Genomic DNA, 57,671 nt, shown 5'->3' with positions numbered 1-57,671 from the left:
GAAGTGCGTCAGGCGCTGGGCGATAGCTCCGATCTCGTTATTCGGCAATTGAAGGCCGGTCAGGACGGGAAGACGGACGTTGCCTTTATTTATTTGGACGGAATGGTCAACCCGACAATTGTATATTATTTGATCCAGTCCTTTCTGGTGCGATCTGACCGTGTGGACCTGAACATGACAACGAACCAGACGTCTGATGCGGGAGCTTGGATACAGCAGCTGGGAATTGCGGCAGGGGATGTGCAGCCGCTTAAGCGGCGGGATGATCTGCTGCATGCGGTACTGTGCGGCAAGACGGTGCTGGTCATCGACGGGCATGATGAAGCTCATGCAGTATGCACGAACGGATGGGAGCATCGCACTGTCAGCGAACCAACCTCCCAGACGGTCATCAAAGGGCCGCAGGAAGCATTTACAGAGACAATTCGCGTCAATACGGCGCTGGTCCGCAAGCGCATTAAACATCCGGATTTACGTATCGAATCGAAGGAGCTCGGATTGCTGACGAAGACGTCCGTGTCCGTCATATATATTCAAGGGATCGTTGACGAGGGCGTGCTTGCCGAGCTTCATTCGCGCTTGGAGTCTATAAAGATTGACGGTGTGCTGGAAAGCAATTACGTGGAAGAGTTCATTCAGGACAGCACCTTCGGCTTTTTTCCTACAGTGAACAATACAGAACGGCCCGATGTAGTGGCGGCCGCATTATTGGAAGGAAGAGTCGCCATTATTATTGACGGCTCGCCGCATGTCTTGATTGTGCCGTCCTTGTTTACCGAATTTATGCAGTCGGCGGAAGATTATTACCAGCGCTATGATTTCGGTTTTTCGCGCATGCTCCGCTTTGTTTCTTTTGTCATTACCTTATTGACTCCATCTATATACATCGCCTTGACCACCTTCCATCAGGAAATGATTCCGACCCAGATGTTGATCAGCCTTGCCGCGCAGCGGGAAGGGGTTCCTTTTCCCGCATTTGTGGAAGCCGTCATGATGGAGATTACGTTCCGGCTGCTGTATGAAGCCGGGATACGGATGCCGCGCGCTGTCGGCACGGCGATTTCGATTGTAGGCGCCTTAGTATTGGGAGAAGCCGCGGTCGAAGCGGACTTGGTATCTCCGGTCATGGTCATCATCGTCTCGATTACCGCCATTACAAGCATGATCTTTCCGAATCCGGAAGTCGGCATATCCATTAGGCTGCTTCGGTTCGTCTTTATGGGGTTGGCGGCCTCATTTGGCTTCTACGGAATATTTATCGGAACGGTTATTTTGGTCATGCACATGTGCCATCTGGAATCGTTCGGCAAGCCGTATATGTCGCCGCTCGCGCCGTTCCGCTTGCCTGATCAAAAGGATACATTGGTGCGCGCACCGTGGTGGATGATGTACACGCGGCCGAGCCTGCTGCACACCAATGTGTACAGAGAGCCGCCTGACGAATCAACAGAGAAGAGAGGCGGTTCGGATTCGTCATCATCGTAATTATGAAGCATGGGAGGATGTCCAATGAAACGAATGGCGGGAGCCTTTCTGGCTCTGATGATGATTGCCCTGCTGCTGACATCGTGCTGGAACCGGAGGGAGTTGGATACGCTGGGCATTGCCCTGGGTATCGGAATCGACAAGCAGGACGGCGAGTATATCGTGTCCGCGCAACTTGCCAACGTCAGCGCGGTTGCCGCCAAAAAGGGGGGCTCTGCGGCTGCACCTGTATTAGTCGTCCAAGAGAAGGGACGCATACTTTTGGAAGCCTTCCGCCATATGACTGTGCAAATTCCGCGCAAAGTGTATTTATCCCATATGCGTATCCTGGTAATTAGCGAGGAGGTAGCCAGAGAAGGGATGAAGTATTTGCTCGATCTGTCGCGCGATCATGAAATTCGGGGTGATTTTTACGTTGTCATAGCCCGCAACACGTCGGCGCAACATGTGCTCGAGGTAATAACGCCGTTTGAACGCATGTCGGCAAATAAGCTGTACATGGCGTTGGAGCAGTCGGAGAAGAACTGGGCCCCGACGAGAGGCGTGCTGTTGAATGATTTCTTGCAGCAGTCGTTCCTCGTCGGCAAGGAACCGGTACTTCCTGGCGTCACTATCGAAAATCCCGGCCAATCCGCAAACAAGGTGGAAAATACGCAAAGAACGTCAGATCTGACCATAACGAAATTTAGTACACTCGGCGTATTCAGACAAGATAAGCTGATCGGATGGCTCAATGAAGAGGAGAGTAAAGGATATAACTATATTACGGGAAATGTCAGCAGCACAATCGGGATTACGCCTTGTCCGGGCGGGGGCATTATCGGACTGGAGGTAAAGCGCGCCGACAGTTCGGTGACTGGCCAATTCCGCAACGGCAAGCCCGAAATACGGATTAACATAACGGTAGATGTGAATGTGGCAGAAGCCGCTTGCAATATTGATCTGGTTAAGCCGGAAGTCATCGCTCGCGTGGAACGGGATACGGAGAAGAATTTTTCCGATCTGCTTCGCGCATCCGTCTATAAGGCGCAGCGTGTATTCCGTTCCGATATTTTTGGATTCGGGAAGGCGCTGCATAAGGCGGATTTTACGGAATGGAAGAAGATCAAAAGCAAATGGAATGCTATTTACCCCGATGTCCCAGTTCATATTACAACGCATGTCAACTTGAACGAAACAGGGACACAGCTCAATTCCTATCTTAAATTTTACGAGAAGGCGGATTAGCTTATGGCTATCTTGATTCTGGCCGTTATCGGCGTTCTGATCCTGTGGATTGAAGTTCCGCAATTGCGGCGTCAGAATCGCTCGAAGGGGCTCCCGTGCTTTAACATCATGTTTGCAGGCGCCATGGTACTGGCTCTGGTCTATTTGTTGGATGTGCCGCTGCCAAATCCGAATCAGTGGTTTGCCTGGGTGATGGAGCCGCTTAGCCGTCTTATTATCGATAGCTTGGACAGGATGGTGCAGCAATGAGAAGGGAACAGATTGATGTTCGCCAGCTATTATGTTTGGTTGTATTGCATACGGTGGGCTCATCCGTCCTGTATGTGCCGTCTGCCGCGGCGTATTACAGCAACCAGGATGGATGGCTTGCGGTGATGGTTGCCATATTAGTGAGTACAGGTGTGGCTATCCTCTATGCAAAATGGCTGGGGATGGTCCCCGAAAAAACGATTTTTGATTACATAGATAACACCCTTGGAAAATGGCTGGGGAGCGTGCTCATTCTATTGTACGCTTTCGTGTCGTTTCTGGACGGAGTAGCTTCCTTGTTAAGCTATTTGGGTTCGTTCCTGACGACTCAAATCATTCCGGAGACACCGCGTATGGCGGTGCAGGCGATGTTTATAGTGGCGGTCGTCATCGGATTGCGTTTAGGAATGAGAACGGTAGCGAGGGCTGGTGAACTATTTGCCATTGTAATGACGATCACGTTTGTTGCCTTGACGGTATTCGTGTTTCCCCAAGCCGAGCTCGATAATATTCTCCCGATGTTTGAAGCGAACGGAGCCGCTTATTCACGGACAGTCATTCACTATTTAAGCTTTACGACATTGACGCTGTTTTCCTTTTGGGCGTTGTATCCCCAAGTGAATGGCAACCGCGGATCCAAAATTCGGGCATTTGTAATCGGACATGCAATCGGAGGGTTCTTTTTATTTCTGATGACGTTCATGTGTATTTTAGTATTGGGCAGCGAGAGTACGGCAAGAGCCTCATTTCCGAGTTATATGCTTGCGCAGAAAATCAATATTGCGGATTTCATAACCCGAATTGAAGTATTGATGGCGACGCTTTGGCTCACTACCTTATATTTTAAAATGAGCATGTACTTTTATTTCGGAATTAAAGCGCTCGAGCATGTGCTTCAATTAAAAGACGGCCGCTCGCTGATTTTCCCTTGGGCGATTATTTGCACGGTGCTTTCGTTAATCCTATATCCGAATACATCCTATCAGATTTGGTGGGATACCCGCATTTGGCCGGTGTTGGCCATTGTGTTATATGTGTGCTTTCCGGTTGGACTGTGGCTGATATCCTTCTTGAGAAATCAGGTGCGGGAGCTGAGTAAGTAAAAAGGAGAGGGTGCCTCTGCGCCACTTCAACGACATTGACGATGGAGACACCCTGATTGGATGCACAAACTCTATATTAAAAAGATTGATGTGTAACGAATTCACGGACCGGTTTGCGGTAACCGCGCGGACGCTGGCTGGAGGTGTCTTCTTTGCCGATCGCAATCAACATGGCCGGTATGTATTTGTCAGGGATATTAAGGATGGACTGCACTTGATCGGGATCAAATCCGATCATTGGGCAAGTATCCCAGCCCTTCGCTTTGGCAACGAGCATGAATTGCATTGCGGACAAGCTAGCGTTGCGAATGGCGTCCTCTCTCTTAAATGTGTCTCCCCGTTCTTCATAAAATTGTATCGTGCCCTCCACTGTCATATCGTACTCTTGTTTGCTCATGACGCCGAGATGAAGCAGTCCTTCGTTCAATTCTCCCGCGTTCAGATGGGCTTCCGTATCACCCAACACGATAATGACAGCTGAGGCGGTTTTGACCTTATACTGTTTATTGGCAGCTTCATAGATCTGATCCATTAGCGCTTTGTCCGTGACAGTTATATAGTGCGCATGCTGAAGGTTGAACGCGGATGGCGCGAATTTGACGAGCGAGAAAATATCATCAAGCTCCTCAGCGGATATTTCGATATTTGGCAAAAATTTGTTGGCGGAACGTCTTTCCTTGATGACGGTCAAGAAATCATTCATCATTTCGTTTTCCTCCTCGAATGCATCGGGATATTTGGTAACACTAGTATAGCATTATCACTTTAAAAAAGTAAGTAAATAATATAAACATATGAACAATATTTAAGTTACTATAAGTGGCGGGATTATTCTGTGAATTAAATTACATACTGCTATTTATTCAAAAAAAAGACACACCTCGTGCTTCACAGGCGTGTCCTGAACTCTTCGGTATCAATTTTGCCAAATCTGCGGATGGTCAGTTGGAGCATGAAGGGCAGCGCGAGCATTGCTTTCGACCTGAGCTTCATTTTTGCAGCCGGGAATGACGCAAGTGACCGCTTCGTGTCGCAGACACCAAGCAAGCGCCCATTCAGCCATGTTGACATCCTTTGGGACTTCCGTACGTTGAATTTCTTCGACCTGCTTCAGCTTCTCATCGACTGCGGCGCGATCGTGGTTATGGCGCATATCGTTCGCCGCGAATTCCGCTCCAGGTCTGTATTTGCCGCTCAAATAGCCGCTCGCGAGCGGAACGCGCGCCAGTACGCCTAAGTTCTGCTCGATGCAGGAAGGGAAGACGTCTGCTTCCGGTTCACGATCGAGGCGGTTGTAGACGACTTGAATCGCGCTGGCGCCGACCTTGCTGGCAGTGGAAGTCTGATGCATGCTGTTGCTCTTGTTCAATGACAAGCCGATATGGCGGATCTTGCCGGCCTGTATCTGCTTATCCAACATCGTCCACAAGCTGTCATTGTCGAATGCTTGATCGTCTCCGGAGTGGAATTGATATAGGTCAATATAGTCTGTCCGCAATGCGCGCAAGGAATCCTCCAACTGTTGCAGCACCTCTGCTGCACCGTACTGGGTCGTCCGCTTGAGATGGGAGTGGAACTTGTGCCCGAACTTTGTGGCGACGACCCAATCTTCCCGCTGGTTCCGCTGCAGAAAATTGCCGATAAACGATTCGGACAGATGATCCCCGTAGCATTCCGCCGTATCGATCAGGTTGATGCCTGTTTCTTTTGCTTTATGTAAAATTCGGTCTACTTCCTGCTGCGTGTAATCATGACCCCATTCACCGCCGAACTGCCACGTTCCGACGCCGATGACGGATACTTTCAATCCGGTTTTGCCGAGTTTGCGATATTGCATTCAACGATTCACACCTTTCTTCTCAACATCGAATTTCTACTCTGATGATAGCATATGGTACATCTATAATCTATTTTTGCAGGCTGCTGCGAATCCTGTATTTTGGACTGAAGAAAGGTTGACTTTAATAATGATAGCTAATATGATTTTTATACCTGGTAGGGTATATGATTACAGAGGATTCATGGAGGAGGAAATGACGTGAATTGGTGGATAGAGCTGGCGGTGCTCATTATTCTGTTTCTGTGTTATCAAATTTGGCAAATGTGGCCGGTCGCCGGTCTAACCTATGTAACACCGGCTGCCTTGTGCCAATTCATACAGATGGATCCAACTATCAAGCTCATCGACATTCGGGATCCTGTAGACTATATAGAATGCCATATAGAGGGCTCGACATCGATTTATGTGGGCAGGTTGCCTTTTGTATGGAGGAAGGAACTGTCGACGCTTGATTCCGTCGTCATTCTTGGGTCCCGTTCTAAAGAAGTAAGGAAGGCGGCCCGTATCCTGAAGCGAAGAGGGTTCGTTAAGCTGTACGCTGTGCACGCTTATCGATGCAAGCCGTGTGCTGCCGAAGCATCATGGTGAGACGATTGCGAATTATGGTAGAATGGAAAAAATACGAAAACCGGTTGCTCATCTTCGAAAGGCTTCGAGAGAGATTTACTTAAGCATACGAGGAGGATTTTGAATGTCGGAACGCCGATTTGACCCGAGCCTGATGGGGAGGCTGGATTCTCCAGAACGAAGAAAGATGCTTCCCGCTGAATAAATTATAACGATGCTGCCGATTCAAGCGCACGATACGGTACTCGATATCGGTGCAGGAACCGGGTGCTAGTTGCCGTAGACGGGAAAATCCTTATAATGAATCGTATGGTTGTTTTATTCGAAGAAAGCATAATATAGGAGGAATATATGCTCTACCTATCGGCTTTTTTGATTTCATCCCTAATCGTAATGTTCCTTATCCCGCCGCTGCGGAAGATGGCATTCCACATTGACTTTGTAGACAAGCCGCGGAAAGATAGTGAACGGAAGATACATCGGGAACCGATCCCGTTAACGGCGAGCCTTGCCATTTTTATCGGTTTTTTCATCGCTTACGTGTTGCTTGTGCGCAATGTCATGGTGGAGTCGATCGCCATTTTTGGCGGAGGTCTGCTCATCCTGATAATCGGTACAGTGGATGATTGGTATAAGACGCACGGCAAAGAATTCCCCGCGCTGCCCAAGCTGTTGGTGCAGGTGTGTGCTGCAATTATAGTCTTTAGCGCCGGTATTAAGTTTGAAGGATTTACCAATCCGTTCACGCACGAATTCGTCAGTTTGCCTGGATGGATGCAGTTCATCTTGACGGTCATGTGGATATTCGGCGTTACGACGGTTATTAATTTTTCTGATGGAATGGACGGTCTGGCAGGCGGCCTGACGGCGATTTCCGGAGGAACGCTCTTTGCGGTCGCCTTGGCGCAAGGACAGAGCGTATCCGCCATGATGGCTATTATTCTGGTGGGGGTTTCCGTTGGCTACTTGCGTTATAACAAACCTCCGGCAAAGGTATTTATGGGAGATGCAGGCGCGACGTTCCTGGGGTTCATTCTTGGGGTCATCGCACTGGACGGCGCCTTCAAGCAGGCGACGGTATTATCCTTGTTCATCCCGATTCTGGCTTTGGGCGTACCGATCTTCGACAACGTCTTCGTTGTCATCCGCCGCTTCCTGCAAGGGAAACCGGTGTACAAGGCGGATGCTTCCCAAGCGCATTACCGTTTGCTCGCGATTGGCTTGAATCAGAAGCAGGCTGTGGCATTTCTGCTGCTGATTAACCTGTGCTTCGGTCTGACCTCGATTATTCTAACGTTGCTGCAAGTGTAGAACATGTACAGGATGTGTACATAGATAAAGGGGCTGTCCCACCAGTGGATTGTGCTGGCGGGATAGCCCCTTTCATCATGCCTGCTGCGCATGTCTATACTTCAATCGTCTTGATGATGCGCGCCGGGTTCCCCCCGACCACGACATTGTCCGGCACATCCTTCGTGACGACAGCTCCGGAAGCGACGACGACGTTATTGCCGATCGTCACGCCCGGGTTAATGACGGAACGTCCGCCGATCCAGACGCGGTCGCCGATCGTTACCGGTTTGCCGTATTCATAGCCGGAGATTCGTTCCAGCGGATGAAGCGGGTGGGTTGCCGTATAAATGTGGACCCCCGGCGCGAGAAAGCAATTGTCTCCGATCCGGATTTCACACACATCCAGCATAACGCAGTCGAAGTTCGCATAGAACCCTTTGCCTACATAAATGTTATAGCCGTAATCGCAACGGAAGGTTGGTTCAATATACACCCCTTCGCCGACCGTCCCGAATAACGTTTGCAGCAGCCGAGTGCGTTCTTCAGCGTCCGTTTCCGTTGTTTGATTATATAGACGTGTCAGTCGTCTTGCCTGCTCACGCTCGCGTACAAGCTCCTCGTCTCCTGCCAAATATATTTCGCCGCAAATCATTTTTTCTTTTTCAGATCGTGTTGTCACTGTTTTGTATCTCCTTCTGAGTTGAAGTTTTATAGCGATATTCTTACCTTTCATTATCAAACGATGCGCACTGTTTTGGCAAGCGATGCGGTCACGTCCCAGATAGATCGCGATGTGCAACCGAATTCACAGGAATAGCAAAAATATGGTATGATAGGTTCATCTTTGAAGGGGATGTGAACGTTGCCGTGAGTAAGATAATTGGGTTCAGCATGCTGTGGTGGCTGTTAGGCAATCCGTTTTTGGCCGTTATCGTATTGCTTCTCCTTATCTATATTATTGACCGGCAGTTTATCGGTCTTTCACCGAGCATGATTAAGCCTTTGAAACGGATGAACCGTATTTCGAAGCTGAAGCAACAGCTGCACACGAATCCGCATGACATCTCGGCTAAGCAAGAACTGGCGCGCTTGCTCATGGAGCGGAAGAACTACCGTGAAGCCCGCCACCTGCTGGAGCCGCTGCAGGAGTCAATGGACCATTCGGCTGAATACTGGGATGACCTCGGCACCAGCTACATTCATACGGGAGACCCCGAGAGGGGAGACGCGGCGATTCGCACCGCGTTGGCAATCAATCCGCGCGTCAAATACGGTGAGCCTTACCTGCGGCTGGCCGCGATGTATTCGCAGTCAGATAAGAACAAGGCAATAGAAGTGCTGCAATCATTCCAGCATATCCAATCTTCTTCCTGCGAAGCCTATTATCGTCTAGGATTATTATACGAGCAGATCGGGAAGCAAGAGGAAGCGAAGAACGCATGGGAGGAAGCGATTCACATCTACCGAGCGCTGCCGCGCTATAAGAAGCGTCATGAGCGCAAATGGATGATGAAGTGTCGCTTCAAGAGAGGAATTGCGTAACGGCACGTGAGATGAAGGGAAATCAGGTCTTCATTTCCGAATGGGAATGCAGGACCTTTTTTGTTCGCAAGATAACTACATGAGAAGCATCATCGCCTGCATGACCATGGCGAGTTCGGAAGACAGTTCCTTGCGAAGCGGGGTCATACAAGCTGACAATGAATGAATGTATAATCAACAGTCGTTTTGCATAGGTGGGGGGACTATGCTACACTGTGATTCATATAGAGATGTGCTTGTTCAAAAGGGGACTTTTGGAACAACCTCTAGGAGGAGATTGTATGGACGAGAATAATCTAGAACATGACTGTTGTGCAGTCTCTAATGATCGCAAGAGCCACCACTCTGAGAAGACGAAGAAGAATTTAATTACCCGTCTCAACCGAATCGAGGGGCAAATACGCGGCGTCAAAGGACTGATTGAGAAGGACACGTATTGCGACGATGTGTTGAATCAGATTTCTTCGATTCAAGCGGCCTTGAACGGTGTGGGCAAGCTGCTGCTGGAGCATCATATGAAGAGCTGCGTGATCGAACGCATCCAAGAGGGCGATCACGAAGTGATTGATGAAATATTGACGACAATGAACAAATTAATGAAATGAAAGTTGCAGGGATTCGAGAGAATCCCATTTTCTATGCATGATGAAATAGGGTGGGTACCTACTGTATAAAGTTGTTGACTGATATAGGGTAGAGGGGTATACTAAAAACGAGGAGGTGAACTTCTTCCGGTCGCTAGCGGTTGCGGCAAGCCGCATGATACTCAGGGTGCGAATGCGGCACACTAGAAGAACGAACGCTGTACGTATTGATGAGGGTTAACAATTCAATGAAATGATATATAAAAGGAGATTTGAATAAGATGCAAACTGTGACGTTGAACGTAGAAGGAATGAACTGCGGACACTGCGTAAGCTCCGTTGAAAATGCGATGAAGCAATTGGGTGCGAGCGGAAAAGTGGATTTGGCGGCAGGTAAAGTAACGGTAGAGTACGATGAGAGCCAGCTGACGCTGGATGCGATTAAAGAAGCAATCGAAGATCAGGGCTACGACATCGTGTAATGACAAGCCGTCCGACGCAAGGGCGGCTTTCTTTTCAGAACGAACGCGAGGCTAAGAAGCAGGTGAGGTGTTATTTTATGGACGCAACTGGTAAGGGAACAAAGCAAACCTCTTTACAAATTTCAGGCATGACCTGTGCAGCTTGCGCAAATCGGATCGAGAAAGGGTTAAATAAAATCGAGGGCGTTGCGGAAGCGAATGTGAATTTTGCCATGGAACGGGCGACGGTCACGTATGATCCAGGCAAGACTGATGCTGGACGAATGGAAGAAGCGATTCAGAAGCTTGGTTATGATACCGTGAAGGATACGGTCGATTTGCAGCTTGGCGGCATGACGTGTGCGGCTTGCGCAACTCGAATCGAGAAGACGCTCAACAAGATCCCTGGCGTTGCTTCAGCCACAGTTAACTTTACAATGGAAACGGCTCGTGTGGAATACAATCCAGCGGACTTGTCGGTTCAAGATATGCAGCAGCGGGTAGAGAAGCTTGGCTATACGGCAGTGCCGAAGCAGGATCAGGGAGAGCCAGCGGAGCACCGCAAGCAGGAAGTGACGCGCCAGAAGCGCAAGCTGATTGCATCTGCGATTCTATCATTCCCGCTTCTATGGTCGATGGTCAGCCACTTTTCCTTCACGTCATGGATATGGCTGCCTGAATTGTTCATGAATCCGTGGTTCCAACTGGCGTTGTCCACACCGGTCCAATTCTATATCGGGAAGCAATTCTATGTCGGAGCGTACAAGGCGCTCAGCAACAAGAGCGCCAACATGGACGTGTTGGTTGCGCTGGGGACTTCGGCGGCTTACTTCTACAGCCTCTATCTGACCATTCAATGGGCTGTGCAAGGCGCTAACGGACACCATGGTCCGGAAATGTATTACGAGACTAGTGCCGTGCTCATTACTCTTGTCATCCTCGGCAAACTGTTCGAATCGCTTGCCAAAGGCCGCACCTCTGAAGCGATTAAGAAGCTGATGGGATTGCAGGCCAAGACGGCTCTGGTCGTCCGCGACGGACAGGAGCTGACCATTCCGGTGGAGGAGGTCCTTGCCGGAGATGTCGTGCTGGTGAAGCCGGGCGAAAAGATTCCAGTGGATGGAGAAGTGCTGGAAGGAACATCTTCTGTCGATGAATCGATGTTGACGGGAGAAAGTATTCCTGTCGATAAAAATGCCGGGGACCAAGTCATCGGTGCGACGATTAATAAAAACGGCAGATTGAAAATTCGCGCGACCAAGGTCGGGAGGGAAACTGCCTTGGCGCAAATCATCAAAGTCGTGGAAGAAGCGCAAGGCTCGAAAGCCCCGATTCAGCGGGTCGCCGACGTTATTTCCGGCATCTTCGTTCCGATTGTGGTCGGTATTGCGCTCATCTCTTTCTTTGTATGGTATTTCGCGGTAGCTCCCGGCAACTTCGCAGGTGCGCTTGAAATCGCGATTGCCGTACTGGTTATCGCATGTCCATGTGCTCTCGGCCTGGCTACGCCGACTTCAATTATGGCCGGTTCGGGTCGCGCTGCCGAGTGGGGCATTCTGTTCAAGGGCGGAGAGCATCTCGAATCTACGCACAAAATTGAAGCAATTATACTTGATAAGACCGGTACAATTACGAAAGGCAAGCCGGAACTGACAGATGTTGTTGCTGAGGGCATCGATGAAGCCGCGTTCCTGCGCTTGGTCGGTTCTGCCGAGAAAGATTCGGAGCATCCGCTGGCGGAGGCGATCGTGAGCGGGATAGTGAACAAAGGGATTGCATTGACGGCAACGGATGAATTTGAAGCAATGCCAGGGTACGGGATACGCGCTGTCGTGGAAGGCAAAGAAGTTCTTGCCGGTACACGCAAGCTGATGGGCAGATACGATGTACAAGCGCAGCATGCGTTCGAACGCATGTCCCGACTGGAGCAAGACGGCAAGACGGCCATGCTAATTGCGGTCGATCGACAATACGCGGGCATCGTTGCCGTCGCCGATACGATTAAGGACACTTCGAAAACAGCAGTTGCGCGTCTGAAGCAAATGGGGATCGAAGTCATCATGATTACCGGGGACAACGAACGCACAGCCCAGGCAATCGCGTCTCAGGCTGGCATCGAGCATGTGTTGGCTGAAGTGCTGCCGGAAGGCAAAGCGGCGGAAGTGAAGAAGCTGCAGGCGCAAGGCAAGAAAGTAGCGATGGTCGGCGATGGCATCAACGACGCGCCGGCGCTGGCGATGGCGGATATCGGGATGGCCATCGGCACCGGAACCGACGTCGCAATGGAAGCGGCTGATGTGACGCTGATGCGCGGCGACCTGAACAGCATCCCTGATGCGATTTACATGAGCCGCAAGACGATGAGCAACATTCGTCAGAACTTATTTTGGGCGCTTGCCTACAATTCAATCGGCATTCCGATTGCCGCGCTTGGACTGCTGGCTCCATGGATTGCGGGCACGGCCATGGCGCTCAGCTCGGTATCTGTCGTGCTGAATGCACTGCGGCTGCAGCGGGTGAAGCTGTAATACGTCGTTATCGGGGGCGAACCGAAAGGGATTAAAAGCCTCTCTCGCGCAATTGTTCATGTCGGATGTTGCGACCGGATGACGATAAATAAGCTTCAAGAGGAAGTATGGAACATACAAAGTGTCCCTATAAAGTTATGCCAAGTCTTACGAAGTCTCGTAATGTGCCGCTGCCGTTACGGGGCTTTTTCTTTTTTTCACAATTTCCAAAAATAACTATTGAAAACGTTTTATAAAGATAATAATATATTATCAAGATAATAATTTATTATAAGAAATGCATCTAGTTACCGTATCCCCTTGTAGTTCGACTTATATAGTCATTATTAAACATTATCTTTTAATTGGTTACATACAGGAAGGAGGGCTCTTATGGAACAACTTGCGGCACACCCCAATCGGGTTCTATTGCAATCTTACTTCCCTATGGCCTCATTTATCGCTTCGATTATCGGTCCGAAATGTGAAGTGGTCGTGCATGATATTAGCGACCCGGAGCATTCCATCATTTTTATAGAGAACGGCCACATCAGCGGCCGCAAAGTGGGAGACGGATCCACCGACCTTGTATTGAAGTTGTTGAAGGGCGGGGCCTATAGGGAACAGCAGTTCATCACGAACTACAAAGCGCGGGGTTCCCATGGCCAAGCGTTCCGCTCGTCTACCTATTTCATTAAAAATGATGGGGAAGAGCTCGTCGGACTGATGTGCTTGAACATCGACATCTCTCATCTGGATGTGGCGGCGGAATGGATTCAGCATGTGCTTCTTGGAGGCTCTCTCTCTGCGCCTGCGGAGCTGAATGCCCCAGAGGAAAATCCGGCGGCGGAATATTTGCAAGGCAACGTCGATGACCTGCTTCATGACATGATTACGTCGGTGTTGGGGAAAGTGAGCGTGCCGCCGGAACGTCTGTCTTCCAAGGAGAAAATGGATATCGTGAAGGAATTGAATGAGCTGGGAGTGTTCCTGATGAAGGGTGGCGTGTCCCAAGTAGCTAAGGCGCTGTCCATTTCCGAACCTACCGTCTATCGGTATTTGCAGAAGTTAAAATAAATACACCACGAGATGAAACGAAAGGAAGGTGGCGGTAATGGCTGTGAATCCAGCAATTTTTGATGAAATCGTCAGCCGCTTCGGCACGAATTGCGCCAAATGGGATGGAATGGCGGAGACGATGGGCAAGGACATGCTTGCCCTGTCGGTTGCTGATATGGACTTGCGTACACCGCAAGCGGTAATTGACAAAATGGCGGAGATGGCACAGCACGGCATTTACGGATATACCGATCCGTTCGCGCCATATTATCAGGCCGTTCAGCGATGGGTTGATAGCGCTTACGGCTGGAGCGTGCCCGAGGAGTGGATCGTCTTTTGCCCGCGCATCGTACAGGCGGTATCTCTCGTCGTGCAGCAGTTCACAGAGAAGGGCGACCGGATCTTAATCCATACGCCTGCATATCAACCGATTGCGAAAACGGTTACGTTAAATGAGCGCCTGCTGGTGGAAAGCCCGCTCCTCCGCGAGCAAGGGAAGTATGTCATCGACTTCGAGGACATGGAACAGCGGATGCGGGAAGGGGTCAAGCTTGTGCTGTTATGTTCTCCCCATAATCCAATCGGACGGGTGTGGACTCGTGAAGAGCTGGAGCGTATTGCGGAGCTGTGCTGCCGCTACGATGCGCTCATCGTGTCCGACGATATTCACGCTGACTTCATCCACGAAGGGCATGAGCATACGATTATCGCCAAGCTGTCGGAGGAGGTTGCACAGCGCTCGATCATCTGCACCTCTCCGGGGAAGACGTTCAATCTGGCCAGTCTTGAAATTGCGAACATCATCATTCCGAATGAACGATTGCGAGATCACTTCAAGATGAGCTTGCAGCAGGCGGGAATTCACAATCCAACCTTCTTTGCCATACCGGCATTGGAGGTGGCCTACACTGAATGTGACGACTGGCTCATTTCTGTAAGGGGTTACATTGACGATAATATCGCGTTTGCGAGATCGTTCTTCGCCGAGCATTTTCCAGAGCTGATCATCGACAAGCCAGAAGGAACTTATCTTCTGTGGGTGGATTGTACAGCGCTAAGCGCTAAGGAAGAGGAAATGAAGCGCTGGCTCGAGCAAGAGGCCCGAGTCAACGTAAGCTGGGGTACTTCCTTCGGTCCGGGCGGGGAAGGATTTATCCGCTTGAATGTCGCCACCCCGCGCGCCTTGCTTGCCGAAGCACTGAACCGTATGAAACGAACGTATCCGCTTCGCAAAGTGTAAGCAAGACAGATTCTAACATCTATTACATCCCAGGGGGAGTACTCACATGGCTAAACAACAGACGGGAAGTTTGAAACGGCAGCCGACGTTATTTTTAGCTTTACTTCCAGTGATCACGATGGTTATTCTGCTTAGCTTAGGGTATGTGTTGTTCGAGCTTCCGCCGGAGCCGCTCATTATTATTTCAGCGGTGGTTGCAGGCATCATCGCAATCAAGCTTGGATACAGCTACAATGATGTGTTGGATTCGATCTCGCACAAAATTGCCAAGACGATGCCGGCCATGCTTATTTTGATTACGGTCGGACTTATGATCGGCGCATGGATGATTGGCGGTACGATCCCGATGATGATTTATTACGGTTTGAAAATCATCGATCCCCAGTTCCTGCTCGTGACAGCCTTCCTGGTCACTTCGGTCGTGTCCGTATGTACAGGCACCTCATGGGGCTCGGCGGGAACGATTGGCGTGGCGTTCATGGGAGTAGGAGCTGGAATGGACGCCAATCTGGCCGCAGTCGCCGGTGCGGTCGTCGCCGGTGCTTACTTCGGGGACAAGCTGTCTCCGCTATCCGATACGACGAACATTGCTGCGCTGTCCACTGGCGTGAATCTGTATGAGCATATCGGTCATTTGCTCTATACGACGCTTCCTTCCTTCGTCGTTGCAGGAATTGTGTATGTCATTACCGGTCTGAACACGAATGCGGAAGGTGTGGAAATTCCGGAGAAGGTCGGCACGATTATGAGCACGCTCGACACGATATACGACTGGAATTTGCTGCTCGTCGTCCCTGTGCTCATTATTTTATATGGTTCAATAGGGAAAAAGCCGACGATTCCGGTTATGCTCATCTCGTCCATGTTCGCGATGGCGAACGGAATGATATTTCAAGGATTTTCGCTGCACGATGTGGTGGCATCCGTTGTGAACGGATTTAATATCTCAATGGTTACCCTTCCTGGCTTCGATGCTTCCGCGGTTATCGCCGATATTCCGCGTTTGCTGAACCGCGGCGGCATGAATTCCATGATGGGAACGCTGCTCATCTGCTTCTGTGCGATATCGTTCGCCGGAGCGATTTCTGTAACGAAGTCACTCGAATTAATCGTCAACAAGCTGCTGAAGCTGGTTCATTCCACAGGGTCGCTGATTGTAGCGACCATCATCACCGGATTGACGATGATTGGGGTAACGAGCAACGGCCAAGTCTCTATCCTGATGCCAGGGGAAATGCTGCGCGAGGCGTATATCCGCCGCGGCTTGCATCCGAAGAACCTCGGACGTACCGTAGAGGATTCCGCTGCGATAACCGAACCGATTCTGCCGTGGACTGCGGCCGGGGCTTACATGGCTGGCACGCTAGGCGTAGCGACGCTCGACTATTTGCCATGGGCGGTCCTATGCTGGACAGGCATCATCTTCGCGACGATCTGGGGCTTCACTGGCTTCGGTATTGCCAAGCTGACGCCAGAACAGCAGGCGGAGATGTTGAAGGAGTACCAATCTGACGAAGAGCAATCTCACAATTCGTCGGTCTCTGGCGGAGCAGGCAAGACGGTATCTTTGTAACAGCCGCAACGCCACAAATTCAAGAAGGAGTTGGTTGAAATGCATGAAGCTGCAATCCCCGCGGAACATCCCGCAACACACCAGATTAACACAACGCTTGCACCGGGAGCGATCGGCCCTTACTCTCAAGCGGTCCGGTACGGACAGCTGCTGTTTACTTCCGGCCAGTTGGGCATGGATGCTTCGACAGGAGCGTTTCCACCGACCGTGGAGGAGCAGACGGCGCTTTCGCTTAACAACGTGAAGGCTATTGTGGAAGCGGCGGGTTCCGGTATGGAACATGTCATCAAGACGACGGTGTTCTTGAAGAATATGAATGATTTTCAGAAGGTGAATGGAGTATATGCCTCATACTTCACCGAGCCGTATCCAGCACGAAGCGCCGTAGAAGTAGCGCGTCTGCCGAAGGACGGGCTTGTTGAGATTGAAGTGATTGCTGTCATCCCATAACGTCAGACCTATAGAGCATCCCTCGGGCGATAATTATCGCTGCGGGGGATGTTTTTTATGTATCGAACGGAATGCGTCGAAATTTGCAACATTTGCAAGAAGGGTTCGGTCTATAGAAGAGAGAAGCATTAAAGAAGAAAAAGAAGCGCTCAAGTCAAATGTACATCCACTAAGAGAGGAGCAGAAGTGAAATGAGAAAATGGTTAGTCGCCGCACTCTGTCTGTCCTTATGGTTCGGATTCGTCGGAACAGCGGCACAATCAGCGCAAGCGGCCTCGTCGAAGAGCGACGTGAAGGTGTATTTGAACGGGTACGATATATCGGAATGGAAATGGGAAAACAACTATATTATGGTTCCTCTTTTTGCATTCGACGATTATAGCTACTTTGATAAGCAGGACAAAAAAGACAAGCAGGATATTACGTACAATTGGGATGCGAAGAACAAGACGGTCTGGGTGTATCCCGCTGACAAAACGAAGACAGTAAAGCTGGTGGCTGACGAAGCGCACGCTTCGGTGAACGGGAAACAAGTGAATCTGGACGCGCCGGTACGCATTATCGATGGGCATACGTATGTGCCGCTGCGCTTCATTAGTGAAGCATTGGGAGGCAAAGTGGTGTGGAACGAAGCGAAGAAGACAGCCGTCATCCGCACGCCCGAGCGGGTGAAGCGGGATGAGGTTATTCGAACCGGAAGCTTGGAGGATGCGCGCAAGGAAGTGCTTCGTTTACCAACCGTATATCCGAATCGGGAGCTGCTGCCGCGTGCTGAAGGATTTGCGGTAAGCATTCAGTTTCCTGAAGGGGAGGCGCTGCGCTATTATTACAGCGTCAAAGACATTATGAGCTATGTCGTTATTAATAGCGATGGCTTGGCCGAAGTGATATGGCAAGGACGTATGGGCAGCAACTCCGATAAATTTATCGAAGAGTTCGGCAAGAAGCCGGAGCAAGAAGACAGGGCGGTCTACTTCAGCCATTCGTTCCCGGTCCAGGATGCAGTAACCTACGGCAAGATCGGCGGGGATGGCAGCACTACGCAGTTGGGCAAGTTCGAAGTGACAAAATCACTGCGCTCTCACGCGGATGCGATTACAGCGATACCGGGCGAGAAACGGACGGATGGCGAACAGATAGATAACAAGGCATAAGGGAGGTCCTGTAAGTAATGAATTTACGCAATAAGCGGGCCATATGGTGGTTCGTGTTGACGCTGCTTTGGATGGCGTTTATTTTCTACAAATCGTCGGAGCCCTACACACACCAGGATCTCCGGCCTACGCTGGCGTCATGGCTGCCGATGGACTTGGTGGAGCGTTGGATTCCGCAGATGGAGTTCTATTATGACGGCGGTCTTGTCACGTGGACGAAGCCGTATGATTTTGTGGAATTTTTCATTCGCAAGACGGCACATGTCGCGGAGTACGCGCTGCTCGCTTTTTTGTCGATAAAATTAGCTCTGGCGCTGCGTCTGCAGCGAGCAGGGGGCATTGTGCTCGGGGCGCTGTTCACCTTGCTCTATGCGATGTCCGACGAATGGCATCAGAGCTTCGTCCCCGGTCGGACCGGACACGCCATCGATGTCGGCGTTGACAGCATTGGCATCCTGCTCGTCATCTTCGGCTTCGTTCTGGCAGGCGCGCTCGGCAGGCGTAAAAGGCGTTCGCGATACTGATAGACGGCAGCAGCCACTGGTGTACACGGACTGCCGTCTATAGATGCCAGCGTTCGAAAACAAGACACGAAAGAACGATATGTGAACCTGAATCTGCGCACCTATAAGGCAGAAGGGGAAGGCCGGCTCTCTCTTCTCTCATCCTAGATTGGATAACGTACAATGAAACAGCACGTAAATTTCTTAATGGCGGGTTCCATTGGAATTTATCCAATGTTTTGACATTCATTCCGCAGCAATCACTGAAAAACAGCCGAATCCACTGGACTAAATACAGTCCAAATGACGTTTAGCCGCATCCTTCCTACATTTTACTGTACATTTTCCAATAGATGCTGCGAACATCCTATCCTTGCCTTGGAAGATGACAAAATCGCTAAGGAATGGACGTACCGAACGTTATATGAAGGCCACTCAACCGGAATAAAAAGCTAAAGCGGATGTCCGCTATCCATGGCAAATGAAGACAGGATAGCGGGCATCCGCATGTTGTTATTGCATATAGCGGCTACAGCCGAATCTCTGCCATGCCGCGCATGTAAGGGCGAAGCGCCTCGGGAATGCGGATCGAGCCATCCGCCTGCTGATGGTTCTCAAGCAGCGGAATGAGGATGCGCGGCGTGGCGACCGCCGTATTGTTCAAGGTATGGCAATACTGCAGCTGGCCCTCCGCGTCGCGGTAGCGGATGTTCATGCGCCGTGCTTGGAAGTCATGCAGGTTCGACGCCGAGTGGGTCTCGCCATAAGCCTCGCGGCTAGGCATCCATGTCTCGATGTCGTACTGCTTGAACGTCTTCTGCGACATGTCGCCGGTGCAGACAGCCACGACGCGATAAGGAAGCTCCAGCGCCTGCAGGATGCTTTCGGCATGGCCGACCATCTCTTCCAGCAGGCGGTTAGACACCGCAGCATCGTTCGGGGCGAGAATGACCTGCTCCACCTTGGCGAATTGATGCACGCGGTACAAGCCGCGCACGTCCCGTCCTGCCGAACCGACCTCGCGGCGGAAGCAGGCCGACACGCCGGCGAGCCGGATCGGCTCACTCATATCGACGATCTCGTCGCCATAATAGGAGACGAGGCTCACCTCCGAGGTGCCTACAAGCCATAGCTGCTCCTCAGGAATGGCGTAGCATTGGTCCTCGCCGAGCGGGAAGAAGCCCGTGCCGATGAGGGCATCCCGGCGCGCCATCAACGGCACATCCATAATGGTGAAGCCGCGATCCATCAGCATGTCGATCGCGAATTGCTGCACGGCGCGATGCAGCAGGAGCCCAGCATTTTTCAAATAATAGCTCCGTGCGCCGCCCACCTTCACGCCACGCGGGATATCGAACAGGTCGAGCCGTTCACCTAATTCCACATGGTCGAGCAGAGGGAAGTCGAACGTGCGGGGTTCTCCGAATCGCCGTACTTCGACATTGTCCGCATCAGTAAGGCCGACGGGCGAATCATCCGAAGGAAGATTGGGCACCAGCAGCAGGAGCCGGCGGTATTGCCGTTCGGCCTCCTCCAATTCCTGCTCTGACCGGCCAAGCTCTTCGTTCAGCCGGCGGACCTGCTCCTTTAACCGCTCGGCTGGCTCCTTGTCCCCTGCGCGCATATGCACAGCGACCTGCCCCGAAGCGGTGTTGCGTTCCTGACGCATCGCTTCCGTAATTTGCAGCAAGTCTCTTCGCTTCGCATCCCATGATAGGAGCTCCTGCACATCGAAAGCCATGCCCTTTAGCTGGGCCGCCCTCTGTACCTGTTCCGCATTCATTCGTATCCATTTCATGTCCAACATCGTTCATCGTCTCCTTCACCGTTCGCATAACCGAAAATAAACAGAAAGCGCCCCTCATCCGATTGGGACGAGGAGCGCAAGCTCGCGGTGCCACCCAACTTGATCCACGGCGCATATGCGCGATGGATCCTCTTGGTTCCGCGGTAACGGGCGGTGCCGGTTAGCTTAGGAGCATCGGAATGCCGATGCCTTAACGAGAACGCCTCTGAGTTGGATGCTCATCATCGGCTTAATGACTATATCTGATTGTACATATAATGAGTGGTTGCAATTTGACCTTTAAACAACTTTAATTATATGACATCCTTCCCGGAAGTCAACGTTTTATTCATGAACTTCCGCATTCGCTTGCCGCAGCAGTGCCAGGAGAGAATGAAGGTCCTGCAGCAGTTTATCGGGAGCGTCGGTCAGCTTGCATACCTGCCCAGCCAATTGCTGAGGGATGCACTTTGCCTCGTCCTTCATGGCCCAGCCTTTATCCGTGAGCGTAATAATGACTTTGCGCTCGTCCTCTGGATCGCGCATCCGCTCTAGCAACCCTTGCTGCTCCATGCGCTTCAGCATCGGCGTTAATGTGCCGGAATCGAGATACAACCGGGCGCCCAATGACTTGACCGTCATTCCATCCCGCTCCCACAACGCCAGCAGCGTCAAATATTGCGGATACGTAATGTCCAGCCGCTCCAGCAGCGGACGGTACAGCTTCGTCATCTCCCGCGATGCGGCATAAACGGCGAAGCATAACTGATTATCCAGCTTTAGCAAGCTATCGTTATCGTTCGCTTCGTGAGCTTCAGACTGTGTTGACATCGTAAGCAACTCCTCGTTACACCTTACAGCAAGGCCGTAATTTCGTCTTCCATTTTGGCAGGATTCGTCTGCGGCGCGCAGCGTTTCACGACCTGACCGGATCGGTCCACGAGGAACTTGGTGAAGTTCCATTTGACGTCGCTGCCGAGCAGTCCTTTTTTCTCCGAAATCAAATGTGTAAAGAGCGGCTCCGCTTCCGGCCCTTTCACGTCCACCTTGGCAAACATCGGGAAGTTGACACCATAGTTCAATTGGCAAAATTCCATTGTTTCACCGATGTCGTCAAACTCCTGCTTGTTGAATTGATCGCACGGAAATCCGAGGATGACCAAGCCACGCTCTTTATACTTATCATACAATTGCTGCAGCTCTGTGAATTGGGGCGTAAAGCCGCATTTGCTTGCCGTATTGACGACCAGAATGACCTGACCTTCATAGTCTCGCAAAGATTTCATGTCACCGCTTGGCGTCTTGACTGAGAAATCATAAACCGTTGTCATCATTGTTCGCTCCTTTGCATTCACATACTCAATGATATTTGCAATCGCTTAATTCTATTATTATTTATACCATCAATTTTAATTTCAGTCAATTAAATTGTGCACAATTTAATTGACTAGTTCCCGCCTCTGACCGAGAATGAACGGTAAGTCTTTCGGATAACCTAACGCTATTCCTAGGATGATTAGAGGTGTAAAGTGATGAAGAAAGTTACAATGATGCTGCTGGCAGTCGTTCTTGTCCTTGGACTAACCGCATGCGGTTCAAAGACCAATACAGATAAAGAACAGTCCCAAAAGGAGAATCAAGGTCAAACGCAAGGGCAGACCCCGGGCCAAACTACAACTAATGTTGATGTTGAAGCTGTATATAAGCAGAACTGTCTTGCTTGTCATGCATCTGATCTCAGCGGACAGGTCGGACCGAATTTACAGAAAGTAGGGGCTAAAAGAACGCCGGAAGAAATTTCGAACATCATTCACAACGGCGGCAATGGGATGACGGCATTTAAGGGCGTGCTGAGCGAAGATGAAATCAAGGCGCTCACAGATTGGCTGGCGGCTAAGAAGTAACAAGATCGATTCATAGCAGCTATAGTGCAAGCATGAGGCGGGGCAGGAGCTCTGCCTTTTTTGTGCATAGTTTCCGATATGGCGGAAATAGTAAGTTTACCAACATGAAAGAGAAGAATTGGATGCAAGACGAGGAGGAGTACTGTGCCAGAACATAAAGAAAACCAGCCTCGAAGCGGCTCCCGGCGCAATTTCTTGAAAGTGTCAGGTGCAGCGCTTGGGGGTGTCGTCGTCGGCGGGGTCGTAGGGGCGGTTCTCAACAATTCGCTCACTAAGCCGAAGGAACAGCCACCTGCGGCAACTCCGGAGGAGCAGCCTCCAGCAGCGGATTTCAATCAGGCGCTCATGTATTTCAATCAGGAGCAGTTCCGCATTACGGAAGCGGCTGTCGAGCGGATTTTCCCTAAGGACGAGCTCGGGCCTGGAGCGATTGAACTTGGTGCTGCCTATTATATCGACCATCAGCTGGCGAACCAATGGGGCATTAATGCGCGGGATTATATGATGGGTCCGTTTTTCAAAGGGGAAATGACGCAAGGTGAGTATCCGAGCATTAAGCGGCACGAATTGTTCTCGATGGGGCTCGATGCATTGAAGGGCTTCAGTATGAAAAAATACAATAAGCCGTTCACCGAACTGGCGGACAACGAAAAGGATGAAGTGCTGAAATCGTTCGAGGCCGGTAAGGATGTGATCTTGTCGAACGGCGATACGACCGCTTCCTTCTTCAAAATGCTGCGCTCCTTGACGCTGGAAGGCGCTTATTCCGATCCATTGTATGGCGGCAACAAAAATATGTTGGGCTGGAAGATGCGGAACTACCCGGGCAATCAGATGAGCTACCTGAACATTATCGATAAGCCGGATTTCGTCAAGATCGAACCGAAAAGCTTGCACGAACATATGACTCATTAAGTAAGGGGAACGGACTGCGTATGGCTACGAAACTACCTAGAGTACCTGTCGTTATTGTCGGTATGGGTTGGGCTGGTGGCATCATCGCCGCTGAGCTTACGAAAGCAGGCATAAAAGTCGTCGGCCTCGAGCGGGGCAAGAGCAGGCAGACCTCGGACTACTATATGGTCCATGACGAGGTGCGCTATGCACAGCGTTATGACTTAATGCAGGACCTGTCCAAGGAAACCGTTACATTTCGGAATACAGAGAAGGTGCGTGCCCTCCCGATGCGCACTCACGGATCGTTCCTGCTCAGCGAAGGATTGGGCGGCGCAGGCATCCACTGGAATGGCCAATCGTTCCGCTTTCTGCCCTATGATTTTGAGATATATTCCAAGACGGTGGAACGGTACGGGAAAAATAAGATTCCGGCAGGCATGACCATTCAGGATTGGGGAATTACATACAACGAATTGGAGCCGTACTTCGACAAGTACGAAAAAATGGCGGGTATCTCTGGCGAACCGGAGCAAAATCCAATGGTAGGCAAACGGTCGAATCCGTTCCCGACACCGGCGATGAAGAAAACACCGGCCATTACACTGTTCGAGGATGCTTCCAAAAAGCTCGGGTTCCATCCCTATATGATGCCATCCGCGAACTTGTCCGCGAATTATACGAATCCGGATGGCATCGCGCGGGCGGCCTGCCAATATTGCGCGTTTTGCGAACGCTTCGGTTGCGAGTACGGCGCGAAGGCAGATCCGGTCGTTACCGTTATACCGGTGGCCGAGAAGACGGGCAACCTTGAGATCCGAACCTATGCTAACGTCACGAGATTGCTGCATAACGGCAGCAAAGCGACGGGCGTCATCTATATCAACCCGATGACACGGGAAGAATTCGAACAGCCGGCCGACGTTGTCATTTTGGCCAGCTATGTGTTCAATAACATCAGATTACTGCTTCATTCCAAGCTGGGCAAGCCATACAACCCTGCAGACGGAACGGGGATTATCGGCAAAAACTATGCCTACCAAGTGCAAGGCGGAAGCGCTGTTGGTTTCTACGACGATAAGGAGTTCAATTTATATGCGGGCGCGGGCGCGCTGGGCAGCGAAATCGACGATTTCAACGGGGACAACTTCGATCATGCCGATCTCAACTTCATTCACGGTGCCGGCATACGCTTGTCCCAAACCGGATTGCGCCCGATAGCGAACAATTCCGTACCGAAGGGTACGCCGACATGGGGCAAGGAATTTAAACAAGCGTCCATCAAGTATGCGAACCGGGTGCTGACGATAGCTCCGCAGGGCGCCAGTATGCCATGGAGACACCACTATGTGGATTTGGACCCTACCTATAAGGACGCCTACGGTATCCCCCTCGTGCGGATTACGTATGATTTCGAGGATCAGGACCGTGAGCTTGTGAAATTTATGTCGGAGAAAACAAAGCAAATTATGCAGGAAATGAAACCAACCACCATCGGATCGAGCAGCCAGCTGGCCGCCTACAATATCGTGCCGTACCAATCGACGCACAATACGGGCGGAGTCATTATGGGAGCGGACAAGGCTACATCAGCGATCAACAACTACTTGCAGATGTGGGATGCCGATAACGTGTTCGTCGTCGGGGCCTCGGCCTTTGCCCACAATAGCGGCTACAATCCGACGGGGACCGTGGGGGCGCTCGCTTACCGAGCGGCTGAAGGTGTTTTGAAGTATGTGAAAGAGGGAGGGCCTTTGGTATAGAGGTTCTTCTCCCCTGAATGCATATGACGACAGGAGAGTGACATGATGAACAGCCAGGAAGAGTTAATCGTTCATCTTACCGAGCTCCGGAAGCGATTGATTTTGTTCTTCATTTGGTTCGTGCTAGCGCTCTGCGCAGGGTTATATTTGTCTCCACACATTTTGCTGCTGTTAAAATCGCGGCCGCTTCTCGTCCGAATCGAATGGAACGTATTCTCCTTTACCGACGGGTTGTTCATTTATATGAAATGCGCGTTTTTGTTTTCAGTACTAATTTCGCTGCCAGTACTGTTTTATCAGATTTGGGCTTTTGTGCGGCCCGGTCTGACGGACGAGGAGGCGCGGGTGACCTTGGCTTATGTGCCGGCTTCGTTTCTTCTATTCTTCATCGGCATTTCATTCAGCTATTTCGTCGTATTTCCGATGATGCTTCAGTTTCTGATGAAAATGAACCAGAGCATCGGCGCGATGGAAACGTATGGGATCGACCGGTACTTTTCGTTTATGTTCAATGTCGTGTTCCCGCTTGGCGTCGCGTTCGAGATGCCGATCGTCATCCTGTTTCTGACCCGGCTCGGGCTGTTGACCCCGGAGAAGCTAAGAAGCATAAGGAAGCATGCCTATTTGGGATTGGCCATCATCGGCTCATGCATTTCCCCACCGGATTTCGTGTCGCATTTATCAGTAGTCGTGCCGTTAATCATCTTGTTTGAATGCAGCGTCGTCATTTCGAGCTTGTACTATCGCAGGCTGACGGCTTTGCCTACCAACAGTTAACGAATGGAGGAAGTTCACATGTTCAACAATATTGGCGTCTCGGGTTTGATTATTATTCTGCTCATCGCCCTGGTCATATTCGGGCCAGCGAAGCTGCCTCAACTTGGCCGCGCATTCGGGGATACGCTGCGCGAATTCCGCAACTCGACAAGAGGTATGGTGGATGACGTGAAGGATGAAGCGGACAAAGAGAACATCGAAGATCTGAAAAAGCTCATTTAACTCTGTAAATGGTATTATCCCCTTGAAGTAGACATTCAAAAATACCTTGTGCCATCATAAGGCGCAAGAAAGCTTGGAGGGGATTTTCGTATTAAGAGGTCAACCAGAGATTTCTGGCTGACCTCTTTTTAGCAATTGTCAGATATTTTGGGCATAACGCTCGTTCGGCGTTTTCGTCAGGACCACATAAAGGCTGGAGATGGTATCTGCCCCGTTGCGATAAGAGAAACTCTCATCTCCAGTGATATGCATGATATCTCCTTCGACTACTGCTGTTTCCGCCCCATTGCTGGTTACGGTCCCCTTCCCGTCAAGAACCAGAATATATACGTTGGCGCCCGGATGATTATGTGTCGGCAGCTCGGCTCCCGGACTAAAATTCAAAATGAAAATAACATTTTCCGCTTCCTTGTGAATAATGCGTTTCGTAAATTTGTTCTCCTGATATTCTTGAAACCGGGCAAGGTTACTCTTTTGCATTAGATATCACTCTCCTGTTAGGTTGTTATTTATTTTCCTGTTCGCCTGTTCTTAACTGCTGAATGATTGAATTAATTTCTATTATATTGGACTTCTGCTTACAGTTTGTGATTCCAGTCACATAAGCCGCAATTAGTCACAGCCCGGCTTAGGAACCATTTTGTTATTTTCGGAAATTTGATTTCAATCCTCTTTCTTTTCGGCAAATAGGCATAGAATCTGGGTGTCGTTACAAATGATCCGCAGGAGGTTATTCTAATGCTAACGGAATGTAAGCTGTCCAAAGATATTTACTGGGTGGGAAAGATTGATAGTCGCGAGGTTCCCTTTCATCGTCTTACGTTAACAAAAGGTACAACCTATAATTCGTATTTGCTCAAAACTGGCAAACCAACGGTGATTGATACGGTAGATATGGAGTTCGGAAGAGAGTACGCTGAAAAAATAGCCGAAATGATAGATCCGCTGGATATCCAATATATTGTCATTAACCATACCGAACCCGATCACTCAGGCGGTCTGGCGGCGCTGGCTTCCAAAGCAACCAATGCCACGATTGTCTGCACGGAAATCGCTGTACCGGAAATTCAACAAATGTACAAGCTTCAGCACCGCAATTATCTTGTGGTCAAAGATGGCGATCAGCTTGATATTGGAGGCAAGACGCTTCTCTTCAAAGAAACTCCTTATCTGCATACGGAAGAAACAATGATTACTTACTGTATAGAGGATAAAACATTGTTTCCATGCGACATTTTCAGCACCCATGTAGCCGTGGAGCATTTGTTTGCAGATGAAGCGGGATATGATATCACCGAGGATTTTACCGGATATTACCAAGCAATTATCCATCCGCACAGAAGATATGTACGGACACTGATGGAAGCCATCCGGGATTTGGAGATCGACATCATTGCCCCTTCCCATGGCTTTATACTACGGCGTGACATTGCCAAGTACATCAGCTTGTATGATGAGTTCAGCACCGAAACAAAGGACAACAAGAAAGTAACGATTGTATATGCAACGCTTAAAAATAACACCAAAAAAAAGGCCCATATCCTGAGGGATTGTTTTGTGGAAAACAATATCAGCGTGGATCTGTGGGACGTGGACAAGGCTGACGAGACTGAGATATTAAGCAGCATCGGGGCTGCGGACGCCGTCTTTATCGGCAGCTCGACTAAATATGCGGATATGACCGGTAAATTGGAGACCCTTTTGCAGAAGATGCAGAAGATGGACCTGGAAGGGAAGCTTGCAGCAGCCTTCGGCTCTTACGGTTGGAGCGGCGAAGCCATTGAAGTCGTTCAGGATTATTTGAATAAGACGAACATGACCGTGCAAAGCACCTCTAACGTAATCAAGTCAACCGGAATGACGCATGTAGAGTTCCCTGTGCGTGTGCGCTTCTCACCAAAGGAAGAAGAAAAAATCAAAAAAATCAGAAATGCTGCCGAATTCATCTCAGACCTGCTGCTTAGCGCGGTTTAACGAGATCAGGCTATAGAAAGGAAGATAAGTATGGCCGAGAACAACCATTATGTTATTGTTGGCAGCGGAGTTGCCTCCGTAAATGCAGCCAAAGCAATCAGAGATCATGATGGCGAAGCGCAAATATCCATTTTTGGGGAGGAGTCGGCCCTTCCGTACAACAGGGTAAAGCTTTCGAAAGGCTTGTTTACAGATTTACACAGTGAAAAAGTATTGATCAAGAAAGAAAAATGGTTCCGCGAAAATAGAATTACAGTACATGACAGTACCCGGATCGCTTCCATTGATACGGAAAAAAAAGCGGTTATGACCGTTGACGGCCAGACGATTGCGTATCATAAACTTCTTCTGTGTACAGGAGCCACAAATCGCAAGCTGAGTCTGCAAGGCGCTTCTCTATCAAACGTGCATAACATTCGGGACAGGCGTGATGCGGACAAGTTCAAGAACGCCTTGCGGATTGGGGATCGGATCTGTGTCATCGGGGGCGGCATTCAAGGATTGGAAACCGCCTGGTCGCTTATCCAGTCCGGATATCCCGTCACTATTATTGAGGCTGGATCGCGGCTTATGCCCCGGCAGCTGGATGCCCAATCCTCGGCGATGTTGATGAAGAAAGCTGTTGAATTCGGAGCAGAGGTGAGACTTGGACAAGGTGTAAAACGCATTATTGGCACAAGCCGCGCAGAAGGTATAGAGCTTGAAGACGGCTCGACTCTTGCCTGTGAGCATGTCGTCTATTCAATCGGAGTGATTCCGAACATTGCGCTTGCCCGCGAGGCAGATCTGGAAGTCGGGACGGGCATTATCGTAAACGATCAAATGCAAACAAACAACATTCATATTTATGCCGCGGGGGACTGCGCCGAATTCCAGGGCAAGGTGGACGGTCTGTGGGGATGTGCCATAGAGCAGGGGAAAGTGGCCGGGGCCAATATGGCCAACCACAAAGCGGTTTACCAACGGCCGGTTCCAATGACCTTGTCCAACACTTTTAACACCCCCTTATTCTCCATCGGCCTGGTGGAAGAACAGCAATGCGACAACAGCATAACTGACTCGGCTCAAGAGCGCTATAAACGGATTTTTATGAAAAACAGCTCCCTTTGCGGAGCTATTGCATTCGAAAGCGTTGCCGCTTCCTTACCGTATAAAGCCGCTATTGAACAAAGCCTTAATCTCGATGGAATAGACTTTGAAATCTGCGACGTAGAGGAAGTAATGAACGAAGTCACGAGAAGATTGCAATGACAAGGAGAGAAAACTATGAAAAAATATATATGTCAGCCTTGCGGGTATATTTACGATCCGAGCATTGGTGACCCTGATGAAGATATTTTACCCGGTACAGCTTTTGAGGATCTTCCCGAGGATTGGGTTTGTCCGGTTTGCGGCGAAGACAAGAGCCAATTTGCGCCTATTGAAGGCTAACAGCAATGAAACGTTGTGCGGTCATGCTTTCGGACTGTACATGGAGCAGATAGAGTGAATGGAGTGGATACGATGACAGAAAATTCCTGCCAATACGCCGAGGAGCCATGCACCCGCAAAGTACCCATTTTCGCCTCTCTTTCTGATGAGGATTTGGCCAAAGTCAGCGCGATGATTAGACACAGAAAGTATGAGAAAGGCGAAGCGCTGATTCTGGAGGAACAACCTTCGGACACATTGTTCATTATTAAGCAAGGCCATGTCAAACTGCTGAAAATGACGCCTCAAGGAAAAGAGCAAATCTTGCATATCCTGTCCAATGGAGATTTTTTTGGCGAGTTGAATATCTTCAACAGTGATGAATTGAGTAATTTTAGCGCATATGCGCTGAAAAAAACCGACATTTGCATGTTTACCAAAGATGATATGGAGCATCTTGTCCGAAGCAACCCGGATATTTCGTTGAAGCTGCTCAAAACGGTTACGAAAAGATTGGCGCACACGGAAAACCTGGCCCAAAGCTTGGCTACAAAGGACCCTGAAATACGTATTGCCTATATGATCTTGGAACTCGGGAATAAATATGGAAAACCGGCGCAGGGAGCGCAGGGACGGATAAAGGTTGAACTCCCTCTTTCACGCGAAGAAATGGCCAACTATGTCGGAGTCACGCGGGAAACCATCAGCCGCAAATTCAGCAAGTTTGAACGACTGGGTATTATTGAAATCAAAGGCACACGGGAAATTACGATACGAAATATGCAAAAGCTAAACGAATATATAGATTAAGCTTTTTTCATCTGTCTACTTGACAGGGGTATGACCAAAAAGCCGCGCGTCTGCGGCTTTTTTTTTGTGCGCATTATGCACATTTGTGAAATCGTAATGACTTGTCAGCATATATGGTGTGGAATTTATTTCTAATCTAGCTACATAAGACTGTATTCCAGTGCTTAGCCTCATTCTCCCCTTTGTTCAGAAAAGGAGCTGCAACTCATCAAATCAATAATACCTTTTCATAAGAAATGAACGCTGTTAATCCAAGGGGTGGCTTATGGCCAAGACCTTTTAAAAATGTTTCTGATGAGAAGGGAGAGTGGAGCTAAGCGAACAAAAGAGAGAACCTGACGAGAAGGAAGAGCGATTCAAAAGGAATACCGAGCTATCCTTTCCAACCGCCCGCTATTTAAGGATTCGCAATGAGGTAACTGAACGTGTACAACAGCCAAATGTGAACGGGATAGAATACGTAGAACATGTACTTGGACCATGGGGCGTGATAGCCGCGGCTTCCGTCGTACAGCAATATCGGGATAATCGCGAAAATCATCATCCATTGGTAGTTGATCAGGAACAAATTCTCATATGTGAACATGGGATTCGGACTGCTGAACTCCAAACCAAGCGTAATGAACAGCATGGACAGGACATAAGCAAGGGCCATGTTGCCTTTATTCCCGCGGCAGAAATAGAAGACGAATGTCATCATGACGCCGAGAATGCTAGCTTCGGTAAAGGTTCCGCCGATGATTGCCAGAACGATATATAGCGTGCCTAGCGCTATGCGGCCCGTTGCCTTCGTCCATTCAATCGCCGTCAGCAGCAGGAGCGCCAAGAGAAGCGACAGGAAGATGTTGTTCATAATCGGAGAGCCGCCAGGCAGGGCATATTGCAGCAGTGTGCTGCCTGCTTTGGTGATAACAGCCCATATCGCCAGACGCAGCATGTATTTTTTGCGGTCACGCGTGTGGAAAAAGCCTTCCACGATGAAATAAAAAAAGATAGGCGCCACAATTCTTCCCAGCCAACCGAACCAGAGCGGCATACCGGGAATGAATTGCTTCAGATGGTCGAGGAGCATAAGCGCCATCCCCAAGAGCTTCAATTGAAATCCGTTCAAACGCATCAGAGGCTCCCCCTGTCAAAATCGATGTAACCGACTACATACAATAACCAGATATGTATGGGATAAAACAAGTAAAACATATACTTCGTTCGCTTCGAACTGCTCCCCCGGGATCCGTTATAAAGCAGAATCGGAACGACTGCGGCAATCATCATCCACTGCGGGTGCAGAATAAACAGTTCGTCGTACGTCCACTTGGTGGCCGCATCCGGCATAAGCGCGTATGGCCCCAGCGTTAGCAGTAGAGAAGAGATGACATAGCCAATAACGAGAGCGGCTGTTCGCCCACGGAATACATAAAAGACAAGCGTCATCGATACCGCAAGCCAGCTGAATTCTACAAAGAACACCATCACTATGCTAAGTAAGATGCTCAGCGTGGAGCCTGTCACATACTGGCGAGATTGACGCACCCAGTCGAGTGTCGTCATGAGCATGAGCGCCGCAAACATCGACAAAAAGATGTTGTTGGGGATGCTGCCGCCAGGCAGCAAAAGGACAAGCGCATCGCTTCCTGCGGCCATGATGATTGTAAAGATGAGCATGCGGAGCATGTACTTCTCCCGGCTCCGCGTGTAAACGAAGCCTTCAACGAGGAAAAAGAAAAAGATAGGCGCAGCGATTCGCCCGAGCCAGTGAAACCAATCGGGAGAGCCCGGAATGAAGGCGTGGATATGGTCCAGCAGCATAAGCGCCATCGCGAACAACTTGAGCTGATAAGCATTGAAACGCAAGAAGGCGAACCTCCTCCCAAGGAACAACGAATGTCCCGTCATCGTGACTAATCATAGCATAGGAGGACGGGACACCGTTAGCGAGAGAAGGAAGAGGTTTTTATTATTCCGGTACACATACTGCCCATCGGTTTTTTGCGGCACACATAGACGAAAGCGGGTGGCAGGTTCCACAGTACGAATTGAATATGCTCCATGGTAAAGCGCTCTTCTAATCGTTTGCGCATATGGAGCGTGTATTGGAAGGTGACGAAGAGGCCGTTCGGCTTTAACGACTGCTCCACGGTGTCGAGTATCGATTCTCGGACAGCGAAGGGAAACATGGCGAACGGTAGCCCGCTAATCACTGCATCCAATTGGCTTAATCCCTGCTGCTGCATTGTAGTATAGAGCAGAAGCGCGTCTTCGCCGATGAAGACATCTGGATACTGATAGGACAGTTTACGCCGCATATCTGTGTCTTTTTCGAATAGCAGCATTGCGGCATGCGCTTGCTTTTTTGCACGGATATGCTTGGTCACGACGCCTGTCCCAGAACCGAGTTCGGCTACAGCTTCAGCCAGAAGCCAATCGACAGGCTTGGTCATTTGCGAGGCCAATGCTTCTGAGCTGGGGAAGATGCTCCCGATCTGTTGAGGAGATCTTATGAATTTATAAAAAAAGAGAGCCTTATCCCACCATTCAAGCATGCTGGAACGGCGGCTTGCATCGACTGATTTCAAATGGATGTCCTCCTTTAGCCCGTACCGTTTAGTGTGTCGCGATGCGGGGAAGCTATTCTCCGGCATTCCCATCAAATTGTGGTTTTATTTGGTATACTATTGGTAACTTGTCTCAATGGAATGATGAACAGAAAGGGGAGTTGAAAAATGAATTTACAATTGCAAGGTAAAACAGCTATCATACTGGCTTCTTCTAAAGGCTTGGGATTAGCAGCAGCATCCGCATTGGCAGAGGAAGGAGCTCAAATTATGCTGGTGGGCCGGCATGAGGACACTGTAGCTGAAGCAGTCCGCAGCATAGAGGAACGAACGGGGACAAAACCATTCTCTACTGTTGCTGATATTACGAAAGCGCAAGATATCGAGAAGGTCGCGGCAGCAACGATTGAGCGTTACGGAACCGTAGATATTTTGGTAAACAACTGCGGCGGTCCGGCCCCGGGTACATTTGATGACATGGATGATGCGGCCTGGCAGCATGGATTTGAATTGACGTTGCTCAGCTACGTGCGCTCGATCCGCGCTGTTCTGCCCTACATGCGGCAACAGCAGTTCGGCCGGATTGTGAATATTACGTCATCCGCTCACAAACAACCGATCGAGAATTTGGTTATATCCTCTACGCTGCGTGTCGGTGTATTAGGTTTAGCGAAGACATTGGCTCCTGAGTTGGCGAAGGATAACATATTGATCAATACAGTCGGGCCGGGTCGATTCGCTACAGACCGCGTGCTTCAATTAGATGAATTGGCGGCGCGCGCGAAGCAGGTCAGCATGGAGCAAATCGTGGAAGAGGAGCGAGTTCGGATTCCGATCGGACGATACGGGGAGCCCGAGGAAATGGGCAGGCTGATCGCCTTCCTTGCCTCGCCGGCAAATAGCTATATGACAGGACAAGCTCTATTGGCGGATGGAGGAGCGGTGCGATCGCTATAGTACCGGTTATATCAGTTCGCACAAGCTTTCTCCAAGCGCAGCGGGCCTATTTTCTGTGTAATCGCTAGAAGGTTGGAATCATCCGTTCCGTTGACCGCTCTCATTTGTTCAGCATGGTATAATAAGAAAAACCAAAGAGAATGGAAGGATTGGAGCTATGAAATCACTCGTTCTTGCGGAAAAACCGTCCGTCGCCCGTGAAATTGCTCGGGTGCTAGGATGCCGTACGAATCATAAGCAATATTTTGAAGGACCGGAATATGTGGTCACTTGGGCACTCGGCCACCTCGTCGGCTTGGCCGAACCGGAAGATTATGATAAGAAATATCAGACTTGGCGCTTAGAGGACCTGCCAATGGTACCGGAGCGCATGAAATTGACGGTGCTGCGCGAATCGGCGCATCAATTCAAGGCCGTGCAGCATCTTAGCAAGCGTCAAGACTTGAAAGAGCTCATCATTGCTACCGATGCGGCGCGGGAGGGGGAACTGCTGGCGCGCTGGATTATGCAGATGGTGAAATGGAACAAGCCGTTTCGTCGGTTGTGGATTTCGTCGCAGACGGACAAAGCGATTCGCGAGGGCTTCCGTCAATTGAAGCCGGGCAGCCAGTTCGATCGGCTGTACGAATCGGCCCGCTGCCGTGCCGAGGCGGATTGGCTTATTGGCTTGAACGTTACGCGTGCCTTAACCTGCAAGTTCGAGACACCGTTGTCCGCTGGTCGGGTGCAGACGCCGTCGTTGGCGATGATTATGGATCGGGAACAGGAGATCCGCGAGTTTCGATCACAGGATTACGATACGATTTTCGCGGACTTCGGCGGCTTTGAGGCGGCCTGGCGCGGCAAGAATGGCGATGCGCGCGTATTTGATGAGCAAGCGGCTCAAGCCACGGTTGGCCGCTTGCAGGGCAAGCAGGCGGTTGTTGCCGAATTGAAGAAGGCGGCGAAGAGTGAACCGCATCCGCTCGCATATGATTTAACCGAGCTGCAGCGTGACGCGAACCGCCGCTACGGCTTCTCGGCCAAGCAGACCTCGAACGTGCTGCAGCGTCTGTACGAGCAGTATAAGCTCGTTACGTATCCGCGCACAGATAGCCGTTATTTATCGTCTGATATGACGAGCACGCTGCCGGAGCGGTTGGATGCTATGGCGGTTGGTCCTTATGCAGCACTGGTCAGACCGCTGCTGCGCTCGAAGCTGCCAGTGACGAAGCGGATCGTCGATGACAGCAAGGTGACGGATCATCATGCTATCATTCCGACCGATGAACCGTTGCGGCTAGCGGCGCTCTCATCGGACGAGCGGAAGCTGTACGATCTGATCGCGCGCCGCTTTATTTCGCTATTCCTCCCGCCGGTACGTTATGAGCAAATGACCATTGTCGTCGAAATGGGCGGTGAACGTCTGTATGCCAAGGGCCGGACGATGCTGGATTCCGGCTGGCGCAAAGCATATGAGGACGATTGGGACGACGCGTCTTCCGAGGGGGAGGACGGCGATGCGCGGTCTTCTTGGAAGGAAGAGCAGCAGCGTTTCCCAAGCTTGTCCCAGGGGGACCGCTTGAATGTCAAGCGCGTCTTCACCCGTCGTGACCGTACGAAGCCGCCTGCCCGATATACGGAAGCAACGCTGCTCACCCAGATGGAGAAGCATGGACTCGGCACGCCGGCGACACGCGCAGATATTATCGAGAAGCTGGTCTCGTCGGATACGATTGAGCGGCAGGGCTCATCGCTTCAACCGACCGGCAAGGGGACACAGCTGATTAACCTCGTATCCGAACAGCTGCGGTCACCGGAGTTGACGGCTGAATGGGAGCGGGAACTGGAACGAATTGCGCGCGGTGAAGCGCGCACGTCCGTATTCATGACGCATATCCGGCAGATGACAGAGCAATTGGTCAGTGAAGTGAAGACGAGTGCTGCCGAATACAAGCCGCACAATTTGACCAATCGCTTCTGTCCAGAGTGCGGTTCTCGCCTCATGGAACGCAAGGGCAAGCGCGGCACACGGCTCATCTGCTCGAGCAAATCATGCGAATACAAACGCTCCGAGGAGAAGAATCTATCCAATCGCCGCTGCCCGCAGTGCCATAAGAAGATGGAATTCAAGATCGGCAAGGCGGGGAAATTCGTCCAGTGTCTGCCGTGCAACATTACGGAGAAGCTGGAGGAAGGCGGAGGCAAGGTCCGCAAGCGGGAAGAACGGCAGTTAGTCAAGCAATACGAGAAGCAAGAGCCGATAGGCAACAACTTGGGCGAGCTGCTGAAGGCGGCGCTGTCGAAGCAGGACGACTAAGACCGGCAACATCTCAGCAAGCGCGATTATGTAGAGAAGGTCCAAGGGAGATGCTTACGGATGAACATCGTCATATTGGATGGATACGCGCTTAACCCGGGCGACTTGAACTGGGAAGTGGTGCGTTCCGCTGTAGCGGAGGCGGCGAACCTGCCGCTTTCGATTGTGGAATTGAGCACATATGAACGGACAGAGCCGGAACATATCGTAAGTCGTGTAGGAGAAGCGTCTATCATACTCACCAATAAGACGCCTTTGACGGGCGAGACGTTGCGGCAGCTGCCGCAATTGCGTTACATCGGAGTGCTGGCGACAGGCTATGATGTCGTCGATGTGGAAGCAGCAATTCAACAGGGCATTACCGTTACGAACGTGCCTTCATACGGAACGGATACCGTTGCCCAATACGTATTTGCCATGCTGCTGTCATGGTGCCACCGAGTAGAAGCTCATGATCAGGCCGTAAAACGGGGTGCATGGTCCCGACAACCAGATTTCAGCTTCTGGCTGACTCCGCAGACGGAACTGGCGGGGAAGACCTTCGGCATTATCGGGTATGGCCGCATCGGACAGAAGGTAGCGCAATTGGCGCATGCGTTCGGCATGCGGGTGCTGATTACCTCCCGCAGCCAGCGAAATGCGCTGAACGTTCCGCATGTTCAAGTTGTGACGCAGGACGAACTGCTGGCACAGTCCGATGTGGTCTCTCTTCATTGTCCGTTAAATGATGAGACGAAGGGTATGGTGAACAAGACGTTCTTGAATCGGATGAAGTCGACGGCAGTTCTGATAAATACCGCGCGGGGCGCGCTCGTTAATGAAGCTGAGTTAGCCGAAGCAGTCGAGCAATATGTAATTGAGGGCGCCCTGCTCGACGTGCTGTCCGAGGAACCGCCGCAGGAGCATCACCCGCTCATTGCTAAGCAAGAGCGGATTATCATTACGCCCCATATGGCATGGGCGTCCCAAGCAGCGAGACGCCGCTTGCTGGATATTGCTTCTGGCAATATTGCGGCTTATTTGAACGGCATGCCGCAGCACGTCGTCTCTCGCCACACGGACAGCAGACAGTAAGACTATACATCCATCATGAAGTCATCCACACCCCGTGGTGCGGATGTTAGAGCCGACGCTGGTTTTTAATCAGCGTCGGTTTTTTTGCCGTTTTTGTAAGTAAAGTGTATGCATTTTTACAGCTCAACGGCCATATATCGGAAGAAGGCAGAAACAGTGCACAAATGCAGTTAGAGCGAACAAAGGTCATTTTTCTCATTTGTAAGCGCCATTACAGCCGCTCCCTAAAATGGTAACAACATTGTATCTAAATTTTTGACAAAACTTCTTATCTTGTAACGTTTCTGTAATGCCAAAATGGTAGATTTATATTATAGTAATGTCGAACGAAGTCGCTAGAAGGAAGTGGATATGTAGAATGGTGGATAGAGGAAGGGTGACGGTCGGCAAACGTCGCCGGAGAAGTCGTAAGAAATTTATAGGACGTACGATTCTGTTTTTGTTATTTGTGGCAATCGGCATAGGCATATATGCCGCAGGGAAGAGCTTGCTAGGCACGGTATCGGCCTCTGGCAGCGATCTGATCGTGACGGAAGTAGCCACGTTCGCCTCGGCGGCGAAAGAGAAAGAGATACCGAAAGAGTTTAATGGCATGACTCGCAAAGTTGCCTATTTGACGTTCGATGACGGACCGAGTAAATACTCTAACGATATGATGGACTTATTGAAGCAACACGATATTAAAGCGACTTATTTCATGTTGGGCGATAATATGAACACTTATCCGGATGCCGTCAAGCGAATGGTAGAAGAGGGCCATTATCCTGGGCTACATAGCATGACGCACGACTTCAACAAGCTCTATAAAAGCGGCGGTTCAGGGAATTTCATCAAGGAGTTCCAGGAAGCGCAGGGTATCGTGGAGAATCTGACCGGATTCAAGCCGACGCTAATTCGGGCACCATACGGCAGCGCGCCGCAAATCGGCGAGTCGTTCCGCAAGGATATTGCGGATGCGGGCTTTAAGATGTGGGATTGGACGCTCGATTCGCTTGACTGGAAGTTTATCGGACAGCCGAACCGGATTCTCGAGCAGATCAAAGGAACGTTAACGGCAGATGTGGAAGTTATTCTTCTTCACGATCGTCAGCAGACATTGGAAGCTTTGCCTTCCATTATTGAATATATTCAGAGCAAGGGCTATGAATTTGAAGTGTATGACCCGAATGCGCATTTCGTATGCAATTTCCATCACGATAAGCGATTATAGCATCCGGACTGGGAGGTTAAGAGATTGGCAAGCTGGAAGAAATTTACCGCTATCGCGGCATTGTTGTCTGTAGTAGTAGGATTGACCGGATGCGGCGCTGCGCCGACGACGAAGATATTCGAAGCGTTCGAGAAGGCTTCTTCGGCAGAAGTGAACGTTACGGCCGCCTTGGAAACGTTGAAGACGTTGGAAGATAAGGACGAGAAGCAATATATCAATATTTTAGATCAAGGGAAAACAGACAATCGCAACGTGCAAACGTTGATTGATAATACGAACAAAGCGTTGGAAGAACGCAAACAGGCGATTGAGCAAGTGAAGGTTCACCTTGATGATGCGCGCAGCCAGATGGGAGAATTGGATAAGGCCATCGCTAAGCTGAAGGATGAAGAGTTGAAGAAGCAGGCGGAACAGGCATACACCGCTTATGTGAAGCGATATGACACGTTCAAGGCATTGCATGAGAAGTATGGTCAATGGCTGGAACGCGAGCAATTCATCTATGACGAATTGAAGTCGCAAAATACGAAGCTGAAGTCGATTACGACAGGGATTTCCGAACGGAATGAAGTATACCGGCAAGTGGAGGAATTAAAGACACAGTTCAATGACTATACGACCCAATTTAACACGTTGAAGTCCGATTTTTATAAGGGAGCTGGCCTCCAGGTGACCAAGACGGAAGGCAATCAGGACGATAACGCAGAGCAGCAAGAAGGATAGTATAACAGAATCAAGATAGAGTAAAAGAGGGCCCAAGCGCCCTCTTTTTTTATTGGGAAAATGTAGGTATGCAGTCCAACGGCAAGCGGGTTAACGCAACCTTGCTCTTTACAGATTTAAGTACGCAGATGCGATGGAAAAGTAAATCAAGACGCCGCAAATATCGGCAATGGACGTAATGAGCGGTGCGCTCGCTGTTGCAGGATCAAGCTTCAATTTGCTGAAAATGAACGGGAGCGACATCCCGATTAAGCTGCCGACCATAACAATAACTGCCATCGTTAGCGCAACGATAACGGCAATATCGATTCCGCCGCGGAACCACCCGATGCTTGCAACGGCCAACGCCATCGTGATGCCGAGGAAGAACGCGATCGATACTTCCTTCGTGAACAGCTTGAACCAATCTCTTAGCTTAATGTCCCCCACAGCCATGGACCGGATCATGAGCGTGGATGCTTGAGAACCCGCATTACCGCCACTGTCTATGAGCAGAGGCAGGAAGAAGACCAGGGCCACGTTCGTGGCAATTAAATCTTCAAAAGAGGCGATACCCGCTCCTGAGAATATATTCATGAAGACGAGAATAATGAGCCAAGGGATGCGTTTTTTGTAGAGTGTGTAAATACTTGCTGTTTTCAAGTTTTGCGCAAAGGACGTAACTGGCGCCATCTTATGAAAATCTTCCGTCGCTTCCTTCCGCACGACATCTAGAATATCATCGACATCGATGAGGCCGACCAGCTGCGACTGGTGCAGCACTGGAATCGACACCAGATCTTTTTCCTCAAATATTTTAGCGACCGCTTCCTGATCGACGTCGGCTGTAACCGACACCACTTGCTTAATCATAATATCCTGAACACGAGTATGATCTTCGGCAGTTAATAATTCTCTTACGGAGATGACGCCTTTCAACAATCCTTTGTGGTCCGTAATATAAATATAATAAATATTCGTCATGTTTTTTCCATGCTTGCGGTAATAAGCAATGGCTTCTTCAACCGTAAATGTTTCATGAATGGCAAGGAACTGAGTTTTCATCAGCTTGCCAGCCGAATCCTCTTTGTAATTTCCAATGACAACAGGTGCTAATACCATAGTAATGGACCTCCTTCATGGTCCATCTCTTCGTTAGATGATAAGAGACGGACGTTCTCCAAATATAATTATGAATGTGCTGTTGTGCTTGCTATGCGGTTCGGGACTGGGGGAACCATCCATCTCTCATCACCTCCTGAAATAGAAAAAAACATCCGCAACGAAGAGGATGTTTGGTATACGCAGCAAATTTACATGCTAAAAAATATAGCAAATACAAGTGCCATTGCCCTCTATTCGTTGAGTTTTAGCACTATGTGGCATAGGAATGACGCACGCGACATCCAGCTACGTTAAAAACCACCTTAAGTCGATGGTTTCTGTTGACCCATTGGCGTCTCTCGACATTTTTGGGCAGCAGCATATCTCCACATAGGAGCCTCACCTAACGAGGAATATGAAATTATGTTCATGACTCTATATAGTTATAGCACCTTTTAACAATAAGTCAATGATTTCGGCACATTCATTTTTTTGGGTACACGCGGGTGCTTGTCCGAATACAGTATTTTAATCTTATGCAAACAGATATTCGTTGCAAAATTCATAGTTGCAACTTCACAGAATAGGGAGTAATGTTTACATAATAGAACATTAGTTCGCATTACGCAAATATCAACATTATGCTTTATAGAGAAAGGGAGAATTATATGGATCGACTGAAGACGGAAAATCAATGTGATAACGTGATCGAGATTGTACATGTGGGTGAGGAATGCGCCGAATTGCTGGCGGAGATCGGAGCAGCGACGTTTCGAGAAACGTTCGGGGAACTGTTCCAACCTGATACGCTCGCAAAATATGTGGAAGCGACGTTCGCCCCGGGGAAGCTGGCTGTGAGCTTGCAGAAGCCGCACAATCACTTCTATGTGGCCTATTGGGATGGGAAGCCTGCCGGCTACATGAAGCTGAAGGACGGTTCAGGCCATGAATCCGTCGATACGCCGCATCCGATGCAACTGCAAAAAATTTATGTGCAAGCTGATTTCCAGCGTCACGGTATCGGGCGTGAGCTTATGAACGTCTGCCTGGCACGAATGGAACAAGCTGTCCCTTCTGCCGTCTGGCTTGCTGTACTGGAAAGCAATGCGAAGGCGGTTCATTTTTACGAGTCATTCGGCTTCGCGACAGTAGGGTTGACAGAATACCGCTTTGAAGACGCATTGTTTCGTTATTTCGTCATGAGACGGGAAGCGGACGTGTAGGTGCATTGTGAAGATGGAATGTCAGGAATACGGGACCGGGAGCCTCTTGAGGCACGAGAAAAAAAGCCGACTCCTTCGAAGAAAGAGTCAGCTCCAGGTCTTGGCCACAAAGTCCGCAACGATGAGAAAGACGACGTAAGATACGACCGCGGAAGCGATATAAGTAATTCCGGCCTTCACACGCTGTTGGAAGAAACGAACTACACCGAGACTGAGAAGCGGGCATACGATAAGCAGGAAAAAAAGCACCGTTACGAACAATTGCGGGCTTATATTGCTAATGTCTACATACGTCATGGGTCATTCACCTCTTACAATCCGAATTAAAATAATACTTGAACCGGGGTCTCTTGAATAACGGTTGACCGGCAAGCCGCGTTAGCAGACTCGCTCCGGAAGCAAAGTACCTAATATACTGTAGGGAATCGAGAGCATTTAAGTCTGCACAATGATTCACGGCAGCTTAGAACTGGCTGGCTGCTCTGCTGCTGTAATTGGCTGTGATTTATCGCGCGTGGCGCGTGTGACATACATCACAGTACTATTATAGCGATTTGTACCAAGTTCGTCTTTAATATTGTTTCCAAGTTTGAGGCAAATTTAAGGCGAAATTATGGCGAACGCTTGAAGTGAGAAGCAGTCATTGACATCCAGAAAAGCTCGAATGTACGATGAATACGTTGTATATTCACAACAATTGGATTATGATTTTTTCAATCAAAAAGTTGACTGCTCCGTGATATAATACGGATAAATCACAGCTATAAGGAAGGCAAGGTGGAGAAGTCATGCAATATATGATAGGAATCGATCTAGGTGGAACGAACATCGTGTGCGGCCTCGTGAACGAGCGTTACGAGATGGTGGATAAGGTGAAGCGGCCGACGGAAGCAGCCCTCGGCGTTGATCACGTTTTGGATAAGATGGCCGATATGATTGATGAGCTGTTCGCGAAAACGGGGCTGGATCGCAGCCACTTGCTTGCTGTCGGAGCCGGCATTCCGGGATTTATTGATCCGGAGCGCGGTGTCAGCATCTTTGCATCCAATTTGAAGTGGCATGACGTGGACGTTGCCGGACGGTTGAGTGTCAAGGTTGGCGTACCTGTTTTTATAGATAATGATGTGCGCATGTATGTATATGGCGAAGCGATGAGCGGAGCAGGACGTGGAGCGGGTGTCGTGCACGGTGTGACCATCGGAACGGGGCTGGCAGCTGCTACCGTGGTGAACGGTGAATTGTATTACGGCAGCGGTTTCATGGCGGGCGAATTGGGACATGTAGCGATTGACGGCGAAACGACACCATGCGGCTGTGGACTTACGGGCTGCTTGGAGTCGGTCGTCTCCGCCACGGGCATCGTGCGCCAAGCGAAGCAAGCGCTGGAAGCGGGCCGAGACAGCATTCTGCGTGAGTCATACGAGCGCGGGGAACTGAGCGCCGCTCATGTCTCGCAAGCTTATGACGAAGGCGATGCGCTCGCTGTCGACATTTTGACCTATACTGGCCAAGTGCTTGGCAAAGGTTTGGCGTACTCCATCTCGCTCCTCAGTCCGGACGTTATCGTCATCGGAGGCGGCGGGGCACTGGCTGGAGAACGACTGTTCACATCGGTGCGCGATACGCTGCAGCGCTCGGTCTATTACGGTTATTTGGAGCGGTTGACGATCCGTCCAGGGGAGTTGATTGATGATGGCGGAGTGATCGGCAGCGCGGCTTTTGCGAAGAATCGGGCGGAAAAGTTGCGTCATGCAGCTGCCGGAGGCGCAATGTAAGCGAGCTGTTGAATACGTCCGGAGAACAAGAAAGGGGGAATGGCAGATGATGACGGAAGCCGATAAAGCAACGATGAAAATCGATAACTCGATAACGGCAGCCGGTATCTCCATAACGGAGCAGATGCTGCAGACACGCATCATAGCTATTTTTCGCGGCTTTACCGGAGAGGCGGCCGATCTTGCCGGTGAGGCGCTGGTGACAGGCGGCGTCCGCTTCATGGAAGTGACCATGAATACGGAAGGCGCTGCGAAGATCATCCACCGCTGGCGGGAACGGTTCGACGGTAGGGCATATATCGGCGCGGGAACAGTAACGGATCTTGATGAAGCCCGAGAGGCGTTCGCATGCGGAGCACAGTTTTTCATTTCTCCGAATTTGGACGAGGAGGTCATCTCCTTTGCGGCTGAGCGCGGTGTGGATGTGTGGCCTGGTGTGCTTACACCGACGGAAATCGTTCGTGCCTGGAAAGCTGGGGCGAAGGCGATCAAGCTGTTCCCGATCGGAACGCTTGGTCCGGATTATATTCGGGAAATCCGCGGTCCGCTGCAGCACATTCCTATCATTGCCACGGGCGGAGTGGACATGAACAACGTTGCGGATTACTTGAAGGCGGGTGCTTCTGCCTTCGGCCTGGGCTCCAAGCTGGTGCGTACCGACTATATTCAAGAAGGACAGTTCGAGCAGCTGGCGCAGCACGCCCAACGCTTTGTTCTAACCGTGCAGGAAAAAGCGCTGGAGAACGGGTAATTGCTATACGTTTATCTGACCATAGAAATTTTGCGCCTGGGAGCTTCGGATAACGCTGCTGCGAGTGAAGTATAATAGATAGACAATGAACGTGAGGCAATCATAAAAGAGAGGCGATATTAGTGGCTATGCTTTGGACATATGGTGTGGGTGCCCTGGCTCTCGTCAGCAGCGCAGCGGGTGGAGCTTGGGCGTTGGCGGTAAAGAGTCAGTCCCCACGGCAAATTCCGGTGAGCACCGAGCCCGAGCGTCCCTTTGATCGGGTAACGTTTGAAGGCTGCGCTACGCTTCAAGGCTGGTTCATCTGGGGAAAAGGGAATACGCCAGTCAAAAAGGCCCCGGTTATCATTGTTGCACATGGTTGGGGCTCCAATCGTGCGCGTGTGCTTCGTTATGCTTATCCGCTCACAGATGCGGGCTTTAATGTGCTCATGTATGATGTAACCAGTCACGGAGAGAGCGGATCGGTGAAGGCGCCATCCGCATTATTGTTCCGGGACGATTTGCTGGCTGCGGTGCGCTACGTGCGGAAGCGTCCGGATGTGGACGGCGAGCGCATCGGAGTGATTGGACATTCATTGGGCGGCTTCGGCGCTGTCTTGGCGTTGGATGAAGGGCTGGCCGTCCAGGCTGTCGTTACCGATTCAATGCCTTCCCGTCCGTTAACGATGGTTGCGGCAGAGCTGAAGCGGCATAAGCTGCCCACGTTTCCGCTTGCAACGGTCATACCGCGTATTTGGCTGTATCGTTCCCAGATTCCAACTGCCGTCTACGACGGTCTGGATCTGGCGAAAAGCTTGTCCGGCAATTATGCGCGCACAGAGGGAAGAGTACCGCTGCTGCTGGTCCATTCCCGCAACGACGGCTATATTCCTGCCAGCGATTTGGAAAATGTGCTGCAGCGGTTGTCTTATCATCAGCCGCATCTGTTTGTGGATACAGACGGCCATAGCAGTTCGGACAGAGACCCTGCGTTCTGGACGGAAGTGATGCCATTTTTGCGGCAGCATTTGAATCGCAACTCTTCATAATAGGCGCAAGACGAAGAATTTTATTTTCTTCCTCTTGTGCTTTTTTTTAGGCAAATGTCGCATGCATTCGCTATCAGTCGTCTTTTTCTCTACTCGATAACGGGTACACAAGGGCCATCCATCTTCTGAGAAATGCTCTCTTGCTGCCACAGCTTGTCGATCGTGATAGAAACGGAACGAAACATCCTCGATTATATCCACTCCATAACTAGACAGCATCTGCAAATTGCCTATGTTACGATTCGTACCAGCATAGGCGGGACAACACCGTCGAAGCGAAGGTGGTGATGCGGTTGTTCGATTTTAAGGCTCAGAACGGCATAAGGTACCCCCAAGAAATAGGCGAGTTGAAGCGCAAACGCTCTTGGTTATCCATGTTTCGCGTATTGTTTTTTGGCGGTATTACCGTAGGAATTATTACAGGCTTTGCTATATGGCCTACCGTCGAAGCTCAATCCTCTCAAGTGACGTTGCATGAAAACCAAGAGATGCGCGATTGGCTCAGTGAACGATTCACCTTACGCGAAACGATGTCTTCCTTCCGATATGATGGAAGTACGGATACACTGACGGACCAGGTCAGTAAAGCGTTGTCGGAAGCGCTCTATTCCGATCCGTTCATACGCTACAATGTCAGCAAATATTCATTCAAATGGAAGGGCGGCAGCGATTACGCCAATGTCACTGTGTATGTCGATTACCGTGAGACGTATACGCAATCGTTATATGTGCGAAATCAGGCGAAAGAGATCGTGGCTAACATCACGAACAGTAACGACTCTCCACACGTAAAAGTGAAAGCGATTCACGATTATATTGTGAGCAATGTAGCCTATGACGAGGCAATGACGAAATTCACCGCCTACGAGGCGCTGACCGAAGGGAAGACGGTATGTCAAGGCTATGCGCTGCTCATGCAGGCGATGTTCGAAGAAGCCGATATTCCGAGCATCATAGTCGAAGGAGAAGCGGGCGGCATGCTCCACGCGTGGAATATGGTTCAGTTGGATGGCAAGTGGTATCACATCGATGCAACGTGGGATGATCCGTTGCCTGACCGGGGCGCACAAGTCAGGTACACGTATTATTTGCGTACTGATGCGGAAATGCGTATGGATCATTCGTGGAAATCGGACAATATTCCGCAGGTGGTTGAGCCGTATGAACAAGCTTTGCTGCAGATGCATCAGAGCGATGACGAGGGATTGAAGCAATTGGCAGTTCAGCTGGAAAAGGTATGGAGCGCAGACGTGCTCCTGCCGGACAGAGCGATACGGGATGTGGCGGATTTGACGGATCGCTTCCTGGCGGCTAGACAATCTGGACGCGACCGCTTCCAAATCCGGTATACGGGGAGCGAACTGCAGCTTCGCTCCGATCTGCATGATATGCTGGATGCGGCTGGTCTGTCCGCTCCGCTAGAGTATCGCGTGTCCTCCTTACAAGACAGTGACGACCTGATTGTGGAGATTCAAATGCCGGAATAACTTATCTTATAGCAATGGACAGGCCTTGCCCATTACGCAGATGCGTGGGACAAGGCCTGTTGCTGTTGTGTCTGGCGATTATCACATCTCATTCCTGTTCAAGGTAGCGCCGGTCCTTCAGGAACAGCCTCCAGAACAGGATGAACACCGGGATAAGCAGGATGGTGCTCACAATGTATCCGATAAGCAGTGAACGGAAGATGGCGGGGTTCGTGAAGCCAGCCTCCAGCGTAAGCTGCGGGTAGATGATATAGGGCAAGTGCGCCCTGCCGTAGGCGAAGCTCGCTAATGCATACTGCACGGCGACGAAAATAACGGCCAAGCGCGTGCTGCCGATGAAGCCACCCCTGCGCTTGATGAACAAGCAGCCATATCCGATGCCGAAGGCGGCGGCCGACAGCAGGAACCACAGCCACTGCTCCCGGAAGCGGGCGATTATCCATGAAGCCTCAGGCAGCATCGTGAACGTGACGCCAAGCGCTGCGATAAGGCTGAGCGGCCCAAAAATGACGGCTAAGCGGCGGTATGTTCTATAGGTAGTCATGTCCCGGGCTTCCCGGGCATAGTCGGCTAGGAACAGCGCAGAGAAGAACAGTTCCGTGGCGTAGCCGAATGCCAAATGCGCATACAGCGTCGGACTGGTCAGCAGCTTGCCGTAATTCAGCGCTAGCGTGCCGTCTGGCGCTTCCGTTACGATCCCGCCCAAAGTCACCGCCAGCACCGCAACGAGTAGGCCGGGAATCAACAGCCCCGTGATGCCGGAAATGATGCGCAGCGCACGATCATAGGAATGCACGGAGTAGCTGAATACCATGAAGGCGCTGCGAAGCGTAAGCAAGATGAGCACCAGGCAGACGGGAACCAAGAGCAGCGAGGCTAGCGAGAACGTCGCCCGCGGGAAGAATCCGACCAGCGCGACGACGAACAGCACTAGAAACGTATTCGTAATTTTCCACGATGGGGATAGGAAGCGATTCGCCAAGCCCGCGGCTTTTGTGTCTCCATCTGCACTCCTCCGCCCGAAGATCATTGCCCAGAATCCCGCTCCGAAATCAACCGAACCGAGGAGCGAATAAATAAACAGGAAGATCCACAGTACCGTAATCGCAATCGTGGCGTCGCTCATGAGAATGCCCCCTTAGTGTCATTCGCATCTTCCGCATGCTCGATCAAATCGGCGGAGACGGGATGACGCTTGAAGTAATGGCGCATGACCAGCGAAGTCATAATTAAGAGCACGACATAGATGGTGACGAATAGCAAGAACAACGTGCCCATGCTGTCGCTCTTCAGGGCAGCATCCGTCGTGCGCTGCACGCGGTAGATTGTCCATGGCTGCCTTGCTGAGCAGCTGAAAATCCAGCCGATTTCGATGCCCAGCATAGACAAGGGGCCAGTCCACACGAAGAGGTGCATCAACCAGCGCGGGAACGGCCGCGGTGATTTGCGGGTGAAGGCGCGCCACATGACGACTGCGAACGAGAGGCCAAGCAATCCGAATCCGATGAGCACCATAAGATTGAACAAGGTGTGGACGAACAGCGGCGGCCAGTCTTCCCTTGGAATCTCGTTCAATCCTTTCACTTCAGTATCGAACGAATTCGCGGCAAGGAAGCTGAGCATGCCGGGAATTTCGATGCCATACTTAATGGTCTGCGTCTCGGGATCGGGAATTCCTCCAATGACGAGCGGAGCATGTGTCGTCGTCTGAAACAGCCCCTCCGCTGCCGCAAGCTTCTCCGGGTTGTGCTTATGCAGGGATTGGGCGGTCGCATGCCCATTCATGGCTGTTATGAGCGACATGACTAAGCCGATGACGAGCCCGAGCATTAGGCCTTTGCGGTGATAGGCCGCTTCGCGCTCGTCTTGCCGATGTTTGAGCAGCATAACGGCGGCTGAAGTGACGATGAAGAACGCTCCGGTCATGTAGCCGGTTGTCAACACATGCTGGGCAGACGTGAAGAAGGACGGATTGAAGACGGCGGCCCAAGGGTCGACATCGGTAATCTGGCCGTCCACGAGCTTGAAGCCGGTCGGCGTGTTCATCCACGCTTGGGCATCGGTAATAAGCACTGCCGAGGCGCTGGCACCTACCATGACGAAGAACACGCTTAAGATGCGCATGCCGGAAGACAGGCGATCGGCGGCATACAAGTAAATGGCCATGAACAGCGCCTCGAAGAAGAAAGCCCAGATTTCGACTTGAAACGGGACGGCGATCACTTGTCCTACGATTTCCATAAATCCGGGCCACAAGAGGGCGAGCATGACGCCTACGATCGTGCCGGATGGAATCGCGACGCCGAGCAGAATACCGAGCGCTTTCGTCCAGCGCCGTGCGAGCACGGCATAGTCCCGGTCTTTCTTGCGCCAGTACATAATTTCGGCGAACACAATCATAAGGGGCAGTCCTACCCCTAATGTGGCAAATAAAATATGAAAGGCCATGGAGGTGCCGAATAAGGCACGGGCCATTGTTACGGGATCCATACATCCACCTCTTTGCTTCGGGATAGGGTTCGGCTCGGACGTTAGTGTATGGAAGGATGTTGACTAATATACATGATTAACCAATTATTCACGAATTTAGCTTTTGAGTTGTCCGCATGGACTACATTAGTTGCGCACGGGAAGGACATATAGCTTACATTGCTTCTATAACCAGGTGTCTAAATCATCAACGGGAGCACGCGAGGCTACACAAGAAGGACATAGAACTGGCCGAAGTGATGAGGGCAGCTGCAGCTAAAGAGTGGAGCAGAACTGATGAGATCGCATGCAGCTCGAGAGTGGAGCAGAACGGATGAGAGTAAATGCGGCTCGAGAGTAGAAGCAAGGAGTAGAACCGATTAAATCAAATGCAGCTCGAGTGTAGAACAGAACAGTGAGAGCAACTGCAGCTCGAGAGTGGAACAGAACGGATGAGAGCAATTGCAGCTTGAGAGTAGAAGCAAGGAGTAAAACCGATTAAATCAAATGCAGCTCGAGTGTAGAACAGAACAGTGAGAGCAGAGGCAGAGCAAGAGTAGAACAGAATGGATGAGAGCAATTGCAGCTTGAGAGTAGAAGCAAGGAGTAAAACCGATTAAATCAAATGCAGCTCGAGTGTAGAACAGAACAGTGAGAGCAGAGGCAGAGCAAGAGTAGAACAGAATGGATGAGAGCAATTGCAACTTAAGAGTAGAAACAAGGAGTAGTACCGAGTAAGAATTTGGGCCAAGATTTATGCAGTTCTGATGCAGAACTGAGGGAGTGCTAATCATGACTTCGGGCAGATCTGAACGAGTGCTGGAACAGAACTGACAAAGATCTGACAAAGATCTGACAAAGATCTGGAACCTAGTATGATGCAGAGCTGTTTCACAAGCTAATGCCAAGTATATGCAAAACTTATGTAGAACCGCTTATCGAAGCTGATGCCAAGTCGATACATAACTGCTGCAGTGGTGCGTAGAAGTCGATTCCAACGGATTCAACTGAATTAAAGAATGGTGCAGAGTAGTTACAAAAGTGGATATAGAATCATATAAAGCGGACACAGTTACGTAAATAATAAGTTTACTTTTCCATGGAAAAAAGCTTCATAGCGCCTGTCGAGTAGTAGGCTGCTTCCGTCTGCTATTCTTGTTGCCTGCTATTTTCATTGGAAAATGTACAGTGGATTTTATTGATTAGTGAGAAGAATAAGCGTTCTATTGGAAAACATCCAATGGATTCTTCATATTTCCGATAAAGAGCGCTTTATCTCTGAAATCTACTGTACATAATCCAACGTAAGCCCACCTCATCTGTCTATTTTTCATATTCCATTGGACATAATCCAATGGTGGAGGGGGGAGCCGCTGCGGTTGGACGAATAGGCTTCGAAGAGAGCACGAAGCAAGATTGAGACGCTGTATGGACGAACTCGATCTGCTAGTACAGATCATGAGTACACACTGCAGACTAATGCGAAGCACAATCGTGACGGTTTGTGAGAAAAAGCGCCTGTTAGTAGAAATATGCGTACACGAAAAAGGTGTGACACACAGCATGTGCGACCGTGCCGCGTGTGCTGACCACAAAACATGTGCGACCGTGCAGCATGTGCGACCACACTGCATGTGCTGAACACACTGAAAGCGAATGCGCCACTAACGCACACGCTCCACGCGTGACGCCATGCCGTCCTGCACAGCCGCTACATAGCGGTTATAACGGAACTATTGCGAGCTGAGAGTGCACCGTTTGGGCGGATTACAGCAATTTCGCTTGAAGCTTGCCGCTAATAGCTTTTCATTGAAAGTTTGCCGCAAATAAAAAAGCCCGCACCCGACTTGCCACGCTGCCTATGGCATGGCGCGCAACGGGTCTGGTGCGGACTCGCTTCATGATGAGGAAGCTCCTTATTTATGGTCGAATTTGCATTCCTCAAGTGGAATGACCTTCGTGCGGTGCTTCCATTTATAACCGAGCCATATTGCTAAGAAGAGCGGCAGCCCGATGTATGTCATGAGAAGACCTTTCCAATCAATCGTATGGCCGATAAACGCTTGATAGTTCTGACCGAGAATAACGATCATACAAAGCGTAAATGCGAATACTGGTCCGAACGGGAAAAAGCGGGCTCTGTAAGGCAGCTCCTTCAGATCGTGGCCTTGCTTGACGAAGGCGCGCCGGAAGCGGTAATGGCTGACGGCAATGCCGAGCCAAGCGATGAAGCCGCACATGCCGGACGCGTTCAGGAGCCACAAGTAGACGACACCGTCTCCGAAGAAGCTGGCGAGAAAGGCGAGCATCCCGACGGCAGTTGTCAAGAGCAGCGCATTGATTGGAATGCCGCGCTTGTTCAGCTTCGCGAGGAACTTCGGCGCCTTGCCTTCCTTCGCCAGCACCCACAGCACGCGCGTGGACGCATACATGCCGGAGTTGCCGGCTGAGAGCACGGACGAGAGAATGACGGCATTCATGACCGCCGCCGCGAAGGCGAAGCCAGCTCTCTCGAACACAAGTGTGAACGGGCTCGTGTTAATATTGTTCAAATCGCTGGCAAGCAAGCTCGGGTGCGTATACGGAATAATTAACGCAATGACGAAAATCGCCAAGACGTAAAAGAGCAATATACGCCAAAACACCTGACGGATGGCGCGCGGAACGCTCTCACGCGGGTTCTCGCTCTCTCCAGCTGCGACGCCGACGAGTTCCGTCCCTTGGAACGAGTAACCTGCCGCCATAAAGACGCCGAGAATGGCGAAAAATCCGCCGTGGAACGGCGCGTCACCAACATGGAAATTTTCAAAGCCGATGCGCTCGCTGCCCAAGATGCCGAAAATCATTAAAATACCGACGACGAGGAAGATGATGACGGTCGTAATTTTTATAATGGCGAACCAATACTCCGATTCTCCGTATCCTTTGACGGATAAAAAATTCAATAGAAAAATGATGCTCAAGAACAATAAGCTCCATATAAACGAATTGCTCTCGGGATACCAATATTTAATAATAAGCGTTGCTGCGACCAACTCGGATGCGATCGTAATCGCCCAGTTGAACCAGAAGTTCCAGCCGAGCGCGAATCCGAAAGCCGGATCGACGTAACGGGTGGCATACGTGCTGAACGAGCCGGAATCTGGCATATATGTAGCCAACTCCCCCAAGCTCGTCATTAGGAAGTACACCATAATGCCAACGGAAATATACGCGACGAGCGCGCCCCCCGGACCTGCTTGGGCTATAGCGCCACCGCTCGCGAGAAACAATCCGGTACCGATCGAGCCCCCAAGCGCGATCATTGTCAGATGGCGCGTCTTCAGACTTCTGCGCAGCTGCTGTTGATTTTGTTCTTGACTCATGACGTCCGCTTTCACTCCTTTGGTATCTTTGTGTAGTATAGCCGGAAAGGAGGAGAGAACAACAAAAAAACCGTTGAAGCGTATAACGTTCAAACGGTTAGGCCGCTAGGCCGTCCCCTCATCATACCCTTCCAAAGATAGCGCATCATGCGAGGATGGGTAATCTCCGCATGACAGTGCAGCGCCTTTCGGCGACAGCCCCAACCCACGCCCTGGAAGCGGGCAGCGTGAACTTCGGCGACTGTTCCTTTCTCTTCGCTTCATCGGCGCTTCCCGCCTTGACGAAGATACTAATAACAATCGCAACCTCTACCTCATCATGGATAGGATGAGGATTTTTTGCACTATGAAGATGACTAGCATCATTGTTACAATATATCTATTAAGTATAGAGAAAGCAATCAGTCCAATCAATATCAAATATTGCTAATCGTATGACAATGCTAGGAACAAGAATGAAAAGGAGAACTGCCTATGCGTCAAGGATGGAATGGAAACGGGATGCGAATCAATGAACGGCAAGGAACGCCGAAACGAGTGGAGGTGAAGGACGTATCACTTAAGCGGATATGGGCGCTGTTCCGGAGCTATTGGCCCCGCTTGGCACTGATTATACTGTTAGCGCTAACGGCCGCCGTCATCGGTCTGCTGCCACCGCTTGTGATGCAGCGGATTATTGATGAAGCGATACCGGATAAAAATACGCATCAATTGCTTACTTTGGCAGTGTGGCTCGTCGGACTGCCGCTTGTAAGCGGCATGCTCGGGGTGCTGCAAAGCCACTTGAATACGCAGGTGACGCAAAGTATTATGGCGGATCTGCGGCAAGGACTGTTCCGCAACCTTCAGCGGCAATCCGTGGGCTTCTTTACGGCCTCTCGTTCAGGCGAAGTGATTCAGCGCGTCACCGATGACGTCGCAGCCATTCAGAATGTGGTCACGAACGTCGCGGTTTCGTCGCTTACACAAGTCGTCATCGTATTGACGACGATCGGCATCTTGTTCACGCTCGATTGGAAGCTTGCCTTAATTGCGATATTTATATTGCCATTATCGATGATTCCCGTACGCAAAGTATCGCGTTACCGCAAGCAGCTCCGTGTCAATACGCAGAAGGTGCGCGCCGATATGTCCTCACAGCTTGGCGAAGTGTTCGGCGTATCGGGGGCGATGCTCACACGCATCTTCGGGCGCGAGAAAGCGCAGGAAGCAAGATTCGCGGAGCAAAATCGCCAGGTGCAGAACCTGGAAGTTCGGCTTAACTTAGTCGGCCGCTGGTTCTTCATGTTCGTGTCGACGCTAGGTCCGCTCGGGACGGCAGTTATCTATATGTATGGCGGTTACGCGGTCATTAACGGCTCAATGACGATTGGGGCGATTGTCGCATTTGCGGCTTATTTATCCCGGCTGTATCAGCCGTTCGGCACCTTGCTGAATTTGCATGTGGAAGTGGTGACCGCGCTGGGGGTATTTCAGCGCATATTCGACTATTTGGATATGGAGCCGGATGTGACGGATCAGCCGAAGGCCGCAGAGCTGTCAGCGGTGCAGGGAGAGATACAATTCCAACATGTCAGCTTCAGCTACGGAGACGGCGGCGAAGTGCTGTATGATGTCACGTTCCATGCTTCGCCTGGCGAAGTGGTGGCGCTGGTCGGGCCGAGCGGGGCTGGAAAATCGACGCTCATCAATCTGATCGGACGCCTGTATGACGTGACGGAAGGGTCCGTGCTTATCGACGGTCATGACGTACGGGAAGTAACGATGGCATCGCTTAGGGCGCAAGTGGCGTATGTAACACAGGAATCATTCCTATTCCATGCTTCCGTGGCTGATAATCTGCGCTTCGCGAAGGAGGGGGCATCGCAGGAAGAATTGGAGGAAGCTTGCCGCAAAGCATATATTCATGACATGATTATGAGCTTGCCGCAGGGCTACGACACGATCGTAGGGGAACGAGGTCATCGGTTATCCGGCGGAGAGCGTCAACGTCTGTCGATTGCGCGTGCCGTTCTGAAAAATCCGCGAGTCTTAATTCTGGATGAAGCAACCTCACATCTCGATTCAGAGTCCGAAGCGTATGTGCAAGTCGCGTTGGCGGAATTGATGCATGGACGAACGACGGTCGTCATTGCGCACCGCTTGTCGACCATTCTGGCGGCCGAGCAGATTCTCGTGCTTGAAGAGGGCCGCATCGTGGAGCGGGGACGCCACGAGCAGCTGCTGCAGCAAGATGGCTTGTACGCTGCGCTGTACCATACCCAGTTCAAGGACCTGGACGCAGATATGTACACGGACACGGACGAATTGCGAATGCAGCAGCATATGGATACAGAGCCATCATTGAAAACGTACTGAAGAAGAGCGGCATTCCATGGCCGCTCTTTTGTTGTCAGTAAGGAATGTTTAAGCAGCTCGGTGAGGCGCCAAAACGAAGAATTGATAAAAAACGGGGATAGAAGAAGTGTTTCGCCTTGAATCGTCACGTCACCTTTCCCGAAAAAGGTGTGCCCAGTTTCATTTCTTGCCTCACTCCTCCTTTCACACAGAATGGCAGCCTCCTCTTCCCTTTGAAACGTTAATATGTTGCCAGGCGTCCGTACAATGGCCCTTAGCCTCATTCTCCCATACAATCAGGAAGAAAAATATGGAGTTAAGGTACATGCCGTTTCGTATAGATACCATGCCATGAAGCGGCCGAACGTGATGGCAGTGACCCAGAGTTGGCATTGGACTGCCGCCTCCTGAATGATGGGGAGAATGAAGCAAAGAGGATGATGAAGCGAATCATCGTCAATCTGATCGTGCCATTGCATAAACGAATCATTTCGTTAGTGATGCAGAGTCACAGAGTCAATGCTTTACTATTTGACAGATGGTACATTAACGACAAACAAAATCTGACTCTAAACTCGGGCGCTCATCTTCTGATAGAGGTTCTCTAATGCCCATCCATGAATTCTTTATCCAATCTTTAGAAAATATTTGATAATGCACAGAGTAATTCCCATCATTTTACTACAATTGCATATGCCGTGATGATAGAATGAAAAGGTAAATATATCCTTCACAAAATATTTGAAAAGATGAAAGGGGATACAATGTGGTAAAAAAGAAGAGGATGTCTTTATTGCTGATTATGGTACTTATTGGAACGCTGTTATCAGCGTGCGGTGGTTCTAACACCGCGACGAATCCACCCAAAGAAGAACCGACACCGTCAGAGAATACATCACAGACGGAACCAGCGAAGGAAAACACAACAAAGACGCCGAAAGACGGGGGAACCCTTACAATGGGCACCTTCTCAGACATCGTGACTGTCAACCCCGTGTTTCAGAGCGACACCTCTTCGGGAGACGTATCCAAGCTTATATTAGCGCAATTGTATAATCTCGATCGCGAAGCCAATGTCGTAGCGGAGCCATGGTCGCTTGCTGCAGAACCACCTCAGATTAGCGAAGATGGCAAGACGTATACCGTCAAGCTGAAGCCGGAGGCGAAGTGGACCGATGGCACGCCGGTTACGGCAGATGACATCATCTTCACCATTAATGCCACCCGCAATCCGGAAGTCGGATCGCCGGGAATAAGCGCATACGATAAGGTGGACTCCATCGAGAAGGTCGACGAACATACCGCTAAGATTCAACTGAAACAAGTCTATGCACCATTCATATACTCCCTTATCCTCACACTTGCTCCTAGTCATATACTCAAAGATGTGCCACCTAAGGAATTGAAGCAGCACGCATACGGAACGGATCCGGCCAAGACTGTAACGAATGGTCCATGGAAGTGGTCCGAATGGAAGCAGAAGCAGCATATAAGCGTCGATGCAGACCCGAATTATTGGGGAGCCAAGAAGCCTCATATTGCAAAAGTCATCTATAAAATATATGCCGATCAAAATACAGAGGTTCAGGCGCTCATCAAAGGTGATGTCGACACGGTATCAGCCATCCCTGTTACGCAATTGGCGGCAGTAGAGAAGCGGGATAACCTCCGTGTCGTTCTGGCGCCGGGCCCAAGTTATGAGTATCTGGGCTTTAACTTCGATCCGAAGAACTTCCCGGACAACTTCAGTCTGTTCGAGGGCCAGAAGACGAGACAGGCAATCGCTCATGCGTTGAACCGTCTAGGCATGGTCGATAACGTGTTGAAAGGGACTGGCAAGCTCATGAACGCCCCGTTCCTGCCTGGTTCATGGGCGGACCCGGGTGAAGCGGCCGTCAACTATAACTATGATGCAGAGAAGGCGAAGCAATTGCTGGCGGAAGACGGTTGGACGCTTGGATCCGACGGCATTCTGACCAAGGACGGCAAACGTTTCTCCTTCGAGCTGCAGTATAACGCCGGCAACAGCCGTCGTGAACAGATCTCTTCCATTGTGCAGCAAAATTTGAAGGATGTCGGCATTGAAGTGAAGACGAAGGGCATCGACTTCGCCGCTTGGGTCGATCAGCATTTGAACACGGGCAAATACCAAGCCATCTTGATGGCATGGTCATTGACTGATCCAGATCCGAACGGAGAAAGCACGTTCTCTTCGAAATATTATCCTCCTGCCGGTCAGAACAGCGGCTGGTATAAGAATGAGAAGCTGGATGAATTGTGGGTAAAGGGCTATTCCGTAGTTGAACAGAGCGAGCGCAAGAAGATTTACGAGGAAGTAGGCAAAGAAATCTCCACCGATCTTCCTTACATTTTCATGTACCAGTATGGCACGCCGCAAGGAATCGGGCCGCGAGTCAACTTCGCCGAGGAAGATAAGCCGGAGCCGTCGCTCGCTTACGGATACATGTACCGCATGATTAATTGGTGGGTTGAATGACGTAACGGATACAGCTAAACAACACCGGTGAAGGGGAAGGGGAGCTTGCCCCTTCCCCTTCAAGCTTAGGAGGATAATAAATGACCGAATATTTAATCCGGCGGATACTGCAGTCCGTACTGGTGCTCTTTCTCGTATCCATTATTACGTTTGTGCTCATTCATGCGGCTCCAGGCGGGCCTACGCAAGTGTTTCTGTCACCGGGACTGTCGCAGGAGGCAGCGCAGATCCAAGCGAAGAATCTTGGCTTGGACCAGCCAATACCGGTCCAATATATGCGCTGGATGGGCAGTCTGCTGCAGGGCGATTTGGGACATACGTTCAAGAACAATCTCCCGGTAGGGGAGATCTTATGGCCGACTATGCAAAATACGCTCATTCTCATGAGCGTTGCATGGTTGTTCTCGCTTTTGATAGCGATTCCATGGGGCATATACAATAGTACCGTTGAATACGGACTC

At 50.5% G+C, this 57,671-nt stretch carries 53 protein-coding genes and 2 riboswitches (2 of these 55 only partly in view); of the genes, 38 read left to right on the top strand and 15 right to left on the bottom strand.

All coding sequences use genetic code 11. The annotated features are described in order from the left end of the window. The 4 genes in view from LQV63_RS06875 to LQV63_RS06860 are tightly spaced (at most 24 nt apart) and all read left to right on the top strand, a layout consistent with a single transcriptional unit that may run on beyond the window. Positions 1 to 1,485, top strand: the 3' portion of a protein-coding gene (locus LQV63_RS06875) for a spore germination protein (protein ID WP_233696131.1). Its footprint begins 54 nt before the window's first position; the window shows 1,485 of its 1,539 coding nt (coding positions 55-1,539); its start codon lies off the left edge, out of view; it ends in the stop codon at positions 1,483 to 1,485. Positions 1,486 to 1,509: 24 nt separating this feature from the next. Continuing rightward, positions 1,510 to 2,712: a Ger(x)C family spore germination protein gene (locus LQV63_RS06870; protein WP_233696130.1), complete on the top strand. Its 1,203-nt coding sequence runs from the start codon at positions 1,510 to 1,512 to the stop codon at positions 2,710 to 2,712. A 3-nt stretch (positions 2,713 to 2,715) separates the two neighbouring features. After that, positions 2,716 to 2,961: a hypothetical protein gene (locus LQV63_RS06865; protein WP_019423485.1), complete on the top strand. Its 246-nt coding sequence runs from the start codon at positions 2,716 to 2,718 to the stop codon at positions 2,959 to 2,961. Further along, positions 2,958 to 4,064, top strand: coding sequence for a GerAB/ArcD/ProY family transporter (locus LQV63_RS06860; protein WP_233696129.1), 1,107 nt, complete (start codon positions 2,958 to 2,960; stop codon positions 4,062 to 4,064). Before LQV63_RS06865 ends, LQV63_RS06860 begins: the two co-directional genes overlap by 4 nt. Positions 4,065 to 4,140: 76 nt before the next feature. Here LQV63_RS06860 and LQV63_RS06855 read toward each other — a convergent pair whose 3' ends face one another. Together LQV63_RS06855 and LQV63_RS06850 are read right to left on the bottom strand one after the other, a co-directional pair. After that, the gene (locus tag LQV63_RS06855; RefSeq protein ID WP_233696214.1) at positions 4,141 to 4,767 is read right to left on the bottom strand and encodes a nitroreductase family protein; all 627 of its coding nucleotides are present in this window, start codon (positions 4,765 to 4,767) and stop codon (positions 4,141 to 4,143) included. 213 nt (positions 4,768 to 4,980) lie between these two features. Further along, positions 4,981 to 5,901, bottom strand: a complete 921-nt coding sequence (locus LQV63_RS06850) for an aldo/keto reductase (RefSeq protein ID WP_233696128.1) — start codon at positions 5,899 to 5,901, stop codon at positions 4,981 to 4,983. A gap of 201 nt (positions 5,902 to 6,102) precedes the next feature. Between LQV63_RS06850 and LQV63_RS06845 the strand changes: the two genes are divergently transcribed. Together LQV63_RS06845 and LQV63_RS06840 are read left to right on the top strand one after the other, a co-directional pair. Beyond that, entirely contained in the window at positions 6,103 to 6,492 is a 390-nt protein-coding gene (locus LQV63_RS06845; protein ID WP_019423489.1) for a rhodanese-like domain-containing protein, read from the top strand. 330 nt (positions 6,493 to 6,822) lie between these two features. Beyond that, entirely contained in the window at positions 6,823 to 7,782 is a 960-nt protein-coding gene (locus tag LQV63_RS06840) for an MraY family glycosyltransferase (protein ID WP_019423490.1), read from the top strand. A gap of 94 nt (positions 7,783 to 7,876) precedes the next feature. Here the strand turns inward: LQV63_RS06840 and LQV63_RS06835 are convergent, their stop codons facing one another. Continuing rightward, complete coding sequence (locus tag LQV63_RS06835) at positions 7,877 to 8,443, bottom strand: maltose acetyltransferase domain-containing protein (RefSeq protein WP_019423491.1); 567 nt, start codon at positions 8,441 to 8,443, stop codon at positions 7,877 to 7,879. Between the two features lie 188 nt (positions 8,444 to 8,631). On the opposite strand from LQV63_RS06835, the gene LQV63_RS06830 reads away from it, so the two are divergent. From LQV63_RS06830 to LQV63_RS06785, 10 genes are all read left to right on the top strand, one after another. Continuing rightward, positions 8,632 to 9,306, top strand: coding sequence for a tetratricopeptide repeat protein (locus LQV63_RS06830; RefSeq protein ID WP_019423492.1), 675 nt, complete (start codon positions 8,632 to 8,634; stop codon positions 9,304 to 9,306). A 281-nt stretch (positions 9,307 to 9,587) separates the two neighbouring features. After that, a complete protein-coding gene (locus LQV63_RS06825; protein WP_019423493.1) occupies positions 9,588 to 9,911 on the top strand; it encodes a metal-sensitive transcriptional regulator in 324 nt (107 codons plus the stop codon). 260 nt (positions 9,912 to 10,171) lie between these two features. Beyond that, positions 10,172 to 10,372, top strand: a complete 201-nt coding sequence (locus tag LQV63_RS06820; protein ID WP_019423494.1) for a copper ion binding protein — start codon at positions 10,172 to 10,174, stop codon at positions 10,370 to 10,372. Positions 10,373 to 10,449: 77 nt separating this feature from the next. After that, complete coding sequence (locus LQV63_RS06815) at positions 10,450 to 12,879, top strand: heavy metal translocating P-type ATPase (RefSeq protein WP_233696127.1); 2,430 nt, start codon at positions 10,450 to 10,452, stop codon at positions 12,877 to 12,879. A gap of 372 nt (positions 12,880 to 13,251) precedes the next feature. After that, positions 13,252 to 13,935 (top strand): helix-turn-helix transcriptional regulator, encoded by a 684-nt coding sequence (locus LQV63_RS06810; protein ID WP_019423496.1) that lies wholly within the window; start codon positions 13,252 to 13,254, stop codon positions 13,933 to 13,935. Positions 13,936 to 13,972: 37 nt separating this feature from the next. Next, positions 13,973 to 15,157, top strand: coding sequence for a MalY/PatB family protein (locus tag LQV63_RS06805; protein ID WP_233696126.1), 1,185 nt, complete (start codon positions 13,973 to 13,975; stop codon positions 15,155 to 15,157). A 46-nt stretch (positions 15,158 to 15,203) separates the two neighbouring features. Then, the gene (nhaC, locus tag LQV63_RS06800; protein ID WP_019423498.1) at positions 15,204 to 16,730 is read left to right on the top strand and encodes a Na+/H+ antiporter NhaC; all 1,527 of its coding nucleotides are present in this window, start codon (positions 15,204 to 15,206) and stop codon (positions 16,728 to 16,730) included. Between the two features lie 39 nt (positions 16,731 to 16,769). Continuing rightward, on the top strand, positions 16,770 to 17,180 hold the full coding sequence (locus tag LQV63_RS06795; protein WP_019423499.1) for a RidA family protein: 411 nt from the start codon (positions 16,770 to 16,772) through the stop codon (positions 17,178 to 17,180). Between the two features lie 191 nt (positions 17,181 to 17,371). Continuing rightward, entirely contained in the window at positions 17,372 to 18,334 is a 963-nt protein-coding gene (locus LQV63_RS06790; protein WP_019423500.1) for a copper amine oxidase N-terminal domain-containing protein, read from the top strand. Positions 18,335 to 18,351: 17 nt separating this feature from the next. Further along, positions 18,352 to 18,858 (top strand): VanZ family protein, encoded by a 507-nt coding sequence (locus LQV63_RS06785; RefSeq protein WP_233696125.1) that lies wholly within the window; start codon positions 18,352 to 18,354, stop codon positions 18,856 to 18,858. Between the two features lie 508 nt (positions 18,859 to 19,366). Here the strand turns inward: LQV63_RS06785 and serS are convergent. From serS to LQV63_RS06770, 3 genes are all read right to left on the bottom strand, one after another. Then, positions 19,367 to 20,644: a serine--tRNA ligase gene (serS, locus tag LQV63_RS06780; protein WP_233696124.1), complete on the bottom strand. Its 1,278-nt coding sequence runs from the start codon at positions 20,642 to 20,644 to the stop codon at positions 19,367 to 19,369. Between the two features lie 324 nt (positions 20,645 to 20,968). Next, the gene (locus LQV63_RS06775; RefSeq protein ID WP_233696123.1) at positions 20,969 to 21,454 is read right to left on the bottom strand and encodes a MarR family winged helix-turn-helix transcriptional regulator; all 486 of its coding nucleotides are present in this window, start codon (positions 21,452 to 21,454) and stop codon (positions 20,969 to 20,971) included. A 23-nt stretch (positions 21,455 to 21,477) separates the two neighbouring features. Continuing rightward, positions 21,478 to 21,954, bottom strand: a complete 477-nt coding sequence (locus tag LQV63_RS06770) for a glutathione peroxidase (protein WP_019423504.1) — start codon at positions 21,952 to 21,954, stop codon at positions 21,478 to 21,480. 201 nt (positions 21,955 to 22,155) lie between these two features. Between LQV63_RS06770 and LQV63_RS06765 the strand changes: the two genes are divergently transcribed. The 5 genes from LQV63_RS06765 (at position 22,156) to LQV63_RS06745 (ending at position 26,183) form a co-directional block, all read left to right on the top strand. Next, entirely contained in the window at positions 22,156 to 22,527 is a 372-nt protein-coding gene (locus LQV63_RS06765; RefSeq protein ID WP_019423505.1) for a c-type cytochrome, read from the top strand. Positions 22,528 to 22,671: 144 nt separating this feature from the next. Beyond that, on the top strand, positions 22,672 to 23,442 hold the full coding sequence (locus tag LQV63_RS06760) for a gluconate 2-dehydrogenase subunit 3 family protein (protein WP_019423506.1): 771 nt from the start codon (positions 22,672 to 22,674) through the stop codon (positions 23,440 to 23,442). A gap of 20 nt (positions 23,443 to 23,462) precedes the next feature. Further along, positions 23,463 to 25,184: a GMC family oxidoreductase gene (locus LQV63_RS06755; RefSeq protein WP_233696122.1), complete on the top strand. Its 1,722-nt coding sequence runs from the start codon at positions 23,463 to 23,465 to the stop codon at positions 25,182 to 25,184. Between the two features lie 45 nt (positions 25,185 to 25,229). After that, positions 25,230 to 25,961, top strand: coding sequence for a twin-arginine translocase subunit TatC (tatC, locus tag LQV63_RS06750; protein ID WP_233696213.1), 732 nt, complete (start codon positions 25,230 to 25,232; stop codon positions 25,959 to 25,961). Between the two features lie 18 nt (positions 25,962 to 25,979). Beyond that, positions 25,980 to 26,183 carry a twin-arginine translocase TatA/TatE family subunit gene (locus tag LQV63_RS06745; protein WP_019423509.1) on the top strand — a complete coding sequence of 68 codons (204 nt, stop codon included), beginning with the start codon at positions 25,980 to 25,982 and terminating at the stop codon, positions 26,181 to 26,183. A gap of 138 nt (positions 26,184 to 26,321) precedes the next feature. Here the strand turns inward: LQV63_RS06745 and LQV63_RS06740 are convergent, their stop codons facing one another. Further along, complete coding sequence (locus LQV63_RS06740) at positions 26,322 to 26,663, bottom strand: cupin domain-containing protein (RefSeq protein ID WP_233696121.1); 342 nt, start codon at positions 26,661 to 26,663, stop codon at positions 26,322 to 26,324. A 258-nt stretch (positions 26,664 to 26,921) separates the two neighbouring features. On the opposite strand from LQV63_RS06740, the gene LQV63_RS06735 reads away from it, so the two are divergent. From LQV63_RS06735 to LQV63_RS06720, 4 genes are all read left to right on the top strand, one after another. Then, the gene (locus LQV63_RS06735) at positions 26,922 to 28,157 is read left to right on the top strand and encodes an FprA family A-type flavoprotein (protein WP_233696120.1); all 1,236 of its coding nucleotides are present in this window, start codon (positions 26,922 to 26,924) and stop codon (positions 28,155 to 28,157) included. 30 nt (positions 28,158 to 28,187) lie between these two features. After that, complete coding sequence (locus LQV63_RS06730) at positions 28,188 to 29,408, top strand: NAD(P)/FAD-dependent oxidoreductase (protein WP_233696119.1); 1,221 nt, start codon at positions 28,188 to 28,190, stop codon at positions 29,406 to 29,408. 15 nt (positions 29,409 to 29,423) lie between these two features. Beyond that, positions 29,424 to 29,588 (top strand): rubredoxin, encoded by a 165-nt coding sequence (rd, locus tag LQV63_RS06725; protein WP_019423513.1) that lies wholly within the window; start codon positions 29,424 to 29,426, stop codon positions 29,586 to 29,588. Between the two features lie 72 nt (positions 29,589 to 29,660). Then, positions 29,661 to 30,377, top strand: coding sequence for a Crp/Fnr family transcriptional regulator (locus tag LQV63_RS06720; RefSeq protein ID WP_019423514.1), 717 nt, complete (start codon positions 29,661 to 29,663; stop codon positions 30,375 to 30,377). Between the two features lie 397 nt (positions 30,378 to 30,774). Here the strand turns inward: LQV63_RS06720 and LQV63_RS06715 are convergent, their stop codons facing one another. The 3 genes from LQV63_RS06715 to LQV63_RS06705 all read right to left on the bottom strand — a co-directional run bounded on the left by LQV63_RS06715 (position 30,775) and on the right by LQV63_RS06705 (position 32,950). Next, positions 30,775 to 31,494, bottom strand: coding sequence for a TraX family protein (locus LQV63_RS06715; RefSeq protein ID WP_019423515.1), 720 nt, complete (start codon positions 31,492 to 31,494; stop codon positions 30,775 to 30,777). Continuing rightward, positions 31,494 to 32,228, bottom strand: a complete 735-nt coding sequence (locus tag LQV63_RS06710) for a TraX family protein (RefSeq protein ID WP_233696118.1) — start codon at positions 32,226 to 32,228, stop codon at positions 31,494 to 31,496. The genes LQV63_RS06715 and LQV63_RS06710 overlap by 1 nt, the downstream gene beginning before the upstream one ends. Before the next feature lie 77 nt (positions 32,229 to 32,305). Beyond that, positions 32,306 to 32,950 (bottom strand): class I SAM-dependent methyltransferase, encoded by a 645-nt coding sequence (locus LQV63_RS06705; RefSeq protein ID WP_233696117.1) that lies wholly within the window; start codon positions 32,948 to 32,950, stop codon positions 32,306 to 32,308. Between the two features lie 147 nt (positions 32,951 to 33,097). Here LQV63_RS06705 and LQV63_RS06700 point away from each other — a divergent pair, with 147 nt between their 5' ends. The 5 genes from LQV63_RS06700 to LQV63_RS06680 all read left to right on the top strand — a co-directional run bounded on the left by LQV63_RS06700 (position 33,098) and on the right by LQV63_RS06680 (position 39,192). Next, positions 33,098 to 33,886 carry an SDR family oxidoreductase gene (locus LQV63_RS06700; protein WP_233696116.1) on the top strand — a complete coding sequence of 263 codons (789 nt, stop codon included), beginning with the start codon at positions 33,098 to 33,100 and terminating at the stop codon, positions 33,884 to 33,886. Between the two features lie 157 nt (positions 33,887 to 34,043). Continuing rightward, on the top strand, positions 34,044 to 36,185 hold the full coding sequence (locus LQV63_RS06695) for a DNA topoisomerase III (RefSeq protein ID WP_233696115.1): 2,142 nt from the start codon (positions 34,044 to 34,046) through the stop codon (positions 36,183 to 36,185). A 60-nt stretch (positions 36,186 to 36,245) separates the two neighbouring features. After that, positions 36,246 to 37,259, top strand: coding sequence for a D-2-hydroxyacid dehydrogenase (locus LQV63_RS06690; protein ID WP_233696114.1), 1,014 nt, complete (start codon positions 36,246 to 36,248; stop codon positions 37,257 to 37,259). Positions 37,260 to 37,617: 358 nt separating this feature from the next. After that, entirely contained in the window at positions 37,618 to 38,469 is an 852-nt protein-coding gene (locus tag LQV63_RS06685) for a polysaccharide deacetylase family protein (RefSeq protein WP_233696113.1), read from the top strand. A gap of 24 nt (positions 38,470 to 38,493) precedes the next feature. Beyond that, the gene (locus LQV63_RS06680; protein ID WP_233696112.1) at positions 38,494 to 39,192 is read left to right on the top strand and encodes a YkyA family protein; all 699 of its coding nucleotides are present in this window, start codon (positions 38,494 to 38,496) and stop codon (positions 39,190 to 39,192) included. Positions 39,193 to 39,300: 108 nt separating this feature from the next. Here the strand turns inward: LQV63_RS06680 and mgtE are convergent, their stop codons facing one another. Further along, positions 39,301 to 40,293: a magnesium transporter gene (gene mgtE, locus LQV63_RS06675; RefSeq protein WP_233696111.1), complete on the bottom strand. Its 993-nt coding sequence runs from the start codon at positions 40,291 to 40,293 to the stop codon at positions 39,301 to 39,303. A 224-nt stretch (positions 40,294 to 40,517) separates the two neighbouring features. After that, positions 40,518 to 40,693, bottom strand: a riboswitch (M-box (ykoK) riboswitch). Between the two features lie 250 nt (positions 40,694 to 40,943). On the opposite strand from mgtE, the gene LQV63_RS06670 reads away from it, so the two are divergent. Continuing rightward, a complete protein-coding gene (locus tag LQV63_RS06670) occupies positions 40,944 to 41,498 on the top strand; it encodes a GNAT family N-acetyltransferase (protein WP_019423524.1) in 555 nt (184 codons plus the stop codon). Positions 41,499 to 41,585: 87 nt separating this feature from the next. On the opposite strand, the gene LQV63_RS06665 is transcribed toward LQV63_RS06670, so the two are convergent. After that, complete coding sequence (locus LQV63_RS06665; protein WP_019423525.1) at positions 41,586 to 41,795, bottom strand: hypothetical protein; 210 nt, start codon at positions 41,793 to 41,795, stop codon at positions 41,586 to 41,588. A gap of 491 nt (positions 41,796 to 42,286) precedes the next feature. Between LQV63_RS06665 and LQV63_RS06660 the strand changes: the two genes are divergently transcribed. The 4 genes from LQV63_RS06660 (at position 42,287) to LQV63_RS06645 (ending at position 46,542) form a co-directional block, all read left to right on the top strand. Continuing rightward, entirely contained in the window at positions 42,287 to 43,273 is a 987-nt protein-coding gene (locus tag LQV63_RS06660; RefSeq protein ID WP_233696110.1) for an ROK family protein, read from the top strand. Between the two features lie 46 nt (positions 43,274 to 43,319). Next, positions 43,320 to 44,024 carry a bifunctional 4-hydroxy-2-oxoglutarate aldolase/2-dehydro-3-deoxy-phosphogluconate aldolase gene (locus LQV63_RS06655; RefSeq protein ID WP_233696109.1) on the top strand — a complete coding sequence of 235 codons (705 nt, stop codon included), beginning with the start codon at positions 43,320 to 43,322 and terminating at the stop codon, positions 44,022 to 44,024. Between the two features lie 128 nt (positions 44,025 to 44,152). Further along, a complete protein-coding gene (locus tag LQV63_RS06650; protein ID WP_233696212.1) occupies positions 44,153 to 45,055 on the top strand; it encodes an alpha/beta hydrolase in 903 nt (300 codons plus the stop codon). Positions 45,056 to 45,348: 293 nt separating this feature from the next. Further along, positions 45,349 to 46,542, top strand: coding sequence for a transglutaminase domain-containing protein (locus LQV63_RS06645; protein WP_233696108.1), 1,194 nt, complete (start codon positions 45,349 to 45,351; stop codon positions 46,540 to 46,542). Positions 46,543 to 46,630: 88 nt separating this feature from the next. On the opposite strand, the gene LQV63_RS06640 is transcribed toward LQV63_RS06645, so the two are convergent. The 3 genes from LQV63_RS06640 to LQV63_RS06630 form a co-directional block, all read right to left on the bottom strand. Further along, entirely contained in the window at positions 46,631 to 47,668 is a 1,038-nt protein-coding gene (locus tag LQV63_RS06640; protein ID WP_233696107.1) for a cytochrome d ubiquinol oxidase subunit II, read from the bottom strand. Beyond that, complete coding sequence (locus tag LQV63_RS06635) at positions 47,665 to 49,032, bottom strand: cytochrome ubiquinol oxidase subunit I (RefSeq protein ID WP_019423531.1); 1,368 nt, start codon at positions 49,030 to 49,032, stop codon at positions 47,665 to 47,667. Before LQV63_RS06635 ends, LQV63_RS06640 begins: the two co-directional genes overlap by 4 nt. A 1,895-nt stretch (positions 49,033 to 50,927) precedes the next feature. After that, entirely contained in the window at positions 50,928 to 52,376 is a 1,449-nt protein-coding gene (locus tag LQV63_RS06630; protein ID WP_019419241.1) for an amino acid permease, read from the bottom strand. A 130-nt stretch (positions 52,377 to 52,506) separates the two neighbouring features. Continuing rightward, positions 52,507 to 52,696, bottom strand: a riboswitch (Lysine riboswitch). Positions 52,697 to 52,850: 154 nt separating this feature from the next. Here LQV63_RS06630 and LQV63_RS06620 point away from each other — a divergent pair. From LQV63_RS06620 to LQV63_RS06610, 3 genes are all read left to right on the top strand, one after another. Continuing rightward, entirely contained in the window at positions 52,851 to 54,734 is a 1,884-nt protein-coding gene (locus LQV63_RS06620) for an ABC transporter ATP-binding protein (protein ID WP_233696105.1), read from the top strand. 763 nt (positions 54,735 to 55,497) lie between these two features. After that, a complete protein-coding gene (locus tag LQV63_RS06615) occupies positions 55,498 to 57,210 on the top strand; it encodes an ABC transporter substrate-binding protein (protein WP_233696211.1) in 1,713 nt (570 codons plus the stop codon). Positions 57,211 to 57,290: 80 nt separating this feature from the next. Then, on the top strand, positions 57,291 to 57,671 hold the start of the coding sequence (locus tag LQV63_RS06610) for an ABC transporter permease (protein WP_019419236.1). Its footprint extends 591 nt past the window's final position; the window shows 381 of its 972 coding nt (coding positions 1-381); it begins with the start codon at positions 57,291 to 57,293; its stop codon lies beyond the right edge, outside the window.

It is taken from the genome of Paenibacillus profundus (assembly GCF_021369635.1).
GTDB lineage: Bacteria > Bacillota > Bacilli > Paenibacillales > Paenibacillaceae > Paenibacillus_B > Paenibacillus_B profundus.
This window is presented reverse-complemented; position numbering and strand designations above follow the sequence as displayed.

Coding starts and splice junctions, on each gene's coding strand:
- LQV63_RS06700 (WP_233696116.1), top strand. CDS start 33,098: ATGAATTTACAATTGCAAGGTAAAACAGCTATCATACTGGCTTCTTCT.
- LQV63_RS06630 (WP_019419241.1), bottom strand. CDS start 52,376: ATGAGTCAAGAACAAAATCAACAGCAGCTGCGCAGAAGTCTGAAGACG.
- LQV63_RS06740 (WP_233696121.1), bottom strand. CDS start 26,663: ATGCAAAAGAGTAACCTTGCCCGGTTTCAAGAATATCAGGAGAACAAA.
- LQV63_RS06865 (WP_019423485.1), top strand. CDS start 2,716: ATGGCTATCTTGATTCTGGCCGTTATCGGCGTTCTGATCCTGTGGATT.
- LQV63_RS06775 (WP_233696123.1), bottom strand. CDS start 21,454: ATGTCAACACAGTCTGAAGCTCACGAAGCGAACGATAACGATAGCTTG.
- nhaC (WP_019423498.1), top strand. CDS start 15,204: ATGGCTAAACAACAGACGGGAAGTTTGAAACGGCAGCCGACGTTATTT.
- LQV63_RS06720 (WP_019423514.1), top strand. CDS start 29,661: ATGACAGAAAATTCCTGCCAATACGCCGAGGAGCCATGCACCCGCAAA.
- LQV63_RS06640 (WP_233696107.1), bottom strand. CDS start 47,668: ATGAGCGACGCCACGATTGCGATTACGGTACTGTGGATCTTCCTGTTT.
- LQV63_RS06805 (WP_233696126.1), top strand. CDS start 13,973: ATGGCTGTGAATCCAGCAATTTTTGATGAAATCGTCAGCCGCTTCGGC.
- LQV63_RS06635 (WP_019423531.1), bottom strand. CDS start 49,032: ATGGATCCCGTAACAATGGCCCGTGCCTTATTCGGCACCTCCATGGCC.
- LQV63_RS06870 (WP_233696130.1), top strand. CDS start 1,510: ATGAAACGAATGGCGGGAGCCTTTCTGGCTCTGATGATGATTGCCCTG.
- LQV63_RS06810 (WP_019423496.1), top strand. CDS start 13,252: ATGGAACAACTTGCGGCACACCCCAATCGGGTTCTATTGCAATCTTAC.
- LQV63_RS06690 (WP_233696114.1), top strand. CDS start 36,246: ATGAACATCGTCATATTGGATGGATACGCGCTTAACCCGGGCGACTTG.
- LQV63_RS06850 (WP_233696128.1), bottom strand. CDS start 5,901: ATGCAATATCGCAAACTCGGCAAAACCGGATTGAAAGTATCCGTCATC.
- LQV63_RS06785 (WP_233696125.1), top strand. CDS start 18,352: ATGAATTTACGCAATAAGCGGGCCATATGGTGGTTCGTGTTGACGCTG.
- rd (WP_019423513.1), top strand. CDS start 29,424: ATGAAAAAATATATATGTCAGCCTTGCGGGTATATTTACGATCCGAGC.
- LQV63_RS06660 (WP_233696110.1), top strand. CDS start 42,287: ATGCAATATATGATAGGAATCGATCTAGGTGGAACGAACATCGTGTGC.
- LQV63_RS06860 (WP_233696129.1), top strand. CDS start 2,958: ATGAGAAGGGAACAGATTGATGTTCGCCAGCTATTATGTTTGGTTGTA.
- LQV63_RS06655 (WP_233696109.1), top strand. CDS start 43,320: ATGATGACGGAAGCCGATAAAGCAACGATGAAAATCGATAACTCGATA.
- LQV63_RS06840 (WP_019423490.1), top strand. CDS start 6,823: ATGCTCTACCTATCGGCTTTTTTGATTTCATCCCTAATCGTAATGTTC.
- LQV63_RS06825 (WP_019423493.1), top strand. CDS start 9,588: ATGGACGAGAATAATCTAGAACATGACTGTTGTGCAGTCTCTAATGAT.
- LQV63_RS06620 (WP_233696105.1), top strand. CDS start 52,851: ATGCGTCAAGGATGGAATGGAAACGGGATGCGAATCAATGAACGGCAA.
- LQV63_RS06615 (WP_233696211.1), top strand. CDS start 55,498: ATGTCTTTATTGCTGATTATGGTACTTATTGGAACGCTGTTATCAGCG.
- LQV63_RS06765 (WP_019423505.1), top strand. CDS start 22,156: ATGAAGAAAGTTACAATGATGCTGCTGGCAGTCGTTCTTGTCCTTGGA.
- LQV63_RS06715 (WP_019423515.1), bottom strand. CDS start 31,494: ATGCGTTTGAACGGATTTCAATTGAAGCTCTTGGGGATGGCGCTTATG.
- LQV63_RS06795 (WP_019423499.1), top strand. CDS start 16,770: ATGCATGAAGCTGCAATCCCCGCGGAACATCCCGCAACACACCAGATT.
- LQV63_RS06820 (WP_019423494.1), top strand. CDS start 10,172: ATGCAAACTGTGACGTTGAACGTAGAAGGAATGAACTGCGGACACTGC.
- LQV63_RS06855 (WP_233696214.1), bottom strand. CDS start 4,767: ATGAATGATTTCTTGACCGTCATCAAGGAAAGACGTTCCGCCAACAAA.
- tatC (WP_233696213.1), top strand. CDS start 25,230: ATGAACAGCCAGGAAGAGTTAATCGTTCATCTTACCGAGCTCCGGAAG.
- LQV63_RS06755 (WP_233696122.1), top strand. CDS start 23,463: ATGGCTACGAAACTACCTAGAGTACCTGTCGTTATTGTCGGTATGGGT.
- LQV63_RS06695 (WP_233696115.1), top strand. CDS start 34,044: ATGAAATCACTCGTTCTTGCGGAAAAACCGTCCGTCGCCCGTGAAATT.
- LQV63_RS06735 (WP_233696120.1), top strand. CDS start 26,922: ATGCTAACGGAATGTAAGCTGTCCAAAGATATTTACTGGGTGGGAAAG.
- LQV63_RS06730 (WP_233696119.1), top strand. CDS start 28,188: ATGGCCGAGAACAACCATTATGTTATTGTTGGCAGCGGAGTTGCCTCC.
- serS (WP_233696124.1), bottom strand. CDS start 20,644: ATGTTGGACATGAAATGGATACGAATGAATGCGGAACAGGTACAGAGG.
- LQV63_RS06745 (WP_019423509.1), top strand. CDS start 25,980: ATGTTCAACAATATTGGCGTCTCGGGTTTGATTATTATTCTGCTCATC.
- LQV63_RS06790 (WP_019423500.1), top strand. CDS start 17,372: ATGAGAAAATGGTTAGTCGCCGCACTCTGTCTGTCCTTATGGTTCGGA.
- LQV63_RS06670 (WP_019423524.1), top strand. CDS start 40,944: ATGGATCGACTGAAGACGGAAAATCAATGTGATAACGTGATCGAGATT.
- LQV63_RS06650 (WP_233696212.1), top strand. CDS start 44,153: ATGCTTTGGACATATGGTGTGGGTGCCCTGGCTCTCGTCAGCAGCGCA.
- LQV63_RS06770 (WP_019423504.1), bottom strand. CDS start 21,954: ATGACAACGGTTTATGATTTCTCAGTCAAGACGCCAAGCGGTGACATG.
- mgtE (WP_233696111.1), bottom strand. CDS start 40,293: ATGGTATTAGCACCTGTTGTCATTGGAAATTACAAAGAGGATTCGGCT.
- LQV63_RS06685 (WP_233696113.1), top strand. CDS start 37,618: ATGGTGGATAGAGGAAGGGTGACGGTCGGCAAACGTCGCCGGAGAAGT.
- LQV63_RS06815 (WP_233696127.1), top strand. CDS start 10,450: ATGGACGCAACTGGTAAGGGAACAAAGCAAACCTCTTTACAAATTTCA.
- LQV63_RS06665 (WP_019423525.1), bottom strand. CDS start 41,795: ATGACGTATGTAGACATTAGCAATATAAGCCCGCAATTGTTCGTAACG.